The following is a 56,597-nucleotide window of genomic DNA, read 5'->3' as shown; positions in this document are numbered from 1 at the left end:
CGACTGCTCTGACTGCGGCTGATGTGGCTTGGGTGGTTTTATAGACAGCCTTTCCGCCTTTGAAAATGCGCCCTGCCCAACCGACAATTGGGATGTAGCCGGCTGCTGCCATGCCGCCTGCGGCGACTCGCTGTCCTGCGGTGAGTTCTTCACCTGTGATCGGATCGACACCTGTTGCGGCACGTTTTGCATCGTTCACTCCGGTCAACTCATTTACAATGTTCCCCCCATAATCAAGGGCTTTTTCATACCAAGGACGGTTGGCAAGCGCTTCTTGTTCCTTTGCAATCTCGCGGGCTTCTTCTTGTTCTTTTTTGATTTTGAGATATTCAGCAGTTTGCTTCTCAATATCGCTTTTTGCCTTATAGATTTCACTATCTTGAAATGCTTTTTTGTCAAAATTCATAGGTGAAATGGATTTTCCGTCATTTGTCGCATTCATCATTTCTGAGTACAAAGCCATTGTAGCTTGTTGCTCCGTCTCTGACAAAGCATATTCATCTTTTAGATTTTGATCAAGCTCTATTAAATCTTTAACCGTCTTTTTTCGTTCGTCTTCCGCATCTGCAATCTTTTCATCAAAGGTTTTACTATCAAATACCTCTAGAGATATGAGGTCATCAATATCTTCGAAAATCGTTTTGAGTGCCTTTTTTTGATCCTTCACAATGCTTTTGGCATTCTTGATTCCCATATGTACAGCGTTGTCTAAAAAGTGTTCTTCTACAAAGGTGTCGCCGCCAAAGTTTGTATCATCAAGTGTCCCAGAAACACCTTCATGAAAGGCTTTCTGCTTATCGATGAAGCTGATAAACATGTCTACATTTCCGGCGAGCTCTTTGTAGAAACTTTTTATGTTATCCGCACCTTTCCCAGTGAAATCATCACCCAGGTTTGCCACGCCTTGAAGTGCCTTTTTTAAATCAACCATTTGTTCGCGGAGTTCCTGATAATGTTTCGCCCTTGCGTCCATGGCACTGGTTAGTGCTTTAGCATCAAGTATCTTCCCCAGCAGAGTTCACTCCTTCCTATTCATTGACAAGGTCAATTTTACCAACACAAAACTTGTCATTAAATAGGAATAAAGATACAAAAACAGCACTCAGATGATTCCAAGTGCTGTCGAAAGTTTAAACGTAGCTTGCTTTTTCAATTTGTAATATCGATCTTTCTTTAATCCTAGCTCTTCGCATACCTCAAGATCTTTGACGATTCGTGAAGTAAGGTACTTCATGCGAATAATGTCTTGTTCAATTTCGTCTAGGCTGTACTCTAGTGCTCTTTCTACCTGACGCACCTTTAGTACATTAAAAATTTCTTGGTTTCTAAGAGAAGCAAAAAGGCCTGTTGCACCGTGTGCCTCTTGCTCCTTTAGGTTTTCTACTTTTACTTTCAAAGCTTTATACAATTTCAACTCTTGGATCAAAGCAATGCGGACTTGTTTTTCATCAATTTCTGAAAACATACTTAGTTGCTCCATCTAAGAGGTCACGCTCCCTAAATAAAAGAAATTAGTCACTATCATTGCTTGGCTTTAAGCTAATAATTGGAGTACTTTGCTGACTGGGAGTGAGTGTACCTTCTTTTAATCCTAAAAGTATCTCTATTTCTTTCCTATCCAATGTTAAATGATTTTCAGATATACCTTTTACTATTTCATCTTCAGTTAATACACCATTTGCTAAAATCATATCAACAGCTTTCTGAAGCAGGATTGGATTTGGTACCTTTATAATGTTATCTAAAGGTTCTTTTCTTCTCCAACCTTTTTTAGATATCTGCCTCATCAGATATTGATATTGATTGTATGAAAGAGCATTCAATTGATAAGCTCTTACAACCATAGCGGCTATTGAAACTTTCCACTTTTTTTTCAGCTCCACATAATAATCTAATTTATTAGGGTAAATTAAATCATTAAGAAAAGATTGTTTAGGCAACAAAAATTCAGCTGCAAACTGATTAGCTTCTTGTTCAATTTGTTTAAACTCTTCTCTAGACATTAAATCTAAATCACATTGCCAATCATGGAGTAGTATGTGGCCAAGTTCATGGGCAGCATCAAATTGCCTTCTACTAGCTGATTTTTTTTCATTTCCCAAAACAATAAAATAATACAATTTCCCATCAGACCTTTGACTTTGACTAAAAGCGTCAATTTTCTCTTCATTTGTAGCAAAAGATGTTACAACGAAGCCATTCTTCTCCAGCAATCTAACCATATTGGGTATAGGCTCAAGTCCAAGACCCCAATAATCTCTCAGTTCAAGAGCAAGACCTTCAATCTCAGAATTATTTGTTGTGGCTGGGAGATTAAGCTCTGGAAATTGTACGAAATTGTCTAAGTATCGAAAGATATAAGAAAGTATTTTTGTTTTTTCTATTTGAGCAGCATGTTCTTTTTTATTTGTCGTTGCCATCGATCTAAAGTAAGTATTACCAATAGATATATTATTTTCATCCTGCTCATAAAAATAGTCCCTTGGAAATCCCAGACAATGAATAATATGCATGAGTGTTTCTAAACTAGGCGTATTTTTATTATTCTCATATTGAGATATAGCCTGTTTAGAAACACCAGCTTTCTCGGCTAGCCCAGCGATAGTAAGACCTCTATAAACTCTCGCTGATTTAAGCCTATTTCCATTGAATTGTTTTAAGTTATTCATATATACACTCCACTAATGAGAAGTCTAAATCTTAAGTATCTGAATCCTTCTCTTTTTCTGTTTTTCTTAGTTGTATGTCGTTTTCACCAGTATCTTTTTCTACATTTTCTCTGAGAGTTAAATCAATATCTTCGTCCTCAGTATCAACAGCGACTTCTGTCTCTCTATTTGTAAGATCATAATCTGCAGGAATAAATTCATTCCAACTTTCTTCATACGCAATCCCTAATGAAGGTGTTAAGATTAGGGCTGAAAAATCAACGATTTCATTCTTTTCATTTTTGAAAGTAAGAAGAACATATCTTTTTACTTCACCTGGTATGTGTTTCAATAAATCTTCAAGAACCACATTAACCTCTTTATTCCACGCTTTACTGTCCATATCAAATATGTCAATTTGTTTGTAAATAACCTCTGAAGCTTTCTCATCTTTATTAATAGACGAAAAAGCATCGATATAATGTATTTTGTCGCGGTTTGTTTTTTCTTGGATTTCAAAAAAACGATCTTTCCGCATTAACGTAAAGAGAGTGCCAGAAATTTTATCATAGATTAAAACAAATATCCACGGGCCACGTTTAGCTTTTACACAATCAAAATTTTGATGTGGTAAATTTCTGATTATATTTGTATTAGTGAAATCCCACTTAAGGAATTTAACATTATTATATGTCTCTAAATCGAACTCTTCTTTGAATGCTTTGACATCCTTATTAAAAGCGTCTGCTACAGACCTAATAATCAATGATTTGTGGTTATCTAAAATGGGAACTTTTGTTTCATCTAATGACATCTGAATCCTCCAAACTAATTATTTATAAATCATTTTTACATTTTAAGTGTAATTAGTCAAGTGGATTTCTTTTTATTGCACTCTTTATACAAAAAATTTCTTTTATAAATCTAATTTGTATGAGAAATTATAATTCATCCCAGTGAATTTGCCTTCTCTAGTCGAAATCTCCGTTTTACCATAGAGCGGTGTTTCAGCCAACACTACATTGTTGGAATGGCCATCTAGGATAATGACTTTCACTTCTCCTTTTTCAAAAAGCTGATCTATTGAGACGTTAGAGTCTATATGTTTGTAAGGAATATTCATGCACAAGGCCTCCCATGTTATAATGAATTGTCGAGATTCATTATAGCCGGAGCCTTGTGCTTCGGTTCTTTTTATTTGCCCTGAAGAGCTTGCAAATCACGTACACACATTTTAAAAAGATGTTCGTCCCTTAAATCTAAAGACAAATCAATCAAAGCTTTCAGATCGACTTCAGTCAGAACATCATCCAAATTTTCAGCCCAAGACTTTGGAACAACCAAGGTATTACCACTAAGGAACCTTACTAAAATGTCATCCTCAGCTACTTTAAGTACATAACCTTCTTTGTTAAGTGTTTCTCTTTTGCCTTTCCTAGATGCTTTGATCCAGTCTCCTTCTAAGAATTTGTTTTTCATCTGATAATCCTCCATCCTTTTCTGATCCGACTAAGCAGTTCATATTTTTTAAGTGGTTCATATAGGTGGACGTGCTGTCCATCCTCTTTGCGATAAAGCAAGAACCACCGTTTTGAGCGTTTGCGTGCCATCTTAGGCAGCACCGTCTTCCTCTTCTTTTTGATCATTCCCGCCAGAATCATCTTTCACACTTTGAGAGGAATCTAAATCTACATCAGCTGCTTCTTCATCTTTTTGCATCGGCACAGCTTCGTTGGCTTGATCCTCTTTCCAATCCCACCATTTTTCAGCGAGTGGAGCCACTGCAGCTCGGTAATCATTGATTAGATCAACGATAGCACCGGATGACATCTCAAGCTCTGAAGCCAATTTGCGGTATGATTCACCCTCAATGCGCCGTTTCACAATGTCAGCCATATTCTCTGGGAAACCTTCTTGCTCTGGTGCCATACCTTCTTGGATGAATTGATCTACCACTTCGCGTTTAATTTCCATAGGCTTTTCTTCAATTTGTGGTTTTTCTGCTGGTAAGCCCAATTCAGCCTCTAACTGTTCCGGCTCAGGCTCAGCAATGTGAACCACGCCGCTTTGATCTACTTGATAATTTACGATAGGCCGCTCAGTGTGAGCATTGATTTGAACGTTATAGCGGACAATATCGCTCTCAATTTCAACACGCACATCGTTATCAATCATTTCAGCAAGGTTTTGAATGCTGTTTCCTAGATCCTTCGTTGAGATTTCAAGGACCAATTCTGTAACACCTTTAGGCTTATGATTTACTTTCTTGACTGATCCATCAAAATTTACAAAAGACATATTTGTTCCTCCTCATGGGTTGGTGTGAGAGTTGAGACTTCGACTTCGATTCTCGGTGAGCTGCTGTAGAACTTACTTACATGTAAATCAACTATCTGGCTATCATCCTGCCAAATGACTTTATTTAGGCCATCTTTTATCCCTTTGATGTAGTTATCAACATCAGGCTTCTTGGCTGGTCTCAACTCACCTTTTTCGGCTGCTGCGGCCTTTTTCTTGCTAAAACTTTTTAGGGTGGATTTGTAAACTTTAACCCTCAATTCCAGAGGGCCTGTAAGTAGTTGATCAGGACGGTGATCACTTGCTGCCAATTTCACGTATTGTTTGAAGTCTCGTGACTTCTTGGGGTCGTATAACCTTGTCATTCCATTCATATGAGTAGCTCTTGGACGCCCCTGTGCAACCGGTTCTCCGTAGATGGTAAATGCTATCTTCATTCAGATGCCTCCATCCTGACGTTATATGTTAACACCCTGCTGCCACGTTGACTCTTGAGAGAGATGACGAGCATTTCAAGTTCATAGAGTGATAAATTTTCGGGATTCTTATCCAAACTAGCTAAATATCCAATACGAGTTAATTCGCTTAAAAGGTACTCACGACGCTGTTTGCTATTAATATTTGACATGTTCATCCTCCGTATCATAAAGCGGCTTCTATTTGCCGCGACAAGTTTACAAACCTTCCGTACTCTTTCATAAAGGCAGCATTTATTGTTCCAACTTCACCATTTCGCTGTTTAGCAAAGATGATTTCAACTATGTTTTTCTGTTCACTATCTTTGTTGTAATAATCATCACGATAGAGGAACGTAACGATATCAGCGTCTTGTTCAATGCTTCCTGAATCACGCAGATCAGACATCATTGGACGTTTATCTTGCCGCTGTTCAACTCCACGTGAGAGTTGTGAGAGTAAAATGATTGGGACATTAAAGCTTCTCGCCATATTCTTCAGCTCTTTTGTAATAGCTCCAACCTCATAGTTTTTGCTCTCAAACTTACCGATTGGGGTAATGAGCTGAAGATAATCAATGATCACTAAATGATCTTGATCAGGATGATCCTTTTTCGTTTTACGGATCTGTGACCGGATATCTGCGACTGTTTGAGTGGGCTGATCATGGATGTAGATATCTAATTTTTCGTATTCACCCATAGCTTTGTTGGCTCTATCATAATCTTGATCACTAAAGTACTTTTTCGGATTCCTCCACTTCGTGCCTTCAATTCTCCCAAGGCTACTTAACATACGGTGTGTTAATTGTGTATCTGACATTTCAAGTGAGAAAATATCAGTTACTCCACCCTTTAGTGCATTATTACAGCCTAGGTTAAGAGCGAAAGCCGTCTTTCCCATCGATGGACGAGCAGCCACGATTATCAAATCGCTTTTTTGCCAACCACCTGTCATGGCGTTCAAGTCCGCAAGACCAGTGTCGACTCCTGTAAGATCCCCTTGATCTTCTTCCATGCTCATGAATATCTCCGTCAGAACATCCATTTTCGTCCGATTAGCTTTAACTCCAACTTCTTGCACTTCAATGGTCTTTTGATAAAGCTCTGTGATCCCCTCATCGCATGGGGCATTAGCAAAAGCTAAAGCGGCACTTTGTAAATCTCTGAGTCTAAAAGCCTCGTAAATTAATGTTTCATAGGTCTCGAAAGCATGTTTTGAGGGAACAGTACTTGCAAGATTGGTGAAGTATTCAAAGCCTCCAATTGAATTTAAAAGGTCTCCCATAGATGCAGCGATATTGGCCAATTCAACAGGCTTACCTAGCTTGTCCACTTCCCTCATCGCTTCGAAAATCCGCTTATGCCGTTCTTCTGCAAAATGTCTGGGCTCTAGTGCCGTTTCCTTAATCAGATCACCCTCAAGGATGATACAACCTAATAAAAACTGTTCAGCTTCTACGTTTCGCAAATTTTGCATTTTGTTCCCACACTTTCTGTTTCGCTAAGAATTCATTTTGCTCTGGTTGTTTGATTTTGATCTCTGCGATAGCAGGTGGGAATCTTTTTTCAGCAATGTGCTGGTCGATCTTTTTTAAAACCTGTTCATAGGGTTGATCCTTTAGGTGATCAAGCCAAAGTTTAATTCTTTCTTTTCCGATCGCGTCTGTAGTGAGTTCAAACCTTGGATAGGCAGCTGCAATCCTTGTTAGGATAGACATTGCTTGCTCTTGATTCATGTCCATCAACCTCCTCCAAATTTAATCCCATTTTCTTTTGCGTATTGAGCCAGTGCGTCTAAATTACTTTGCCTATGCTGCTTTGGCTTAAATTCAGAAACATTGTTTTTAAGAGGCTGATGTTGATGCTGCTGTGCATGCCACCGATCAAGAATCGCTGATTCCAGGTATACAAAAGATTTAATACTGTCTGCTCTATGCTTTGGTTGATATTGATCGAATACCTCGTCGATCCACACCAATATGTCTTCAAGTGGGATTCGCTCCTTGAGAATCCTTTCAATGGCAGCTGAATCTTTTGGCGTTAACATCAACCCACCTTTTCGTGATAAGTACTTTTCTTCGATTTGCTGGAAAGGAGTTAGATCATTTTCTACTGAGGCTCTCTTTTCTTCTTCCTCTTCTTCTTTAATTCTTAAATTCTTTAATTCTTGATATAGTTCCGACTTCGTACCGCTTTCGTTCCGTCTTCGTTCTGCGATAGGTTCTTCTTCCGTTCTGGATTCTGTTTCGAGATCACTTGAAAACTCTTGATACGACTCGTATTTCACAATGGTGAACAGTGTTCCTAGTTCCGTTTCGCTAACAGTGATGATGTTGTTCGTAACAAGTTTCTTAATTGAACGCATAATTGTACTTTTAGACAGCCTTTTTAGCCCTCTTCCTTCTTTATAAGCGAGGTCCTCACATAGTTTTGAGTACGATCTTATGTACTGGCCCTTATTTAATACAATTCCATTCATTTTGAAGCCATCTTGATGACTTGCTCTCATAACTAATAAAGTGAACAGTCTAAAGGTAGTCACGTCATTCCATAATTCGTGTTCTAATATTTTTCGGTGTAACTTTACCCATCCAGTAGACAAATAACTTCCTCCTCTCCATCAACGTCAAATTAAGGCCTTTCAACCTCACATAGAGCGTACATTCCACTGATCCTAATAAAAGTAAGACCTGGCTCATTTCTTTGGATATAACCCTTTACATACGCTCTAAATAACGCAGCTTGATTACGACTTGATTTAGATAAAGACAGATACACAAACGGAATAGGAACTTTAATGATTAGCTTCTCCCTCACTAGCTGTTCACCAGTTCAGAAAAATGGATGATGCGGTTAAGACGATTTGTAGATCGACAATACTTACACTTTTCACATCTTCTCGGTCTTTCTCCACCATGCTTAACCTGAACGATCCGCTCCATGTTTTTTTCTATATCTTCTAACTCAATTTCCATCCTTGACTCATCAATATTGATAACTGCTTTATCTGGAGGATCTTCTTTTGATATGGCCACAATCAAAGGCTCTAACCATTCACTACGTCCTGCTTCCTGTCTTTCTAATTCCGCATAGAGAGCCATTTGAGCAATATATCCGTAGGCTTCTACAAATGAACAATAGCCAAGCTCTTGATCCCATATTCTTTCTCTAAGAGAGCGAGTCGTTTTAAGATCAGCAAAGCGGCCACCTGCAGGGTTGTACACATCGAGTTTTCCTTTCCAAGGTACTCCGAACAACTTACCTGTGATAATCACTTCTTTATCTCCTTGAAGAACAAACATGCATAAATCGTCATTCTGTATAGCTTCAATCATGAGATCAGCCAATTGATATTGTTTATACAATTGGCCCTTTTGTGTAAATAGAGCAGGTGTGTTCATCTTAAATTCATCAAAGGCCTGCTCTCCTTCAAGCCAGGCATGAACATATTGTCCGAATAGAAGAGCTTCAGAGGACGGCGGCTGCCATTCACCGTTGAGTTTTGCCATTGTAGCCGCCTCACACTCTAAGAAACTCTTATATTGAGAATTTGACATATAAACTCGGTCTATCTCGTTAGAGTAATAATTCTCCTTGTTTATTGTCGGCATCATCATTTGCTGGCTCACCAGCCTTTACATCACTCTCTTTTTGTTCCTGCTGCTTTAGAAACTCTTCTTCGATTTTGGATTTTGTGGCATTAGTAACACCTGAAGTTTTGACATTGAAATAATCCTCTTTCTTGGCCATACCATCACGAAGAGAAGTGTAGATGCGTCCTATTTTGAGATAATCTTGCTCAGTAAAGGCATCTAATTTGCTACCGACATATTCCTCGACCATTTCCTTCGTAACACCAAAATCAGCTTTAAATGTTGTTAATGCTTTTCTTAAGCGATCTTCTAAAGGCTCTTTATGGCCATCAATAAGTGTTCTTTGACACATATCAACTGCAGCATCAACAATGTCTCCTGGAATCACTCCAAGAATGCAGGCACGAACTCGACGTGCCCCTTGGTTTGCAACCAGTTCATAGATATCTCTTGGATCATTAAGCTTTGTAATGGCGCCTTTTGCTTTTCGTTCATGCTTTACCGTAAATATTTTGGTCTGGCGAGTATTGGTTTCAAGATCCCATGCATAAGCCATTACAGAAGATTCTCCAGCTTTTTGTTCGAGTTCCATGATTCCGTAATCAATGTTTCCCCAATTCTGTGCCAGAGCTTCAGCCAGACGAATTGAAGGACCTGATACCTTTGTGCCACCTCGTGGATATTCATAGACAGCATTCTCAGCTAATAGCCTACGCTCACATGCTTTCTTAATTCGTTCAAAGGCAGCATATACGTCTCTTGGAAACTTCTTTGCTATGACCATAGCTGCTTGTACTTCCTGTGCCTGCCGACTAACCATAGCTTCTGTTGTTACTGACGTTCCTGCTGATGGCTGTGAAGCTGCCATATAGTTTGAGTAATCAACATTTGACAATCCATTCATATAAGAAACCCCCATTGAATTTAGGTGCCAACCTGCTTATAATAGTGGTTGACACCATATTCTGTGTCTGGTTATTTAGATGAGAGTTCACTTGTTGGGAGTGAACTCTTTTATTTTGCTGTTTTAAATTCAAAATCAAGTTCCTCTGCAAGATATCGTTCTAGATTTTCTCGCAAGATCAATTCACCCGAATTTTTATCCTCAACATAGTCATCTTCTAGCAAAATTTCTGACCCATAAAAATCAATTCCAAAGTGTTCTTCTTGCCTCACCATATCTTTTGGATAGCCATATCTATTAATCTCTGTGATGATCGGATGCTCAATATTCATCTTTTTCCCTCCTCTTCTGTTTGGTGTAAGCATCAAATAATCTCTAATTTTGAGCGGATCGCATCTGCCTTTAGCTGTTGAAATTTCTCAAAGGCTTGTTTATCAGGAAATTGGAACATTGGCTTACCTTTGTTAGTCATCACAATTGATCCATTCACTTGTGATAGATAGAACTGATCAGACTGTCTCTCACTGAAAGGTTTAATAACTGGTTTAGTTCTCAAGACTTCTTTCCTCCTTAACACATTATTTGATGCTTATTCGCATCGTCCGACCGCGGATGGAGCATGATTTGAGGGGGTAGGTGTGCACTGTCCCATCCGCAAGCCGGACGACAAGAATAAGCCTTGTCGTGATCTCTAAATAACGCTATAATGAGATCGATCATTTTGTTATTCATGGTTTGAAATGATTTAAGCAGTAAGTGTCGGAGCTTGCTGCTTTTTTCTGTTTTCTATTTCCGTTCTGATCTGTAATTCCAGAGCGGCTAATAAAATGAGCCCTTCCTCTGTATGACGCATCTGACATTGTTTCACGATATCTTTCGCCTTCATTAAGCGACTTGCTGTGAACAAATACTTCATCTAGATCAATCCTCTCAATCTATTTTTTAGTGATTTTGGATATTTGATTTTTGTAATCCTCGCAGCCTGTTTTAATAAATGAACCTTAGCTTGGCTTTCGTAATGCTGAATTTGATTTAATGATTTTGCAATATCTTTGTGAGCTGCTAATGCCGTATCTATATCAGCACTCTCTAATGCTTTCATTAATCTTTTTTGTAGTTGTTCAATACAGATCATTTCAGCTGTTATCCCTTCATGATCAATACTCTTGAAAACTGAAGTTCGCTTTCTCATCTCATCCTCCTAAAGATCTTTTATAAGCTTCACCAAAAATGGGCATCGGTTTTCACCAATAACTGCTTTATCCCCTGGATTGTTCTTTCAACCAAGTTACTAAAAACTGTTCACATTCTTTAGCGGGAAAAAGCCATTTTGTACCCACTCGATATTTAGGGAACCTTGGATCATAAAAAAAAGTTTCTTTTATAAAGTTGAGACTCATGTTTGTTTGCTTACACAATTCTTTTGTGTCCCAAAATGTAACCCTGTGTTCTATTTGTTCAAGGCGTTTTGACAGCTCCCTCGCTACCTTTTCTTCTAAAAGAGTTTGATCGATTTGAAAGGTTAGCATTTACTCACCACTTCCTTTGATCCCTAAAATCTTTCGGATGTGTTTAGCATGCTCTTGCGCTTTCTTCCCTGTTTTTTTGCCGTTGATGATATCACTGATATAAGAACAGGAAACACCGAGAATTTCAGCCAACTCTTTCTGAGTGATTCCCTGTTTGTACATTTCTGACTTGACTTTGGCAGCTACGATGGCCGACATAATTCAATTTGCCTCCTTCCAAAAATAAGAGAAGCTAATTAATTAGCTAAATCTTGTTGACGTTTTTATGCGTATAGTTTAATATGAATCCATAGCTAAATAAGACCTTAAAAAGCCTGTTAACTGTACATTTCATTGCTCCCCAGCGCAGAAAGTGTATTTTATTTGGGTGCATTTTTTATTGTCTTTTAGCTAACTAATTAGCTTATGTCACTAATATTAAACTATAAGCATAAAATAATCAACAGTTTTTATGCTTAAAATTTAATATTGGTTGGCTGGCTCACAAGGATGGTTAATATGACGGTTTTTGACATAGTGAAAGAGTTGTGTAATGAAAGGAAAATTTCAATTAATGAATTAGAAAAATCTCTAGGCTATTCTAAAAACACATTATACAGATTGAAAACTCAAATTCCTGGGGCGGATAAACTTCAAAAAATTGCGGATTATTTTGACGTGTCAACTGATTACCTTTTAGGCCGCACTGAGGTTAAAAGAAGCTTTGATTTAACGGAAAAAGATGAGAGAGACATTCAAAAGGAATTACAAAAAATTATAAATGGGCTTGAAGGAAATAGTTATGCTGCCTTTGATGGACAGACTCTTGATGACATGGATGAAGAGGATAAAGAGCTTTTAATCGCAAGTCTTGAGAATACTTTAAGAATAGCAAAGAAAATTGCAAAACAAAAATACACTCCTAAAAAATATAGATAAGGAATGATATTGTGAATCATGGGGGATATTGCTGAAACTGTTTCAAAATTAAAAAGTAGATTTAATTCATCTAATCCTTTTTATATTGCCGACAAGCTAGGTATTATTACAATTCATGAAGATTTGGGAAAGACTCTAGGATACTATAGCAAACATTTTCGTACAAAATTCATTCATATTAATGAAAATGTTAGTGATAAATGTGCCCGCTTTGTATGCGCCCATGAACTGGGCCATGCATTGTTGCATAGTAATTCTAATACTCCATTCTTAAAAAGAAACACATTCTTTTCAACTGAAAAAATTGAAATGGAAGCAAATTTTTTCGCTATGCATTTACTGTTTTCTTCCATACAAGGTAGCATAACTCATTGTGAATTCAATGATTATGGCATCCCTAAAGAGCTTGTTCAAAATTACCACAATATTTTTTTGAACAAAAAACGAACATACGTTTCTTAAAAATGCTGGGAGCTGAATATAAAAGTGAGGAGTGAATAAACTTGGCAAGTTTTAGAAAACACCCTAATGGATCTTGGGAATTTAGAATCCGTTATAAAGATCCAATCCAAAAAAAGTTTAAAGAAAAATCAAAACGTGGGTTTAATACAAAAAAAGAAGCTCAAATGGCTGCTGCTGAAGAAGAGAAAAAAATCTTTAACGGATTTGAATTAGAGAACTACCCTTACCTACTAAAACTTTACCTTGTAGATTGGCTAAAAGATTATAAAGAAGGAACGGTACGGAAAAACACCTTAGAATTACATAAAAGAAATATTCATAATCACATTATTCCATACTTCAAAGATATTGATATTAAAGAGATTAAACCAATGTTATATCAAAAATTCATTAACTATCTTTGTGATCAAAAAAAATATAGTAAGCGAACAGTAGAGATTATTCATGGGACCATGCGAAACGCAATGGAAAAAGCAGTTATTTTGGGTAAAATCGAGAAAAATCCGTGTGTAGGCATAGAGATTAAAACTTCTAAGAAAAGAGAATACAACGTAGAGTTTATTAACAGTGATGAACTACCCCTTTTTCTAAGTACAGCTTATCAATATGGGTACATATATTATATATACTTTAAAACCTTGTTGAGCACTGGGATGCGAAAAGGTGAAGCAGCAGCTTTACAATGGACAGATATTGATTTAAAGAATAAAAAAGTAAGTATAACTAAAACTCTTGATTTTAGAGCAAAAAATCAAAACGAGCTATTCGGTGACCCAAAAACCTTTACATCAAAACGGATCATAACTATTGATCAACAATTGGCTAATGAACTACACGATTTAAAAAAACGTCAAAATGACGCTAAACTTGTTCTTAATGATGTTTACCTGCATGACTTGAATTTAGTATTCTCACGGAAAGATGGTTCTCCCCTACCGAAATCATCTTTATTCAATGCGTTTGAACGTATACTTAAACAAGCAGGTCTACCGAAAATGCCTATCCATGCCCTTCGACACACCCACACCGTTTTACTTTTAGAATCTGGGGCATCTATGAAATATGTTCAAGAGCGACTGGGCCACAAAAGCATTAGAGTAACATCTGATATTTATTCTCATATCAGCAAAAAAATTGACTTGGATTCAATGAATAAATATGAAGAGTATATCTCCAAGATAATGGAGTGATTTTTTTATCATTTTTTTGTGGGTGAATTGTGGGTGAAGGCTTCTTCATTTTGAAATATTAGAAACACCCACAAAAATAAAAACCCCCTGAAACCATTGGTTCCAAGGGGTTTTCTATATTAATACTGAGACATATACTGATCGCGTTCCCATGGGTGTACTTGGGTGCGGAACATATCCCATTCGATTTCTTTTGATTCGATGAAGTGCTCGAATAAGTGGTCGCCTAGTGCGTTGATCATGACTTCGTTTGACTTGAGCAGCTCAAGTGCTTCTGCAAGTGTTGCAGGTAAGTCAGCGATGCCGTTTTCAAGGCGCTCTTCTTTGTCCATGACATAGATGTTTCTGTCGATTGGCGCTGGTGCGTCTAGTTTGTTTTTGATTCCGTCTAGACCTGCTGCAAGTAATACACTTAGTGCAAGGTATGGGTTTGCAGATGGGTCTACACTGCGTACTTCTACACGTGTGCTAATGCCGCGTGATGCTGGAATACGAATCAATGGGCTGCGGTTTTGTGCACTCCATGCTACGTAGCAAGGTGCTTCATAGCCAGGTACAAGACGCTTGTAAGAGTTCACCGTTGGGTTTGTGACCGCTGTGAAGCTTGTTGCGTGCTTCACAATACCTGCGATAAAGTGTCTAGCCGTCTCGCTTAATTGTAAATCTGCTTTTTCATCAAAGAATGCGTTTTTGCCATTTTTGAATAATGATAGGTTACAGTGCATACCAGATCCATTTACACCGAACAATGGTTTTGGCATGAATGTCGCATGAAGTCCGTGCTTTCTAGCGATTGTTTTCACAACAAGCTTGAACGTTTGAATGTCATCACAAGAACGGATGGCGCCTGCATATTTGAAATCAATTTCATGCTGACCAGGTGCTACTTCGTGGTGAGAAGCTTCAATTTCAAAGCCCATTTCTTCAAGCTCAAGCACGATGTCGCGGCGGCAGTTTTCACCTAAATCTGTTGGTGCAAGGTCAAAGTATCCACCTTTATCGTTTAGTTCGAGCGTTGGCTCGCCTTTTTCGTCTAATTTAAATAAGAAGAATTCTGGCTCAGGTCCAAGGTTGAAATCACTAAATCCTAGTTCTTCCATTTCCTTTAAGATACGCTTTAAGTTGTTACGAGGGTCTCCATCAAATGGTGTTCCGTCTGGCTTATAAATATCACAAATAAAGCGTGCAACTTTACCTTTTTCTGCTGTCCAAGGGAAAATAACAAACGTGTTTAGATCTGGATATAGGTACATATCTGATTCTTCAATACGTACAAACCCTTCAATAGATGAACCATCAAACATACATTTGTTATCGAGAGCTTTTTCTAACTGGCTCACAGGAATCTCAACATTTTTAATTGTTCCGAGAATGTCTGTAAATTGCAGACGGATGTACTTTACGTTTTCCTCATTTACTAATTTTACGATATCTTCTCTTGTGTACTTTGCCATTTCGTAAAACTCCTCCCCTACAAAAGGTAAAATGTGTATAGCAATGCTTTTGCTAATCGGTTAACGGAAGAACCTTGACATATCCCCCTGCCTAAAGGTCGTTCCTTGTTGGAAACGTCCAGCCTGAATGAGTTCCTTCTTCAGTAGCTTCCTGAGTTCATCATCTGTCAAGTTGTGCTTCGCTGTGGTTTTCTCCTCTGTCTTTGTTTCAGACGATGGATTTTCTGCCTCAGCTTTGGCAAAAAGTTTTTTGATTCCTGCCATGTTTACACCTTGTTCGATGAGGTTTTTGATTTCTAGTAATTTATCAACATCATGGAAAGAAAATAATCGGCGATTCCCATCACTTCTCGCTGGAAATACTAAACCATTTTCCTCATAATAGCGAATTTGTCTTGCAGATAATTCTGTTAGCTGCATGACAATCCCAATTGGGAATAAAGGCATTGAGCGGCGAATGTTATCACTCATCTCAACTGTCTCCTCCTCTTTGCTTAAATTTATTATATGTCATGTTATATTATGTGTCAACGAAATGTTAGGAATATTAACATGGATTTTTTTATCGAGCAGGCACTTCAATAAAACCTTGCTCTAGTAAGGCATCTACAGCACTGCAAATGGCATTTTTCACATGGGCGTACGTGAGACCGCCCTGAACATAGGCTGTGTAAGGCGGTCTAATCGGACCATCAGCTGATAATTCAATGCTGGCTCCTTGGACAAATGTGCCCGCTGCCATAATAACATCGTCCTCGTATCCCGGCATATAGCTTGCATGCGGTGTGACATGACTGTTAATCGGTGATGCATATTGAATCGCCTGACAAAATGCAATCATTTTTTTAGGGTCTCCAAATTCTACAGATTGAATCAAGTCGGTTCTTTTCGCATTCCACGACGGGTTTGTTTGGAACCCGAGTTTTTCAAGAAAACGCGCTGTAAACACGGCACCTTTTAAACTTTGTGCAACAACATGCGGTGCTAAGAAAAATCCTTGATACATTTCCTGGAGCGCATACAGCGATGCACCCGCTTCACTGCCGATGCCTGGAGATGTCATTCGATAAGAGCAAGCCTCTACCCATTTTTCTTTTCCGACGATGTAGCCGCCAGTTTTGGCAAGGCCGCCGCCTGGGTTTTTAATGAGAGAACCTGCCATAAGGTCTGCGCCCACATGACATGGCTCTTGTAATTCAGTAAATTCACCATAACAGTTGTCAACAAACACAATGATGTCCTCATTGATGTCTTTCACAAATGAAATCATTTGTTCAATTTCTTCTATTGTAAAGGATGGTCTTGACGCATAGCCTTTAGAACGCTGAATCCCGATGACTTTTGTTTTTGGGGAAATAGATTCTTTGACTTTGTCGAAATCGACAGATCCATCTTGACTCAAATCAATGGCTTTGTAATCGATCTGAAAATCTTTTAATGAGCCTGTCCCTTCTTTGCCGCGAATCCCGACAATCTCTTCTAGGGTATCGTAAGGTTTCCCCGTCATGTAGATCAATTCATCACCAGGTCTTAGCACACCAAATAAGGCGATGGAAATGGCATGTGTTCCAGAAATGATCTGCGGGCGTACAAGACCGCTTTCCCCTCCAAATACATCCGCATAGATCTTTTCTAACGTGTCTCTTCCCATATCATCGTAACCATAACCAGTTGTCGGGTTAAAATGAGAGTCACTGACTTTATGTTTCCGGTAGCTTTCAAGAACCCGCCACTCATTTTGTTCGCTCTTTCGATCAATTTGCTGATGTATTTGTGAAATGTCTTGTTCTGCTTCTGCTGCTATTTTTTCTAAAATGGTGCCATGTTTTAAAGTGTGAAACATCGTGATTTAATTCCTTTCCTACAACATATACTTCTTGATTTGTCCTAATATGGTTTGCTCCTCACCACTAAATCCAGTGATGTCATAAAGCTCTGCTTCCTTTTGAAATTCCAGTGATTCCACCAAGGTTTCTGACTTTAAGGCAGATATGAGTTTCCCTTCATATGCCGGAATCCTTACATGATATGGCTTTAAAAAATCTTTTTTCAGTTCAGCCATGATATCCGCTTTTAACCGCTTCACATCTTCCTCGCGCCTAGCACTGATTAAAATATGGCGCTGCTTTGAGGAAGGGATAAAATCCGGCCGGATTTGGTCTTTTTTGTTATAGACTGTCAGCATCGGAATACGGTCAGCTTCTAATTCTTCTAAAAGCTTATGAACCGTTCGTTCATGCCCTTCATAATCCTCATTCGAAGAATCGATCACATGAAGCAAATAGTCTGCTTCTTTTACTTCTTCAAGAGTGGAACGAAATGCTGCAATCAGTGTGGTTGGAAGGTCTTGAATAAAACCAACTGTATCGGAAATCAGTACACTGTAGCCAGATTCAAGTGTCATTTTACGCGTCATTGGATCAAGTGTGGCAAACAGCAAATCTTCTTCATGGCTATCCGCTTCTGTTAACTGGTTAAACAATGTTGATTTCCCGGCATTTGTGTACCCGACAATAGCGATTTGGAATACGCCATTTTTCTTCCGTCGTTCCCGGTATCTCGTGCGATGTTCTTTGACTGCAGACAGTTGTCCGTGAATTTCGTGTATGCGGTTTCGAATATGACGTCTGTCTGTTTCAAGTTTTGTTTCACCTGGACCTCTTGCGCCAATTCCGCCGCCTTGTCTTGAAAGGCTGATCCCTTGTCCGCTCAGTCTCGGCAAGGCATACTGAAGCTGGGCAAGCTCTATTTGCAGCTTCCCCTCTCTTGTACGGGCTCTTTTGGCAAAGATGTCTAGAATCAATTGCGTACGGTCAATAATTTTCACATCTAAGGCAGTCGCCAAAGCTTTTAACTGGCTAGGCGAAAGCTCGTCGTTAAAAATAATAACGTCACAGTCTAACTCGTCGGAAAGCACTACAAGCTCTTCCACTTTCCCTTTCCCGATGTAAGTCGCGCTGTCTTGTCTATTTCTTTTTTGCGTCATGATGCTGACAGCTTCACCGCCAGCTGTTTTGGTTAAGGAAGCTAATTCTTCCATAGAATATTGAAAGCGTTCATCCGTTATATGCGGCAGTTGACAGCCGACAAGGATCGCTTTTTCGATCATTTCATGTTCATTCAACGTCAGTTGTTTCCTTTCTGTACTTAAGTTTCAGTAGTACCATCATACCAAACACACCACACGTATACCACCATTCGGAAGGTTTAATTTCTTGTCTCTTTACAAAAAGGATACGCCATTTCAAGAAGGCGTATCCTCTTTCATTTGCAGATCATGGCTTTTAATCGTAAGTAAGTCTTTTTTATCATAATGATCCACAAGAAGCAGCCTCATCGCCTGAGTTCGAATCGCTTTTTCAATGGTGTTTCGCACAAAACGGCCGTTGCTGAATTTAGCAGGACTCGTTGTGCTCTTGATGTGCATTAAATAGTCTCGCAGTTTCCATTCTGCCTCTTGGGTAAAGACATATTCCCGATCGGCCATCATTCGTTTTGCAATATCCATCAGCTGATCGACCGTATAATCAGGGAAGTTGATATTGATCGGAAATCTCGATTGCAGACCAGGATTTAGAGAAAGAAAATGATCCATTTCCTTGGAGTATCCAGCTAAGATGAGGATGAATTCATGCTGCTTATCCTCCATATGTTTTACAAGGGTATCAATGGCTTCTTTCCCGAAATCCTTCTCTCCTCCGCGGGCAAGAGAATAGGCTTCATCGATGAACAAAATGCCGCCTAGTGATTTTTTAATCAAATCTCTTGTTTTTTGAGCTGTATGTCCAATGTACTCTCCAACCAGATCTCCTCGTTCTGCTTCAATTAAGTGCCCCTTTGAAAGAACATTCATTTCAAAGAAAAGCTTCCCGACAAGCCGTGCAACCGTTGTTTTCCCTGTGCCAGGATTTCCTTTAAACATCATATGAAGCGCTTGTTTTCCTACCTTTAATCCTTGTTCTTGTCTTTTTTGATTGACAAAAATCCAAGCATAAATTTCTTTTATGTTTCGTTTCATTTCATCCATCCCGACAAGGCTGTTCATTTCTCGTTCTATTTCTCGTAAGATGCTGTGTTTGGCCTCATTTTTTTGCAAGGCCTCTAGGTATTCTGCCTCTGAATCTGCATCAACCAATACTTGCTTCTGTCCATTAAGTATAATGTTGATTTGGCCGTTATTTTTATATGTGACAGCTCGCTCCAACGTATTCACCTCTCGCTCTTCTCTCTTTAATCTATTCGGGTGGAGCTGTAATCGTGACAATCGCCCGCACTAGCATCGGTTTACTGTCAAAATGACCCGAGATACCGGTTATTGTAGGGGATTGTGCGGTTTCCCAGGAAATGATGTGCTATTTCCATTGTATTCATCCATTTCGGGCGGACAAACCAACAATTTGTTTTTTCTTAGAAAAATGGCGCTTTTTCATCACAAATTGTGCAGAAAAGAGTCTCGATGATTTCCGCATTTTGTACAGGCAATTTTTCTATTTCCTCATAAAATAAAGACGAGGTGATGAATAGATGGTGAAAATTTTTATTGATCCTGGCCACGGAGGAACAGATTCTGGAGCTGCTGCTAATGGACTTTTGGAGAAAAATAGCACACTGCAAATTGCGCTTTTTCTGAGAGATATGTTGATTAGTGAATATGATGGGGTTTCCGTCCGCTTAAGTCGTTCAATTGACCAATCCGTCACGTTATCCCAGCGTACGAATGCGGCAAACAGCTGGGGAGCTGACTATTTCGTGTCTATTCATATTAATGCTGGCGGAGGCACAGGTTTTGAAAGTTATGTGTACCCTGGCGTTTCAGCACCAACCACCACGTATCGCAATGCCCTTCATGATGAGATTGTCCGCTCCGTTGATTTTGCCGACCGCGGCAAGAAAACGGCGAACTTCCACGTTCTGCGGGAAACTTCTATGTCTGCCATTTTAACTGAAAACGGTTTCATTGATACGGTAGCTGATGCTAATAAGCTCCGTAACGCTACTTTCCTTCAAGGGATCGCTCGTGCTCATGCCACTGGATTAGAAAAAGCCCTTCAATTGAAAAAAAAAGCAAGTAACCTATATAAAGTGCAAGCAGGGGCTTTCAAGGTCAAAGCCAATGCAGATGAACTAGCAGCTACACTCAGATCCAAAGGATTTGAAGCGCTGGTCGTACTGGATAGCGGCATGTACCGAGTCCAAGCTGGCGCTTTCCGTTCAAAGCAAAATGCAGATGACCTCGTCGCTCGATTAAAGCAGGCCGGTCACGACGCATTCGTTTTTCAATAATCTAAAAAACAAACCGGCTCAAGTCATCTTTAGAGCCGGTTTGTTGTCTATCCAATTATGCTAAAATGTTCACGACAAATTGAGACCATGTTTCAAGACGATCGAAGTACTCAGGCTTTTTCAAATCTGTTACTTTCATCCATTTTCCTGAGATTTGATCTGTTTCTTTTACTTCTACATGAGCACCTGGCGATAATTCAAGGGCTGATAACAGTCCGATGTGCACACGGCCGACACTGTTGTCATCATCATTAATGAGTCCAAGGGTTTTCATCTCAAGTTTGTCTTCCTCTTGAATCGAAAGTTCCTCGTCCAGTTCACGATCGGTATTTTCTTTTAGAATCTCAGCAAAATTTTTTCCTTCAATGAAATTCATATGACCCCCAAAGCCAAGAGATAACTTATGATGTAAGCGCGTCTCTCCCCCGCCTTGAAGTCTTTCATATACATACACTTCGTCCTCACGCTTAATCACGACATAAGGTATCGGCTGTTTGAAGTCAGGATTTTCTTCTGCATCGCCTCTTCGCATCTGCTCGAAGTGCTCTTCGATTTCTTTCATAATGGTGCTGATTGTTTTCTCTTCACTATTCACACCATTAAACGCAAGTGTTTCATTTTGGAACACGCGTGCGCGCGGTGCAACTAAAATCATTTCGTCCATTTTTCCCATGTTCGGTAACCTCCAGTATGTAACACATTGTTAGAAATGGCAAAAAGCCAAAACGAGTGATGCGTTTTGACTTTTGCATTTTAATTATGATTCATCTCCAAAGAAGAAATCGTCATCTTTTAACGGCTCAACTGTTGCCTTTTTGTAGCCGTTCCCTTTCATTGAGAAGAAGTCATGTGACTTTGTTTTTGTATTGAGTCCGTTCAATACAATTGGGTTGATCTCTTCTTCTTCAAAGTAAGGGGCAAATCCAAGGTTCATTAACGCTTTATTGGCATTGTAACGAATGAACTTTTTCACATCATGCGATAAATTGACTTGGTCATAAATATCCTCAGTGTAATGAAGTTCATTTTCATAAAGCTCATTAAGCAGATCGATAGAGAAATCATAAAGCTCTTTTTGCACCTCAGGTGTTTGTTTGTTGTAAATTTCTTGTGCTAATAATCCAACATACACACCGTGAATCGCCTCATCGCGCAAAATCAAGTTAATGATTTCACCACTTTGCATGAGCTTTCCTTGACCGTAGAAATATAGCGGGTAGTAAAAGCCGCTATAGAATAGGAAGCTTTCTAAATACACTGAAGCAACCATTGCTTTAAATAATGAAATCGGGTCATCCTTTTGAATGGAACGGTACAGACCTACAATCATATCTGCTTTCTTTTGCAAGAATTTATTTTTCTTGACCCATTCAAATACTTCACTAATCGTTTCAGTCGGTGCAAGTGTCATGAAGATATTTGAGTATGATTTTGCATGCACGGCATTTTCCATCATGGCCATAAAGTTTAACACGGCTTTACGCTGATGACCGTCCACATGTTCAGCCACTATCGGCATTCCTGTATTTCCTTGTTCTGTATCAAGTAACGTCAGTCCAGCCAGTACCTTCATGTACGTATCCTGCTCTTTTTCACCTAAATATTTCCATGTTAAGAGATCCCCGTTTAAGGAAATCTCCTCTGGAAGCCAGAATTGCTTGACGTTTTGGTTGTAAAACATTTGTGTAAAATCGTCTTCGTGTTTTGACCAGTTGGCTGCATCATAAATTTTTGTCACGTTAAACTCTCCTTTAATCAAACAACACAAGAAAGACAGCCTTCCTGCCCTGTATCCTTCGTTCTTGCATAATAAAGTGTCTTAATGCCTTTATGGTGTGCATAAAGATCGATGCGATTTAAGTCACGCGTTGTCATCGTATCTTTTAGGAATAATGTAAAGCTGATTCCTTGATCGACGTGCTGCTGAATGGTTGCGATCATATCGACCACTTTAAACATGTCCATATCGTATGCTTCTTTATAGAAGAACCAGTTTTGTGCTGAAAGTCCTGGCATTGGATAATACGTTTTGCTGTTTCCGTATGTTCTTTCTTCGATACGTTCCATAATTGGCATCACAGACGCTGTTGCCGATTGAACATACGAAATAGAACCTGTTGGCGCAATACATAATCGATAGCTATGATACATGCCATTTTCCGCTACAAAATCTTTGAGTGCTGCCCAATCTTCTTTCGTTGGAATGTGCATCCCTTCAAATAGCGCAGCTGCTTTTTCTGTTTTTGGAGTGAAATCATTTTCCACGTATTTATTGAAGTACTCACCTGTTGCATAACCAGAGCCCTCATAACGGTGGAATGTTTCCCCTTTTTCTTTTGCAAGCTCACTTGAACGCTTAATGGAGTAATAGTTCACCATCATAAAGAACGTATTAGCGAAATCTCTTGCTTCTTCACTTTCATAAGCGATTTGGTTTTGAGCTAAATACCCGTGAAGGTTCATCGCACCAAGTCCAATTGACTTCATCGCTTTGTTCGCTTTTCTAACAGCTGGTGCATTGCGGATATCTGTTGTTTCAGACACAAGTGTAAGTGAGTCCGTTGCAAGCTTGACTGTTTTTTCAATGGATTTGTTTTTCATCACGTTCATGATATTTAAAGAACCAAGGTTACAAGAAATATCAAGTCCGATCTCATCATCTTGATCATAGTCCGTGTAAGAAGAGACTTCTGAAGCTTGAAGGACTTCTGAGCAAAGGTTTGAGAATTTCACACGTGAAATATGGTTCAGAGCGTGCTCTCTATTCACATTATCTTGGAACATGATATATGGATAGCCTGATTCTGAGCGCAGAACAGCTAATTTTTCAAGAAGTTTTCTCGGATTGACTTTTTCTTTTTTGACTTTCGGGTTTTCTACAAGCTCGTCATACATTTCTTCCATATCCATCTCATCAAGATGCTGTCCATAAGCTTTATAAACTGTATGAGGATAGAATGTGTAAGCTGTTTTATCTTCTCTAGCAAGCTCGATAAATTTATCTGGGATGACGACACCGATCGAAAGTGTTTTCACACGAACATCTTCATCCGCAGAGATTTTTTTCGTATCTAAGAAATCATTAATATCTCTGTGGAAAATATTCAGGTAGGCACTGCCTGAACCTTGTCTTTGTCCCATTTGATCTGCATATCGGAATGCATTATCAAGAAGTTTCATGACGCCTACGACACCTTTGGTCGCATTTTCAACATCTTTGATCGCTTCACCTTTCGCACGAAGCTTTGAAAGGTTCAAGCTGACGCCGCCGCCTAATTTAGACAGCTGCATGGAAATATCAATGGCTCTTGAGATATCGTTTAATGAGTCATTCACTTCAAGCAAGAAGCAGCTCACCAGCTCACCACGTCTTTTACGGCCTGCGTTTAAGAATGTTGGTGTACTTGGCTGATACTCTTGGTTGATCATCAGTTCCACAAACTCGAGTGCTTTCTTTTTGTCTCCGCCCGCAAAGAAAAGAGCCACAACTGAAATACGGTCTTCATAGCGTTCAAGGATTTTCTTTTTGTCATTTGTTTTCAGTGCATAGTCATTGTAAAACTTAAACGCACTCATAAATGATGGGAATCTAAATTTCTTGGCATATGCAGCTTCAAATACTTCTTTAATATCTGACATGCTGTATTGTCTTAAAAATTCTTCCTCATAGTAGTCGTTTTCTATTAAGTAATCAATCTTCTCTTCTAGATTATGAAAGAAGACCGTGTTTTGATTAATATAATCTACGAAATAACTATGTACAGCTTCTTTGTCCTTGTCGAACTGAAACTTTCCTTCTTTTTGAATCATAATCTCGTTATTTAATTGTATCCACTTTGGAACCTGATTTTGTGACAATTCTTTCTACCTCCTGTGTAAACAATTCAACATCCCTTTTTGTTCCGCTTAGTTCAAAGGTGTGCAAAATAGGAACTTGATATTGTTTAGAAATCGTATCGGCGCTTTTGGCAAAGTTATCTCCCCACACTTTGTTCCCACTCACCGCTACACCTAGTAAAAGGTGCGCATTTTTCTCTAAAAATGACTGAGTGGTACCAGGGACTTGTCCAAATCCTGTCGTAAAGGTGACGAGAATAAACGGCGTATCCAAAAACTCTTCTCCAGTCAATTTTCGTTTGTCTGTAAAAGGGGTCTTGTCCAAAAAGCGTTGAACATTTCCTGTTTTTGAATCAAATACGATTTGAATCAATTCCATCACGACCTAGTTTTTAGTATTGTTGATCATTTCGTTATTCACTATATATAGTATACTATGTTTTTTCAAAACACAATATATAGATACTCGAAACGAAAAAAATCAACCAACCCGGCCGAACATTCATAGCCGAACTCGTACGTTCAAATAAATAGAGCAGAGCAGGTTCTAAAAATAGACTGCCCTACTCCCTATTCAACTGAAACCGAAATCTATCATAACACGAAAAAAAATCGCTTAGTAGACTAGACTTTTTGTTTTATTTTTTGTAGGCATCGCACTGTAAATCTTCTGACACTTCTGTTATTTCCACTTCAACACCTAATTCTTTGAGCACCGCTTCAAGCGCAGAGACGATCGAGGCTTCTCTTACTAATTCTTTCCCGTTTACAGAAACGCTTGTTCCATATTCGAAACAGGAGTCATCTTCACAAGTTTGTTCCCAATGATTAATTTTAATTTTGTGTGTCATGAACTCATCCTTTTCTGTCTAGATGTCTGATGCATGTTTATAGTGTAGCGACTTCACATTCATTTGTAAATTTACGTGCTTACTCTTCATCAAAGTCTTCACTATCACCATCATCTTCATCCCATTCATCTATGTACTTTGTCGTAATGAGCGTCAGCTCTCCTTCTTTTTCATCAAACCGGTATACATGTACTTCATCATCTTTCACAACAGCAATGTGATTATTTTTTAGCGCAACAGATGATGGTAAAAGACCATCAACATGGCTCCCATCATGCTCACTAGAATGGTTATGCCAACTTTCTTGTCTCGTTTCGATGTTCGAGATGGCGCATGATCCAAATAAGACAACGATTCCAATCAAAAGAAGGATCACTCGAATCCTTCTCAATTCAAGCTCTGCATTTTCCATATAAATCCCCTCACCTTTTAAATGTCCAATAAGGATTTATACGCAACTTGGACAGAAAAGTTTCATGGCATACAAAATAGCCCCTCTGCACTGACAAAAAACGTAGCGGGTTTCGGCCGGTTTATTCGCAGCTGCATGGGGCTATTGGTGAAAACGGGTGTTTATTCTAATTCAAGATTTACATTTTTTTGAGGAGCAAATGTTGAAATCGCATGTTTATAAATAAGCTGCTGCTTCCCTTCTGTCTCAAGCAGCACCGTGAAATTGTCAAATCCCTTTACTTGACCGCGAAGCTGAAAGCCATTCAGTAAAAATACTGTGACAAATGTATTGTCTTTGCGGATCTGATTCAAAAATTGGTCCTGAATATTAATCGGTTTCATGTTTCGTCCTCCTTGATTCTGATAACTACAGTTTCGCTTTAAGTCCAAGCTTTCCTGCTATATATGCGAAAATTTCCTCTTTTTTGTCCGAAAAGTGGCAAGGTGGTGTCATATCAAACCAGGTGACATCCATTTTATTACGGAACCACGTAAACTGACGCTTCGCATATCTGCGGGAATTTTGTTTTAATTGCTGGATGGCTTCATCAAGTGAGCAATCGCCTTGAAAATAGGCATACAACTCTTTATAACCAATCGCTTGAACAGACTGACAATCTTTCAAACCAGATTGATAAAGTGCGCTCACTTCTTCAATTAAGCCTTCATCTAACATCATATCAATTCTTTGATGAATGCGCTCGTACAAAAGCTCTCGGTCCATTTTCAGCCCAATGAAGGCAGTGTCATAAAGAGGAACTTCTTGATGCCCGTTTTGCATATCAGACATTTTCTGACCTGTTGTATGGATGATTTCAAGCGCCCTTATCACGCGGCGGACGTTATTCGGATGAATCGCTTTTGCAGCGTCAGGATCGGCTTCTTTTAGCTTTTCATACAGCTTGATCGGTCCATGCTGCTGCTTAAACAGCGTCATCTCTTCTCTAAAAGCAGGATCACTTTTCTCATCAGTAAACGTGTAATCATATAAAACAGACTGAATATATAGCCCAGTTCCACCAACAATCATGGGCGTTTTCCCTCTCGCAGCAATCTCTTTGATTTTTAAGCGGACAAGCTGCTGAAATTCAGCTGTAGAAAACGATTCATCCGGTTGTTTAATATCGATTAAATGGTGCGGTACGCCATTCATTTCTTCAGGGGTGATTTTCGCTGTTCCAATATCCATCCCTTTATAGATCTGCATGGAATCCCCGCTGATAATTTCTCCATTAAATGCTTTCGCTATATCAATGCTCAGCTTTGTTTTTCCGACAGCCGTCGGACCTACTAATACAATCACTGGTTGTTTTTTCATAACATCACTCTCTTTTACAAACTGCCTACAGTATAGCATAACTTCTCTTTCTCTCCTATATACTCCTTGTCACCAGCCAAGTGGTTCATTCCCGACCACTTCATATGTCTTTCCTTTTAAACGGTGCTTATGCGTTGGCCTTTCTTCATCTGGACTGTAAACGACTCCCCCATATGGAATCGGGACAGAGTCGGTATAGGCAGAAAACGTGACTTCCTCAATTTCATGGTAGTGCGTCCCGTCCACTCTTGGGATAGCAGGTCCAGTGACGCCATAATATCTATGAAAATGCCCTCTTTCAAATGACGTGATCCCCCGGTAATAATGAGTATGTCTGTCGGTACTGCTTCCATTCACAGGCTGAGAAATACCTTCTATTAAATGATAATGTTCTTCGGTTACATCCGTTCGCGCTTTATAAGCATGTGCATGAGGTGGACATTTAGCCCAATCAGACGGATACAGGCCCATTTTTTACATTCCTCCTTATTTTAGGCATTCACCCAAACACAAGTGGGCCACTCGAATACACTGATGTCAGTTACAGTGATTTTATGTGAAAGGAGTCTTTTTTTATGAATTATTTTGACGCACCGTTTGTTCAAGATGAGATGAGAAGACCTTTTGGATTTGGACGCCCTGGATTTGGTTTTGGAAGACCTGGGTTTGGGTTTGGGCGCCCTGGTTTTGGCTATGGGAGACCTGGATTTTTTGGACCGCCATTTTTAGGTGGTTTTGCTGGAGGGCTTTTAGCTGGGTCGCTTCTTGCTCCAGGATATGGCTATGGTTATCCTTATCCACCGCCATACCCGCCATATGGACCATACCCTTATTATTAAATATGACGATTTAGTGAAAACATCCTCTTATAAAATGAATCGATTGACACATTTGTTTTTCATAGGTTAACATTTACTTTACCGACCGTTCAGTAAAGTAGGTGTTTTTTTTATGTCTAAAACGAAAAAAGAACAAATTTTTGAGGCAGCAGCTCACACCATTCTAAAAGAAGGATTGAGTCAGCTCACCCTTCAGCAGGTGGCAGAACATGCAAATATGACCAAAGCCGGGCTACTGTATCATTTTTCGAGCAAGGAAGACCTGATCCAGCAAATGAATGAGCATGCGGTTGCCTCTTTTCGTCAGCAGCTTGACACGTATCAGGAAACATACAAAAACGAAAAGGCACCTTATGTACGTGCCTATATATTGGCCACATTAAATGACCTTGATAGACAAAACACCACACAGCTATGTACAAGCATGCTGGCTACCATGTCATTTGATGAAGCATTATTAAATCCTTGGCGTCATTTTTATGCGGAATTTAAAGAAAAAGCAACCGAGGAAATCAATGACCCTGCACTTAGCCAGCTGATCCGTCTTGCCTGTGATGGTATATGGTTTTCAGAAATGTTTCAGCTTGAACCATTGAATCGAGAGGAAAAAACCCTTTTACTTCATCGGATTTTATACATTTTAGAGGAGGGATGATGATGATCCTCGGATATCTTTTTTTGGCTATCGCCATTTTTTCAGAAGCAATCGGGGCAGCGATGCTGAAACTATCAAATGGTTTCACACGCTTTAAACCTAGCGCTGTCGTTGTCGCTGGCTACACACTTGCTTTTTACATGTTGTCATTGACCCTTAATATCATTCCACTTAGCATGTCTTACGCCACTTGGTCTGGGGTCGGTACCGTCCTCACGGCTTTTTTTGGCGTGCTCTTTTTCAAAGAAACCTTGAACCGTCAAGCACTTATTGGAATGGCGATGCTTGTTTCAGGGGTCGTACTATTAAATATGTCTTAAAGGATGTGAAGTGATATGAAAGGAATGCTTTATTTAACAGGAGCCATTTTGACAGAGGTTTTTGGCAGTACGATGCTGAAGCTTTCGCAAGGTTTTACACAGGTGCTGCCGAGTATGGGGGTGCTGATCGGATTTGTATGCGCCTTTACCTTTCTCAGTTTGGCACTCAAAACAATTGAGCTGTCATCTGCATATGCCACTTGGTCTGGGGTCGGTACAGCACTTACTGCTCTTGTGGGCCTCGTGCTATTTAACGAAACCATTCATATGAAAGGATTCATTGGTCTTGCACTTGTCATATGCGGCGTCATTGTCTTAAATCAATCCAAAAAACAAAAGGAAGAAAAGAAAGAACCATTCGATCAAACCGAATGGACGTCATAAAAAAAGTCATTTTCTCCATTAATCAAGAGAAAATGACTTTTTTACTTAATAACCAGCTTTGATGGTTTCTTCTAAGGAAATATGGACATTCCCTTGCACAGCTCTAGAGATCATACATGAGCTTTCAGCTTTATGTGCAAGCTTACGAGCTCGTTCTATGTCCTGTGCTGTAGCCGACTCTTTGAGAATGATGACAGGACGGTGAATGATTTTCTCATATGTAAACACACCGTTTGTCACATCGACAACTGCCTCAGAGCTCATCGATAAATCCTCTTTCTCTAATTGACTCCGCTCCATCATGGCTGCAAGTGTAATGATATAACATGTGGCCGCTGCACCTAGGAGCATCTCATCTGGATTTGTTCCAATACCCGGTCCATCCATTTCTTTTGGAATGGAAATCTCCGTCTTTAACTGTTCACATTCGATTGTCCCCACATCGTTACGCAGACCAGGCCAGCTTGCCTGAAGATGAAAATGATGACGCGCCATATCTGTCTCTCCTTTTGTTATCACTTTTTATAGTGTAACAAGAATTCATCTTGCTGTCTTAAGATGTGCACCATCCTTACGTATATTCTTCATCCAGCACCGTTCGAATCGCCCTGACATACCGGTAGAACGTCTCGTTTTTTGTACTCGACCGCTGCCGAAAATCGAAACTGTCAAATAACGCTTCCCGTTGACTTCTACTAATCTCAAGCTGTACACTTTGCCCTGTTTTTGTAAGATTATTAATATTATGATTGCTCGTTCCGCTTAGGGTTGCGTGTGCAACTGCAAGTTCAGCAGAAAAACCGTTGCGCTCTAATGAGTTCACAATTTTCTCAGCACGGTTATAGTCTGTTCCGCCAACAAGGGTGTGATCAATTCCCGGCTCCCCTTTATAACCATGAACAGCTAATACATAATCATGTGCTTTTGCCTGTGTGACTCCGATTGGTTCATCGAAGTTTGTACTTGTAATATGAAGTTCTGATGCATTTTCTCTCAAACCTTCAAATAAGTACGTAGAAAAATCGTTATCAAAAAAATGGACAATCTCACTAACGCCGCCTTCGATTCTCCCGCCATGAGGCGACATCACTAGAAGACGGCTGCCGGGCACTGGATTGGATGTAATTTGATAATGATCTGTTGATTCATTCTCTTCCAGTTCTTTAAAATTGCGATACATATCATTTGAACCGCTTTCGTCTTCTCCACCTGATGACACTGGCTCATCATGTTCCTGTGCTTGCATCGTATAATAGACGCCCCATCCGATGACAAGCAGGAGAAGCAAAGCAAAAAACTTCTTCATTCCCGTTCTCCTTTAACAGATTTCTAAGCCGTTTCTATGATTAATATTGAATCATCATTTCTTTTCATTTTTTCCACATTTTCTCTTCAAATTTGATCATAACACTCTAGATCATGAGATTCCTCAAAAATAAGATAATTGCATTTATATACACAGAAACGCCTCTCCTGATTGAAAACAGAGTTAGAATAGTATGACAAACAAATGAAGTTATGTTTAAAATGACCTAGTCCTACCCAGTCTGTTTTCTTTAATTCGTCTTTTTTTTATGCGAATTTGATTTTTTTCATCTGGAATGAATCACATTTGTATGAGCATTGACCCTGTCTAGAACCCCCCTTTTTTCTGCAGAATCCTCTGTTTTACTGGTTCTCTAAGAAGAACTCTCCCACCTATCATCGGCAGTTTTGATATGATTTCCACCTTTTTCTATTATTTTACAAAATGTAAGCGCTTTTCTTTTTGAAGGGAATGAGTCAGCCGCCAATATGAACAAAAGAAGGGACAAGAATCCGAACAAAGATGCTGTCATGTTCATAACGTAAGAGTGTACGAGAATGGATAGCTAGAATGGAGGGCATCACATGTTTGGATTTTCCATGGTACAAATGGTCAGAACACATGCTAGTAAATTGGATCAGCCTTTAAGAGAGACCGTCCTTCACCTCTATAAACCTTTTAAGTGGACGCCTTGTTTTCTTCATCGTTTTTTTGAAGGAAGGTTAAAGAAGAGCAAGAAGCTTCGGGTCATCATTGAATTTAAAGAAGATGCAGTTGAAGCAGGTATTCAAAGCACAAAGCAGCTAATGAAAAAAAGCAGAAAAACAAACATCAAAAAACATTTTTCACATATTAACTGCTGCGCTGCTGATCTTACCCCTGCTGCTTTAGAGGAACTCTTAGCGAATGAGGAGCATATTCGCAAAATATATTTAGACAGACAGGTACATGCACTGCTGGATGTGGCAACACAATCAAGTCATGCGGATGAAGTCGTCCGAAATGGCACGACCTTAACCGGTGAAGGCATTACGGTTGCGGTCGTTGACACAGGCGTATACCCACATGAGGACTTAGATGGAAGAATTCGCGACTTTGTAGATTTAGTCAAACAAAAAACGAAACCTTATGATGATAACGGTCATGGAACGCATTGCGCTGGGGATGTGGCTGGAGACGGAGCTGCCTCAGACGGCTTATACAAAGGACCCGCTCCAAAAGCCAATATCATTGGGGTAAAAGTGTTAAATAAACAAGGCGCTGGATCACTTTCTACTATTATAGAAGGTGTTGAGTGGTGCATACAGTTCAACGAAGACCATCCTGATGACCCAATTCACATCATCAGTATGTCACTAGGCGGCGATGCACAGCGTTATGATGACGAACAAGACGATCCGATGGTGCGCGCTGTCAATGCAGCTTGGGATCAAGGGATTGTCGTATGCGTTGCTGCTGGGAACTCCGGTCCTAACAGTCAAACGATCGCAAGCCCTGCCGTGAGTCAAAAAGTCATTACAGTCGGAGCCTATGATGATCGAAATACGCCAGAATCAAGTGACGATGTCGTGGCACCATTTTCGAGCAGAGGTCCAACGGTCTACGGTGAAACAAAGCCCGACCTCCTCGCACCAGGAGTCAATATCGTCTCTCTTAGATCACCAAGATCATTCCTAGATAAACTAGATAAATCAAGTAGAGTCGATGATGATTATACGACGTTATCTGGCACTTCGATGGCGACACCCATTTGTGCCGGTATCTGCGCACTATTATTAGAGCATTCACCAGATTTAACACCTGATGAAGTCAAAACTTTATTAAAAGAAAATACAAGCAAGTGGTCTGGAGAGGACCCAATGATTTACGGAGCAGGTGCCATCGACGCAGAAAAAGCAATCCAAGAATAAATAAAAAAGCCCTTTACGTTTTTCGTAAAGGGTGTCGTTTTGTCTGTTTTTATGTGTGAAGTCTTTCTTCTACTTGAGCAGCTGACATGTTATGCTTCGTTCTCATACATCTCATCTCCTTTTTGAATGTGCGTACGCGCTTCGATCACAATTTCAAAAAAAGTGGAAGATTCCTTGTACATGTCGCGTTCCTTATAATAATTAGCCGCATCAAGTGCCAATTCCTCTAAATCAGCAAACATTTTTTTGTTTCGTAGTCCAAAAAGGGCTGATCTCAATTGTTCAGAGCTGTCTGTTTCTATATAGAGTGCCTGTAAAAATTGGAATTTCAATTGATAAATTTCATCTCCCAATATAGAGGCCTGATTCATGCCTTCCTTTATAGCCTCACTCGCTCGCTCCATATCTTCGAGTTTAAAACAAGTAAGAGCCAGTGAAAACAATGATTTGATCATCGTTGCAGCTTGATCTTTTTGATAAAGTGAAATGGCTTGTTCAAAGAAGACAGTGGCTGTATGATAGGTTCCCATACTATAATGACAAGTTCCTAAGTTATTGAGGGCCATCGCCTTAAAATAAGATGTGCATTCTTTTCTTTCCATTGCTTCACACACTTTTAAAGCTTTTTCTAAATACGGGAGCGCTTTTTGATGCTGATTTACATCAATCCAATTACCTGCCATCACAAAATCGCATTGAATGCTTCTTTTTCCATAAAGCTGATGTTTCTTATAGATGTCTCTCGCTTTTTTCGCATAATGCATAGAAAAATAGGTTTGTTTCATATGATAGTATACTTCAGCAATTTTATAATAAAATTCCGCTTTTTCGATCTCATCTGTCACTAAGATCAGCTGATGTTCCGCATGCTTATAATAGGAAATGGCTTCGATATACCGGTGCTGGGTAAATGCATACATTCCATGGAAAAAATGAAAGTAATAGCCCAATAAACCCGTCATCTCATCTTCTGCCTCTTCAATTTCTTTTGGAAAAGAGACCGCTTGAAGCGATTCATTCCCTGCATGGACTGGCGTTAAGTGCTGAAGCATCATTTGATGGCGAAAATCCATGAGAGAATAATAGAGTAATAAATCTTGATCTTCTTCCATCTCATGAATGTCTTCTTCAACAAGGCGCTTCATATCGTTTGCCTGATCAACTTCAAATTTGCAAATATGTGTGTACCATTGATTGATTTTTACACCTACTTCGGAAGATGGTATTTTGTGTGCCATCCACTTCAGCCCCATTCTATCATATCAAACTGATAACTATTATTTTACATAATTTATGATTTTAAGGCAAATTGTCATTTATTTCATATTTTACGTTGATTTTGCACATTTCTATCTTTTTTACCAAGTTTAAAGAGAGTACTTTTGCCCATCAAAACCTTTTTTCTACGAAGAAGGGTCGAATTCTCTAAGCACTTCTTTTAAACCACTGACATAGCGACTAAATGCTTTTTTCTTTCCTTTTCTTGTATCAAAGTTGTCAAAAAAGGCTTTTCTCTGCGCAGTACTAATTTCTAATTGGACACTTTCGCCACTGGCATTTTGATTATTAATGTTGTTTGGATCCGTTCCAGAGAGGCGCTCGCCTTTTTGCACGAGCTCTGCGGAGAAGCCCCGGTCTTTTAGTTCTCGCACAACCGCTTCTTGCATTTTTTCGTTTGTCCCGCCCACAAGTGTATGTCTTCTATCACTTTTATAGCCGTGGATTGATATAGAAAAGGGATATGTTTTAATCATTTGAACCAAAATTGGTTCATCGAATTTTGTACTAGTGATATGCAAGTCACGATTGTTATCTTGTTTTGTCCCTTCAAATAAATACGTAGAGTACTTCTTTTCAAATGCTTCTACAATTTCACTTGTTCCTGGTTCAATTTCGCCGCCGTGAGGAGAAAAGACAAGTAAGTCACTTCCCCCTTTTTCATGAAACTCTATCTCATAGCCGTCTCTTTCATGCCGTATAAGCTGTTTAAAACTTTCATATTGATCCCCTTTTTTTCGCTCTTTCTTATACTTTTCTACTTCTTCATGATGTTGTTTTTGCTCTTTATTTTCTTGGATAGAATGGCTGCATTTCACCATTAAAAGAGCACACAGGATGAGAAAGATGAATCCACTTATGAGTAGTCTTTTCATTTCACCGCTCCTTTTCATTCTCTTCGATGTCATCTTATCGCATTATTTTACTATCAATCACTAAAAGAATTCAAAGAATGTCCGGCTCCTTTTTATGAATCAGGAGAACTTACCTGTTTTTTTATGTTACCCTAGGTATTTTCGGCTTCTTTAAAACGGTTCATGTGCAAATAAAAACTAAATCCTATGACCTCATTTTAGTTTTAGTCAAAAACACCTACAAAATTGGAAATTTTCATCTTTTTTCAAATAAAAAAGCTGTAAACAAAAGGAACATCTCCTTCTGTTTACAGCCAGTCTCTGTATATCCAGCATTAAACTCTTAATTCATTCTCTAATGCTGTCAGCACTTCATCTTGCGACATGCCTTGTGCAAGTGAAATTTCGCTCACTAACATGCCCCGTGCATCTTCAAGCATCTTCTTTTCACTAGAATTTAAGGCTTTTTTCTGATTACGTCTCATCAGATCTTTGACAACGTCTGCACCATCTTCAATCGAACCTGTTTTTAGCTTTTTCAGATTTTCATCATATCTTTGCTTCCAAGTAAGCGTGTCGTCGTTTGTTTCTTCTGCAAAATTGTTCATCACAACTTTCAGCGTAGCTTGATCAGCTACCGGACGTATACCTAGTTGATTGATTCTGCCTTTTGGGACCATCATCTGCATATTCGGCATTTGAATCAGAAAATATTCCTGCGTCTTACCTAAAATCTCTTTTTCTTCCATTCCTTCAATCACACCGGCTCCATGCATTGGATAAACAATTTTATCACCTATTTGAAACAAATCCGCCACCTCCGAAAGTATTCACAATATCATTATAACACATTTCAGCAGAGGATAAAAATTTATATTTTATCATGTTAATTTAGCACTAGTCAATTCTTTTTATTTGAGTTTTTAAAGAATTAGCCTTTTTTTACAAAAGGAGCGCCACCATCCAGTCCTCGTACACCTTTCTTGCATATACTAGCATTGAGTCACATTTAGGAGGGATGACAATGTGCAAATGCAAGAGCAAACATTCCCACTCAAAATGCTATAAAAAGCATGACGCTCATCACCATATTGATCCGTGTGAAAAAAAGAAGTTTTATCATAAAAAAGATGATTGGTTTGAGAGCGATTTTTGGGATACGTCAAGAAGCTACGATCCCCATTATTTTCCTAAAAGTGTCTGCAGCAGATGTAAGAAGCGTCGCAAAAAAAGACATAGCTTCTCATTTTAGCGTTTGACGCTGCACCTGCTTTTTGTTTTCCCGGCTGAAAAGCCGGTTTTTTTGTTACATGTCGTTCTTTTCTTTCATATGGATAGGCTCATGAAACAGGTGCAGCTCATAAGATATGGCAACCTGAAAAAAAGGATGAGATACAAAATGAATAATATGAATAACCAAACCAACCATTACCATCAAGGAAATCCCTATCACACGTTTGAAAATGTGTATACAGCCAATCATGAGCATATGATTGCACCAAACATGCATGACCCTATGAATATGCCAAATCATTATCATACCGGTAAAAAAGATGCTTATAGCGGACACCATCCGCATCATCATTCAGCCTATTCCCCTTTTACGAAGCAGTATGAACCCTATTCAAACGTACAAATGAACGATCACCATCACTTCGGTCACTACGGCGGTTATGGTATGGCTCCCTACCATCCAAACGGCTATCATGATATGCATATGATGATGCCTGCAAATCATCATATGACAGGAAATGCTTACGGAATGAACCAACCAAATGCATTCCTACCCCGTTATTACTAAAAAACAAGCAAAATAAGGGTATAAAATACCATTTAATGACATATAGGAATATGGTAACCTTATAGGTAAATAATGGATTTAATTATCTATTATTTACCTATAATCAACCAAGGGGGAAGGAAGAAATGAAGAAAACATGGACAATGATTATGATGGGGATGCTTACATTGGTCATGGCACTCTCAGTACCGCTAGCCGCATCAGCTGAAGGGGCTAAAACAGAGGAAAGCAAAGCTTCAACGAATGCAAGGCCAGCTGCCCTTTATGCAAAAATCACAGGAGCAAGTAAACAAGAATGGTCTTTTTCTGACATTGACCTGACTTACCGTCCAAATTCTGTTCTAAGTATTGGTGCAGTTGAATTTACTTTACCAGCAGGTTTTCAAGCCACAACAAAGGATATTATCAATGGAAAAGCTTTAAAAGACAGTTACATTTTGAACAATGGAAAAACTGTCCGCATTCCAGCTCGTTTCGATTTATTCGGAAGTTCCCAATATACATTACAACTTTCTCATAAAGTACTTCCTGCTGCAGGTACATATACGTTCCGCGCAGAAAATCGTGCGATCAGCATCGGTTCCACATTTTATGCAGAGGATACGATTGATATTAATAAACGGCCAGTTGTCGTCACACCGCCAAATCCTTGCGGATGCTAAACAAAAAAGCGCTCTTAGAGCGCTTTTTCTCATTTATCACATGTCTTGCCGCTGTGCTTACTGCATTTTATATAATTGTTACACCATATCTCATGATGGTCTGTCATCATTTAGTTGGCAAATCCATATATGGCGTTTTTTATTGTTATTTTTGCTCTTTTAGTTTTTTAAAAATCACAAATTGATATACGCCAAATAGTAAGGTTAGGATCATAATTGCGGTAAATAGTTGATCGACTGGAAGCAAAAAATATACGACAAAAAAAGATAAAAGCAAAACAAAGTAACCTATATTGAACGCTTTTTTGAATGTCATCATATTCCCTCCTTTTTACAATCATATCACGCTTCACCTAATCGTATAACCAAATAACAAAAACCCCTATCCATTTGAGGAAAGGGGTTATCCTTACAACATGACAGCGGATGTTTATCTTCACATCACAAAAACACGAAACAGACTATCGGATTGAAAAATTAATTGGTGGGCAAACCGATTCACCCACCATCTCAAACCTAGCTACATCACCCGCTTAAACATCTTCTCCATTTCATATGTGGAATGATGAATCATAATCGGCCGGCCATGCGGACATGTAAATGGGTCTTGTGTTTGCCGGAGTTCATCTAATAAGGCTTTGATTTCATCGTGACGCAAATGACGATTTGCTTTAATCGAGCCTTTACAGCTCATCATGATCGCCGCTTCTTCTCTCAGTTTCTTGATATCCACACGCTTTTCATCAAGTACTTGCTGAATGATTTCTTCGATGAGTTCAGCCTCTTCTCCTTTAGGAAACCACTGCGGATGCGATCGAACGATATAGCTGCCTGATCCGAATGGCTCTAAGAAGACCCCTACTTTTGCTAAAATATCGATATGCTCTTCAATAATCAACATATCGTTTTTTGAGTAGTGAAAGGTTAATGGAACAAGCATTTCTTGCACTTCCTGTTCAATGTCTCCTACCTTTTCACGAAAGTACTCATACTTGATTCGCTCTTGGGCAGCGTGCTGATCGATGATATAAAGACCGCGTTCATTTTGAGCCAAAATATACGTTCCGTGCATTTGTCCAATCGGATACATCACAGGGACACGTTCACTTTCAGCCTGATGCTGGGCTGCACTGTCTTCCAGTATCACTTCGTCATGTTGTTCATGCGAAGCTGCAGATTCCTCTACATATACATGATCAAACGTTTCTTCAGACGATGCTGGTAAAGTCGCTTCCGTACTTTCCGGTTCACGCACCCCGTATGTGTCGTTCTGACTGGTCTCGTATACAGCCGATTCGAGCGAGTCCGGCTCATAGGAAACAGGTGTTTCCATTCGGCTATTCATTGTTTGTTTAGAATCAAAAGATAAGGACTGCTGCTCATTTTTCACTGCTGGCATTGGTGCTTTTTTTGGCACTGTAGCACTTGGAATGAGCTGCTGCTTTTGAAAGACGTCCTTAATCCCTTGTTTGATCAATTCATGAAGTTCCTGCTCTTTACTTAGTCTTACTTCAAGTTTAGAAGGATGTACGTTCACATCGACTAAAATTGGGTCCATCTTCATCTCAATAAATGTAATCGGATGGCGTCCGATTGGGAGCAGTGTATGGTATCCTTCATGAATGGCTTTCACCAGCGGGAAATGCTTGACATATCTGCCGTTGACAACAGAAGACATGTAATTACGTGATGCCCTTGTCACTTCTGGTAAGGAAATATAGCCTTTCACTTCAAAATCAAGTGATTGTACATGAAGTGGCAGCATTTTTTTGGCCACTGCCGTTCCATAAATGGCCGCAAGCACATGCCGCACATCCCCGTTTCCATTTGTTTGAAGCAGCACTTTTCCTTGATGTCGCAAACGAATCGACACTTCTGGATGAGCAAGTGCAATTCGGTTCACAACATCAGAAATGTTGCCAAGCTCCGTATGAACAGTTTTCATGTATTTTAGACGAGCTGGCGTATTATAAAATAAATTGGTGACCACAATTTCCGTGCCGCGACGGCCAGAGGTTTTTTTCTCCGAAATGATCTTCCCGCCTTGGAGAGCTAAGTGTGTTCCAGCACCTTCACCGGTACTTGTCTTCATTTCTAAGTGAGAGACGGAGGCAATACTTGGCAGCGCCTCCCCCCTGAAACCGAGCGTCCTGACACGAAACAGATCATTTTCATCTTTGATTTTACTCGTCGCATGACGCTGAAAGGCGAGCTTACAATCTTCAGCATCGATTCCCACCCCATTATCAATAATTCTAATAGAAGAAAGTCCTGCTTCTTCTACATCGATTTCAATGACAGTACTACTAGCATCGATCGCATTTTCCACGAGCTCCTTCACAACAGAAGCCGGACGTTCGACCACTTCACCAGCTGCAATTTTATTTGATAGGTCATCGGATAACTGAATAATCTTTGCCATTTCTTGCTCACCTCACCTTACATTATAATTTCTTTTGCAATTCATATAGCTTTGTCATCGCTTCAAGCGGTGTCATATCCATTAAATTAAATGACTTCAATTCTTCGATCACTGCTTGATCTTTGTTTTTCAGCACAGGTTTTGTTTGCGGTTTTTCTTCCACTTCAAAGAAAGATAGCTGCTGTTTTTCCTCAGCCATTTCTTTTTTCGGGGCTTTAGAGACGCGCGGAATCACTTCATGTGATCCGCTCTCAAGCTCCGTTAAGATGGTCTGGGCTCGATCAATGATCGCATCAGGCAGTTCAGCAAGTTGCGCTACATGGATGCCGTAGCTTTTATCCGCTGCTCCTTCTTTGATTTGATGTAAGAAAACAACTGTCCCTTCATGTTCTTCTGCTCGTACGTGGACATTTTTCAGTTCGCTTAATTGGGATTCCAGTACCGTCAGTTCATGATAATGAGTGGAGAAAAGGGTTTTGGCACCAATATGATCATGCACAAATTCAATGATTGCCTGTGCAAGAGCCATTCCATCATAAGTGCTTGTCCCGCGTCCAATTTCATCAAATAAAATCAAGCTGTTCTTTGTCGCATGTACCATCGCATTTTTTGCTTCGAGCATCTCTACCATAAAAGTACTTTGACCAGAAATCAAATCATCTGCCGCCCCAATACGTGTAAAGATTTGATCAAAAATCGGAAGGGTTGCCTTTGATGCTGGCACAAAACAGCCAATTTGCGCAAGAATCGAGATCAATGCCATTTGTCTCATATATGTGCTTTTCCCTGACATATTCGGACCAGTAATGAGCAAGGTTTGTCTCCCTTTGCCCATTTGGCAGTCATTCGGCACATACTCTTGATGATCCATCACTTTTTCAACAACAGGATGACGACCATCAATGACTTCCACTTCATCTGATGAAAATTCAGGGCGGACATAACGCCGCTTTTCACTCACAGTCGCAAAGCATTGCAGCGCATCAAGCTCACTCATTTGTTTTGCGAGCAACTGTAATCTAGGAATATACGCTTTTACTTGTTCCCGAAGCGCAGAAAATAGTTCATATTCCAATTCACTAATATTTGATTCCGCCTCAAGAATAAGGGCTTCTTTTTCTTTCAATTCAGGTGTAATATACCGCTCTGCATTGGCAAGGGTTTGTTTTCTTTCATAACGGCCTTCTTCTAATAAATGCGTATTTGCACGGGTCACTTCGATATAGTAGCCAAACACTTTATTAAAGCCGACTTTCAACGATCGAATGCCTGTATATTCTCTTTCTTGCTGTTCAAGACGAGCGATCCAATCTTTCCCGTTTCGGCTCGCATCACGATATTCATCTAATTTTGCATTGTAGCCGTCTTTAATCAAATTGCCTTCTTTTAACGTCATCGGCGGATTCTCATAAAGAGCATCTTCTAATAAATCAAGTAAATCACCGCATGGGTCAATGTCATTTGCTCTAGATTTCGCCATATCCTCTGGGAGAGAATGGATAAGCTCTTTAATAGCCGGCACTTGCTTGAGAGATTCTTTCAATTGAATAAGATCACGGGCATTCACATTTCCAAATGCCACACGGCCTGCTAGACGTTCAAGATCATACACTTGCTTTAAACGTTCTCGCAGATCCTCTCGCTCAAAGAAATGTTCCATCAGAATTTGCACCATTTCCTGGCGTTCTTTGATTTGTGAAAGGCGGATGAGCGGACGATCAATCCATTGCTTCAGCAATCTTCCGCCCATTGCCGTTTTTGTTTCATCTAAGAGCCATAATAAAGAACCCTTCTTGCTTTTTGAACGGATGGTTTCTGTTAATTCAAGGTTTCTTTTTGAGTAAAGATCAATTTTCATCGTTTGTTCAAGCTGAAACACTTGAACTTGCTGAAGATGATCAAGACTCCTTTTTTGCGTTCTTCTTAAGTATGCATAGAGTGTTAAAAATGCTATTTTCAGATGCTCGTCAAGATGAGAAACGAGTCGTTCAGCTTCATCTATTAATTCATCGCTATCTTCGTATGAGATGGTCGCTTGGCAGCGTTCCTTCAGGGTTTTCACCGTTTCTTCATCGAGCTGCTTTGATACCACAATCTCTTTTGCACCGACAGAATAAATTTCAGACACAACTTCATCTAACCGTTCAATGAAAGCCGCCATGTTTTCACCTGTTGATAAATCGGAAAGCGCAAGACCGTAGCCATTTTGAAAGCTGGAAACAGACGCGATAAAGTTATTTTCGTTTTCATTCAGTCCTTTGCCATCCATGACCGTACCTGGTGTAATCAGTTGAACGACCTCTCTTTTGACCACACCTTTTGCCGTTTTAGGGTCTTCCACCTGCTCACAAATGGCGACTTTATAGCCTTTTTCTATCAGTTGTTCTATGTATGCAGACGCAGAATGATAAGGAACACCACACATTGGAATCGTGCCGCCATCCCTGCTTGTTAACGTAATTTCTAATTCTTGTGCTGCTTCTTTTGCATCATCAAAAAACATTTCATAAAAATCGCCTAAGCGAAAAAATAAAAAGGCATCTTGGTAATCTGCCTTGATCTTTAAATATTGCTGTATCATGGGCGTATAACTTGCCATATTTCTAATCCCTCACTATATTACTTTCGAATTCATACCATCTTTCATTATAGCATAAAAATTCACCTTTTTTCCCTAGATCAAGGCACAAAAAAACTAGGGGGATATGCGCCCTAGTCATCAATTACTCTTCTGGATCACCCGCGAGGAATTCTGGATGAATATCTTCTAATTCCTCATCCACTTCTTCTTCCCATTCGTGATCATCTTTTTCTTTCCAGCTTGAATTGACTTCTACAACAATTTTGGTTTCCCCTACTACTTCAGCAATGAATTCACGCTCTGCTTGAACGACAATTTTATTGCCATTTGGAGAAATGGTGACTTCTAAGCAATTGGGCTGCTGTAAGACTTTCGCAATCACTTCGTGCTCATCATCAAGGAAGTTTTTATCTTTATATCTCAGTTTGATGATATCTACATATTTTACACGTTCTGTGACCACTTCGGTTTTCGTGTTGTCTGCGTAAGAATACCACACGTTAATATCAAATGTACCTTCAATCTCAACTGTTTTACCGACTTTTTCAGCATCGTACTTATGATTAATGATCCAACCGCCTAGGATGCTGGTTGGTTTTTGCGATGGAGAAATGGTGTGTGTGCTTTGGGTAAATTTCCTCCCTTTTGCAACCACCGCTTTTGTAATAATTTCTCTGTATTCAGACATTCCGGCATGCCTCCTTGTTCTTGATCGTTTTATCTTATGCTGGGCATTCGTCTAGTGTGTCACGATTTTGAGTCTCATGTTCAATTAAATTCATTTCTGTTTCAGTGTATGCATGGTCGCCCATAAACTTGCCTTGAAAATTGGAAAAGTTGGAGAGTGAGAGATTGGGGTTGATGGAAGCTGAAGGAGAAAGAAGGTATGCAATTCTTATATCAGAAAACAAAAAACCCCGCATCTGCGGGGTTTTCTCATTTAATGGAGCAACTTGGGGATGAGTTTTTCACTTTTGAACCGGTTTCTCCTAATAAGAGGTCGCCACCGGTTGAAAGAATGATTTCATCCGTTACTTGATTAGAAATTGTGTGCGCTACAAGCTGAAGCAGGGAATTAACCTCTGTTTGTGATTCTTTGAATTCTTGAATCACTGGGATCTCATCCAGTTCTTCTTGCAGGGCATCAATTTTTTCTTCCACTTGTTTTAAGGCTTCATGTTTGCCATAATGCTTTAAATTCACAGCTTGCTTTTGAAGCGCCTTAATTTGATTAATGATCGCTGCAATTTTTGTATTTTCATTGATTTGCGCTTCTGCTTTTTTGAAGAAATCAACTTCTTCTGTTTCAGAAATCATTTTCGCGAGCTCTCTTGCGCGCTCGACAATCTCTTTCTTTGAATAAAGCGTCATTTTAATTCACCTCGATAGCTTCTCCAACCATTTCTCCGTCAAGAGACCAAGTTTTGGCTTGTGTGATTTTCACTTTGACGATGTTGCCAATCGCTTCTTTTGGTGCTTTAAAATTCACAAGCTTGCTTTTACTTGTATATCCGGCTAGGATCTCAGGGTTGTTTTTACTTTCACCCTCTACTAATACTTCGACAGTCTGCCCTTCATATTCCTTCATTTTTTTCGCAGAAATTTCATTTACGAGTGCATTCAGGCGCTGCAGACGTTCTTTTTTTACACGCATTGGCACGTTGTCTTTCATATTGGCTGCTGGTGTTCCTTCTCTTGGAGAGTAAATGAACGTATAAGCCGCATCAAACTCAACCTCCCGATAGAGGGAAAGCGTCTCTTCAAACTGCTCATCTGTTTCATTTGGGAACCCAACGATAATGTCCGTTGTTAATGAAGCATTTGGCATTGCCTCTTTGATTTTACGCACTAAGTCAAGGTAACGTTCACGGTCGTATTTTCTTGCCATGAGTTTCAGCACAGAAGAACTTCCTGATTGAACCGGCAAATGAATATGGTCGAGAAGGTTTCCGCCTTTGGCAAGCACTTCAATTAAGTGATCATCAAAGTCACGCGGGTGGCTTGTTGTAAAACGGATACGTGGAATATCGATTTTACGCAGCTCATCCATTAGGTGACCAAGACCATATTCCATGTCTTCAAAATCTTTTCCATACGCATTCACGTTTTGACCAAGAAGGGTAATTTCTTTATATCCTTCTGCTGCTAAGCGTCTGACCTCTTGAATAATTTCATCCGGACGGCGGCTTCTTTCCTTACCACGCGTGTAAGGGACGATACAGTATGTACAGAATTTATCACAACCGTACATAATATTCACCCAGCCCTTAATTTTTCCTTGGCGGGCTCTCGGAAGATTTTCAATCACATCGCCTTCTTTAGACCAAACCTCAATGACCATTTCTTTTGAAAGATAGCATTCAGATAATAGCTCTGGCAGGCGGTGAATGTTGTGGGTACCGAAAATCAAGTCAACAAATGGGTGTTTCTTTAAAATACGGTTAACGACAGATTCTTCTTGCGACATGCATCCGCAAACGCCTAAGATTAAATCTGGCTTTTCACGCTTTAATGCTTTTAAATGACCAAGCTCTCCAAACACTTTGTTTTCTGCATTCTCACGAATGGCACAAGTGTTTAATAAGATGACATTCGCATCTTCAGTCGAATTTGTTGGTTCATAACCAAGCGCCATAAAAATACCAGCCATCACTTCTGTGTCATGCTCATTCATTTGACAGCCATATGTGCGAATATAAAACTTGCGGCCGTTCCCTAACCCTTGAAACCGCTCGTCAATTTGAAATTGATTGTATTCGACTTCTTCTTTACCCCGTTTTTTTGCATCTTTTAAGGAAGGCGGAATGTACACAGCTTCAAAATATTGGCTGTAGTCCTTCTCGGATTTTTTGTCCGATGAACTTACTTGTCCGCTCGCTTTTCTCTGCTCTTCATTCATGAATTTGTACTCCTTTCAAACCAAGCTCCACCCTACAGTATAGACTATTTTGTCGTGAATTGAAAATAAATTCATATGTGTCCACACTTTTCAATCCACACGAATTGTGCATGAATATTGAGTAGGCTTCAGACGGAGATCGTCTTTTCCTAAAGGATTTTGTATTTCTTTGACAATCTTCATCTGCTGTGTACCGACACTCTCAACTAAAGTAATTACATATGATTCTTTTTCTTCTTCTGCTACCATTCTTTCTTGTTCAGATAAGAAGAATGGAAAGTCATGGTGAGTCAACTTAGATCCTTTTACTTCTATAAGCTTCTCTTTTCCATCAGGGTAATAAGATTTAATATCAAATCCGTGACCATCTTCTGTTTCAGCTACCCAATCGACAGCTTCCGCTAATTGTTCCCGTCCCACTGCTTTTAATTGCTCTACTTCCTTATGATAAACAAATTTCTCTGCTATTCTACCTGTCTCTTCGTTTTGCTTTGATCTTTCTTCTCTTAATTGTTTATAAACATCTCTATGAATGATTCTTTTTCGTTTTTTGCTTTTTTTATCTTTTGTGTCCATCACAATATCCAGATTAGAGTATACTTCGAAAATAAAATCATAAAAAAATTCATTCAAAGTGTATATATCTCTTAAAAATTCTTGGTGATTTAGTGTATCGATGTTATACCTTTTAAATACCAATGAACCTGCTGCATACTTTATTGGTCTATCAGACTCTCCTAGGTAAAAGTCACCTGTTTCAAACCCATTTAAATTAGGACTATGCTTCAATTGAGGTCTTAGTCGCTCTCGCCATATATCCGCTTCACCTTTAATCTTTTCCAGAGATAAATTTTCAGTACCTAATCCAATGGATAAATAAAAGTCCTTTCCGTTATTAGCAAATAAAATGACTATATATAATCCTTTTTGTGTTGTTGTTCTGTTTGTTTTATGGTTCAAAGTTAAAAATTTGTCTAGAAATGCGATCCAAATAGACTCTGCAACTTTCCCATGTCCTGTAGATGCCTTAATATCAATTCTATCCAAATTTCTCATACCAAGTTTTTGTAATTCTTGACGAAGATTGTTTGGAATTTCTTTGTTAAATAAGTTGTGAAAAGGGTGATCTTTATCCGTATTTGTATTCTTTTTATAATCTAAAAATTGTTCATAAAAGTCTTCTTTATTAAATAACATTTGTCTCACCACTTACCTCAATAGATCTTTTTACATACATTATACATAACAAACGGTAGATTTGATGAAATATGGAAAGATTAGCGCAAAAGAAAAGAGAGCCTCAGCTCTCTCAATCAAGTATTTTCAGTTTTTTTGCTTCTTCTTCGATGATTGTCAGTGCACGGTCAAGCTCTTCTTTTGTGTGCTCTGCTGTGATGATGGCTCTAATTCTCGCTTTTCCTTTCGCTACAGTTGGGAAAGCAATGCCTTGAGCGAAAACGCCGCGCTCGATTAATGCTTTTGAAAACCGGAAAGTGAGTGCCTCGTCTCCAATCATCATCGGAATAATAGGCGTTTCTGTTGGTGCCACCTCAAATCCAAGACCGATGACTTTTTCTTTAAAATAGACCGCGTTCTCCCAAAGTGTTTCAATGCGCTCCGGTTCGTCTAACAGCACTTCAATGGCTTCTTCACAGGCTCTTGTGACAGCCGGCGGATGTGAGGTGCTGAATAAAAACGGTCTTGCTTTATGCTTTAAATAGTCGATTAAAACGGCAGAACCAGCGACGTAACCGCCTAGCACACCAACTGCCTTACTAAGTGTGCCAACCTGAATATGCACTCTGCCGTCAAGTTGAAAATGATTCACTGTTCCGCGCCCATTTTCACCAAGTACTCCAGACGCATGGGCATCGTCTACCATCACAAAGGCATCATATGCTTCTGCAAGTCTTACAATCTCAGGAAGCGGTGCAATATCTCCATCCATTGAGAACACACCATCTGTCACGATAAGACGGACGCGGTAATTCATCGATTTCTTTAAAATTTTCTCAAGCTCTTCCATATTAGAATGAGCATATACTTTTTTATCTGCCTTTGTTAAGCGAATCCCATCGATGATTGAGGCATGGTTCAGCTCATCTGAAATGACAATATCATCTTTTGTGAGAATACTGGATAAGACCCCTTGGTTGGTCGTAAAGCCTGATTGGAATACGAGGGCTGCCTCTGTCTTTTTAAAAGCAGCGAGCTTTTTTTCAAGCCGTTCATGCATTGTCATCGTTCCAGCAATGGTTCGTACAGATCCTGTTCCAGCACCGAATTCATCAATCGCCTCTTTTGCCGCTTTCATCAGCCTTGGATGTGAGGTGAGACCTAAGTAGTTATTTGAAGAGAGTTGTATGACGGATTGTTCATTTAATGTCACCGTGGAAGATTGTTTGGAATCGATTTCTTTCAGTGTTTGATGGGTGCCTTGCTGCTTCATTGTGTCCAATTCATCTTGTAAATACGTAAATTCTTTCATCATTTCGTCCCCCTTTGATATGATGGCATGATCAGTACGACCTTCCCGCACGTACCATTTCTCATGAGTTCAAATCCCTTTTCAAAATCTTCAAACGGCAGCGTATGGGTGACAACCGGCTGTACATCAATGGTATTCGTTCTTAAAAGTTCAGATACTTGACGCCACGTCTCAAACATTTTTCTCCCCGTGATCCCTTGCACGGTTAATCCCCTAAAAACAATTTGATTCGTAATGTCAATGGTTACTGGCCGCTCTGGCAAACTTAGTATATTCACTTTCCCTCCATTTGCACAAGCTTCGAGTGCTTGATTAATTGCAACGGGATGTCCTGACATCTCACACATCACGTCTGCCCCTTCCATCCGCGTGAGCTGCTTAATCATGGCAACAGGATCATCTTTTCCGATATCCACGATATGATCTGCACCCATTTTACGGGCAAGATCCAGTCTGTATTCATTTTTATCAACAGCGAACACTTGGACAGCCCCGGAGGCTTTTGCAACCGCAATCGCCATTAAACCAATGGGACCGCAGCCAAAAATCGCCACTGACTTTCCTGAAACAGGTGTATGCAGAACTGTATGAACAGCATTTCCAAGCGGTTCTTGAATAGATGCAAGTTCCACTGGCATTTGAGCTGGATTATGCCACACATTTTGTTCTGGTACTTTGACATATTCAGCAAAACAGCCATCAATGTCTACCCCTAAAATTTTCGTTTCGCTGCACAAATGCTGCTGACCCGTTAAACACATATAACACTGATTACAGACAATATGCGTCTCAGCCGATACAAAATCCCCTACTTTTGCTCGTGAGACTTGGTTCCCCGTTTTGACAACTTCCCCTGTGAATTCATGACCAAAAATGTACGGTGCTTGGACTCTCCCCTTCGCCCAATCATCCCAATTATAAATATGCACATCCGTTCCGCATATCGATGTAGCTTTTACTTGGATGAGCACTTCATGATCACTTATTTCTGGAATCGGCATTTCCATCATCGTCGCTCCGTAAGCGCTTTCTTTTTTAACAATCGCTTTCATCGTTCCACACATGACGTACAACCCCTTTGTTAAAAAACTTCTCCCAATCCGATCTTATCATGTCTTATTTTAGACGTAAATACCACTGTCTTTCAGGAGAAGACAAATGAACACTCCACATATTTTTTTAGATATTTTTCTAAAAAAAAAGCAAATCTCCTTTTATTCGGAGATTTGCTTTTAAGTTGTCAGCGTTTTTTTGAAACGGCTACATATAAAGCCGGCACAATCAGTAGTGTCAGAATCGTTGAGAAAAAGACACCTGATACGATGCAGATCGCTAGCGGCTTAAAGAGTGGGTCATTACTTAAAGCAACGGGCATAAGAGCGACAAGTGCTGTAAATGCTGTCAGCAAAATAGGTCTAATCCTTGCCCTCCCCGCTTCAATCACAGCTGCCTGTTGATCGAGACCTTGCTTGCGCCTCTGTTCAATAAATTCAAACAAAACGACCGCATTTCGGACAACAATACCTGCCAATGAGACAATCCCCATTGTGGCCATAAAGCTAAACGGCGTTTGAGTGACAAATAGTCCAATAATGGCTCCGGATATCGCTAAGTAAACCGTTCCAAGAACTAAAAGCGGCAGCATGAGTGAATTGAACTGGAAAGCGATGGTCACATAAATGAGCAGCAGGACTACCCCAAATAAGAGACTAATTTCAATAAAGAATTGGGTTTGATCTTCATTTTCTCCGCCCTGAGAAATGGTCAAATTCTTCGTTGCATCGCTTTTCCCAACTTCATTTATGACTTCTGTCATATCGTCTTTAAACGTATCTGATGTGCCAGGATATGCCTTTAACGTGATCGTCGGCATCCCGTTTTCATGCGGAATGCTTTCATACTGCTCTGTTTCTTTTTCCTTTACGTATCGGCTAAGCGGCTCAAGTTGAGGCATGCCACCCTCATTTGTACTCACAGGCACCTTGATGTCTTTTAGCTTCAGTCCGTTTTGATGTGTGCTCATGTCTTGTTTCACTACGAGGTCGATGTCATCTGTTCCTTGTTTAAAGGTGCCTAATGGAATTCCTTCTGTGACAAGACCAAGCTGTCTGCTGACAAACTGAGCAGTGAGCCCATCCTCTGCCATTCGGTCACGATTCAATTCAAATGAGATGGTTTTCACCGGTTGATTGACATCGTCTGTGATCAGACTTGCTCCGCTTTCTTTCATTTCTTTTGTGAGCTTCTCTTTCACATCCACGAGCTTTGAAAATTGTTCTCCTGCAATGGTTACGGTCACAGGCGCTCCAGTTGGCGGTCCTTGAACAATGGTTTTCATAAAGATATCAGCATCTTTAAATTTCTTTCGCAATGGCTCTGTCATACGATCGATCAATGCTTTGCTTGTCATCTGCTCATTGTCTACTCTGACAACAACCTGACCCGTATGATCACTTGCGTTTGAGATACTTTCATTAAACAAGTTCGGCACACCGCCGCCTGCAAAAATGGCCGTCTCTTCAATGCCTTTTTGCTGTTTGATCTCTTGTTCTATTTTCTCTAATGTGTCATTCGTTTTATCTAAGGTTGTTTCACTTGGTAGTGTCACAGTGACAACAACCTCTTTCTTATTCGCCGCAGGGAAAAACTCAAATGGTGTGGCGAAAATAAGCAAAAAGGCAAGTGTGGCAACGAGCAAACCACTTAATCCAATGAGAAGTGGTCGCTTCACGATGTTTGTCAGTACTCGATCTGCATAAAAATCGGCCAACCTTTTTAATGGTTTGCCTAAAAAGCCCGGTTCTTTTTGAATCTTCTTGTTCTTTCTTTTTCGGTTTGCTGTATATTGGTACACTGGCACAAGTGTCAATGAAATGACCATTGACGCAAGTACAGTTGTGACTAGAACAGACGGTAACGCTCGAATAAATGAACCGTTCGCACCAGAAAGGAAAACAAGCGGCAAGAAGGCAAAGACAACAGCTAGTGTTGACGTCAAAATGGATCCAGCCACTTCTTTTACACCTGCAATTGTTCCTTTAAGCGGACTTTCGTATTTTTTCATCTGCCTCAAAATATTATCGTTGACGACAATGGCGTCATCTACAAGTATCCCTAGCGCAATGATAAAGCCAATAATTGAAATTTGATTAAGGTCCACTTGTAAAAACGGCAGCGGGATGGTTCCGATCGTTATGGATAGCGGAATCGCAAGTGAAACGATAAACGCACCACCAATAGTTAGACCAAGTGTGGTGACGACAATGACGGCGATGACGGCCACGATCGCTTCTTTGATTAAATCGTTAAAAATGGCATCTACTTCACTTTTTTGTGAATAGTAGTCTATCCAATCCACACCATTTGGCAGCTCTTTCTCTTTTTCAATGACCGCACTGACTTTGTCATACATTTTAGGAATATCCAGTCCTGGCTTAATATTGACTGTAAATGAATAGGCTGGCTTTCCGTTATATGAAACGATATCACTTTTCTCTTTTTCTACTTCTTTTAAACGACCAAGCTCACCGATTGTAACAGGCTCTCGGCTCGTTTTTGAGAAAATCTCAATCTTTTTCATTTGATCTAAACGATCATAAGCATCAATGGACAGCTTGACCTTTTCTCCATCTGCCTGGACGTCACCTAGAGGGGATGTGTCAAATTCTTGATTGATGGCATTTGTGACATCGGTCACGTTTAACCCGTTATCCTCCAGTTTACTTGAATCCAAGTTCAATATTGCTTGTTTGTCATTGAACCCTTTGATGACGACACCATCAACACCTTTGATGTCCTCCACTTTTTCTTTTAATGCACGCAGCGATTCCTGACTTTTTGCTAACTCAGATGAGTTCCTTGCTACAATCATATAAGAACCAACTGGCACGTTGCCAAACTCATCCTTTACATCTGGCTCCATCACACCATCTGGAAAAGAAGAGGCGGCATTTGTGGTTTCACTCTTGATTTGACTTGCCACCTTTTGAAAATCGGCTTGATCATCAATTTCAAGTACAATATTTGAGAAACCAATAGCAGAAACAGAGCTTGTCTTCTCTACACCATTGATATCAGAAATGGCCGACTCGAGCTTATTGGTGACATCACTTTCTACCTGTTTTGCATCAGCACCAGGGAAAACAGTCGAAATGGTTACAATATTTGCTTGAAACTCTGGCAGTTCTCGTTTAGGAAGCTGTGTAAACAAATAACCTCCAGCAATGAGAACGATAAAAAATAAAATAAAAACAAGCTTTCCTCTTTTCAAAAAAGCTTCAATCATTATTTCACCTACTTAAATATTTATTTTTGATGAAGTATTTTCAACTTAATCTTAATTTATCATCATGGTGAAAAAATGCAAGCTCTAATATGTCATTTTCTATCTATTTTGTGAAAGAAATATGTTATATGAGAAATGTATAGCGGTAAACAAAAACAACCTGCTTACATGATGTAAGCAGGTTGAAAATAATAAAATTAGAATTATCGTGGTTCAACAATCAGTTTGATTGCTGTTCTTTCTTCTCCATCGATAAGAATGTCAGTAAAGGCTGGAATGCATATCAAATCCACTCCGCTAGGCGCAACAAATCCCCTTGCAATGGCGACAGCCTTGACCGCCTGATTCAGTGCTCCAGCGCCGATAGCCTGTATTTCCGCTGCACCGCGTTCACGTAAAACGCCGGCTAATGCTCCTGCTACTGAATTTGGATTTGACTTTGCTGAAACTTTTAAAATTTCCATTTTTGCTCCCCCTTAAATTTACAATGGATAAGTGAGTGTTCATTAGAACAATCTTTGTTAGATGTTGCTATTTTTTTGAAAATCCATCCCCAAAATGTTTTTCAAAAATAGCAGGCTACCTACCATTTTTACTATATTCACGATAGAGGGCGCATATTCCTTCTTTCTGATTAATATTTTTCTGAAATAAATATGTGAATATTTATTCAAAGAAAATATGGTCATCATTTATCAAAATTCGATCAATTTTGACAGCTTTTTTCGACGGTTCGTCAATTTCTACGATCACTGCACTTAATGTCGTGCGGCCTTCTGCAATTTCAAAACGGACAGGGAGGCTCGTTTTAAATCGTTTAATAATCGTTTCCCGATCAACACCTAAAATACCGTCATAAGGACCAGTCATGCCAACATCCGAAATATAAGCAGTTCCTTTTGGCAAGACGCGGTTATCTGCTGTTTGAACATGTGTATGTGTTCCAACGACACATGATGCACGGCCGTCTGTATACCAGCCCATTGCTTGCTTTTCACTTGTGGCTTCACCATGAAAATCAATAAAAATAAACGGTGTACGTTTTGAAGCTTCTGCTATGAGCTCATCTACTTTTTGAAATGGGCAGTCAATCGGAGGTAAAAATGTGCGGCCTTGCAAGTTGATGACAGCTAGTTCTTTACCTTGTTTTTTAATAAAAGTGAGCCCTTTCCCTGGTGTACCTTGCGGGAAATTTGCCGGACGAACAATATGGGGTGCATCATCGATGAAATCGAAAATGTCTCTTTTATCCCATGTATGGTTCCCCATCGTGAGCACATCAGCCCCAGCTTGAAGCAGCTCGTGATAGATTTTCTCTGTGAGTCCTTTCCCATGAGCCGCATTTTCTCCATTGACAATCGTAAAGTGTGGCTGGTATTTTTTCTTTAGCTTTGGCAAATATTCTTTCAGTGTATCTCTGCCAGGTGAACCAACGATATCTCCAACAAATAATATTTTCATACGTTTTGAACCCTTTCTCTTATAAAATGATCTTCTTATCAGTGTTGCATATTTACACAAAAAAATAAAGCGGCGCTAAGCGCACCGCTCTATTTTGCATACTCTACTGCGCGAGTTTCTCGAATAACTGTCACTTTAATGTGACCAGGGTAATCGAGCTCGTCCTCAATCCGCTTACGAATATCCCTTGCTAGACGGTGAGCTTCAAGATCATTAATTGAATCTGGCTTCACCATAATACGCACTTCACGTCCAGCTTGTATCGCAAACGATTTTTCAACACCTTCATAAGATTCAGAGATGTCTTCTAATTTCTCAAGTCTCCGAATGTAATTTTCAAGCGTCTCACTTCTTGCACCAGGGCGTGCTGCAGATAATGCATCGGCTGCCGCAACAAGAACAGCGATAATAGATGTCGGTTCTTGATCACCATGGTGAGATGCAATACTGTTGATGACAACAGGATGCTCTTTATATTTCGTCGCAAGCTCAACGCCAATTTCCACGTGGCTTCCTTCTACTTCATGATCAATGGCTTTTCCAATGTCATGCAGAAGACCTGCTCGTTTTGCAAGCTTTGCATCTTCTCCAAGCTCTGAAGCCATGAGACCTGCAAGATGTGCAACCTCAATTGAATGCTTCAGGACATTTTGTCCATAACTTGTACGGAATTTTAAGCGACCGAGAATTTTGATGAGATCCGGATGCAAACCGTGAACTCCGACTTCAAATGTCGTTTGCTCACCCATCTCGCGGATATAATCATCGACTTCACGGCGTGATTTTTCCACCATTTCTTCAATTCGTGCAGGATGAATACGTCCATCCTGGACTAGCTTGTCTAGAGCTATCCTCGCTGTTTCACGTCTTATCGGATCAAAACCCGATAAGATGACAGCTTCAGGTGTATCATCAATGATCAGGTCAATACCTGTTAACGTTTCTAACGTACGGATATTTCGTCCCTCACGTCCGATAATACGACCTTTCATCTCATCATTTGGAAGATTGACTACAGATACTGTTGTTTCAGCTACATGATCAGCTGCACAACGCTGTAACGCAAGTGAAAGAATGTTTTTCGCTTTTTTATCAGCCTCTTCTTTCGCCCGGTTTTCAGATTCTTTCGTCATGACTGCAATGTCGTGGGAAAGCTCATTTTCAACTTGATCCAGAATGATTTGTTTCGCTTCATCTCGAGTTAGACTAGAAATACGCTCCAACTCAGCTTTCTGCAAACGAATCATATCATCCACTTTGCTTTCCATCTCTTCAATATGTTGTTGTCGTTCATTCAGAGAATGATCTCTCTTCTCCAACAGGGACTCCCGTTTATCTAAAGATTCGTCCTTGCGATCAAGGTTTTCCTCTTTTTGAAGTAAACGGTTTTCTTGTCTTTGAAGCTCATTACGTCTTTCACGAACTTCTTGCTCCGCCTCTACACGAAACGAATGAATTTCATCTTTCGCTTCTAAGAGCGCTTCTTTCTTCAATGCTTCCGCATCACGCTTTGCATCCTCAACAATTTGTTCGGCCATGTTTCTTGCGCCGGATATTTTTGCTTCTGCAATGGTTTTACGAACAAAGTAGCCAACAACTAAACAGATTAGGCTCAGCAAAATGGAGATGATCGTAAACATCGTAGGCGACATATTTTCACCTCCTCTTGCTATGAACTTGGTTTTACAAATAAAGTGTCGGCATGTACATTGTTTTGTGTCTCAACATACAGGGCCTTCACAGGGAATGAGATCCTCACTGCCCTTGTCAAGTTTAAATTAGTTATCAATCATGTTAAGAAAAACAAGTGATACATTCCCATTGTAATTGTGTCGGAAATACTTGTCAAGCTAGTCAGACTAAGGCGTAAGTCGTTATTTCAAGCAAAGACAGAACTTTTGACCCGCTAGCTGTTATGTAATTGTAAAAAAAAGACGCTTTTCAGCGTCTTTTTAGTCATTCAATTCCAATTCTTCTTGTCCTTCTTCGTCAGTTGATTTCACTCCGTTTGTATCCAAACCATAGTGCTCCCTGATCTGCTCCTGAATCATAAGAAGAATGTCTTTATTCTCTTTTAGGAATTGCTTCGCATTTTCACGTCCTTGTCCAAGACGTTCCTCTTGATAAGAATACCAAGCCCCGCTCTTTTGTACGATATCTAGTTCGCTTCCAAGGTCGATGATTTCTCCCTCTTTCGAGATACCTTCACCGTACATAATGTCTACTTCGGCAATACGGAATGGTGGTGCCACTTTGTTTTTCACAACTTTAATTCTCGTTTTGTTCCCCATGATGTCGTTCCCTTGTTTCAACTGTTCAGCACGGCGTACTTCTAAACGAACAGATGAATAGAACTTAAGTGCACGTCCACCAGGCGTTGTTTCAGGATTACCAAACATAACCCCTACTTTTTCACGAATTTGGTTAATAAAGATCGCAATTGTTTTTGATTTGTTGATAGCACCAGATAGTTTACGAAGTGCTTGAGACATCAAACGTGCTTGAAGACCAACGTGTGAATCTCCCATGTCTCCTTCGATCTCTGCTTTTGGTACAAGAGCAGCTACTGAGTCAATGACAACAATATCAACTGCACCACTACGAACAAGTGCTTCTGCAATTTCAAGTGCTTGTTCTCCTGTATCCGGCTGAGAAAGTAACAACTCATCAATGTTGACACCTAATTTTTGAGCGTAAACTGGATCTAGCGCATGCTCCGCATCGATAAATGCAGCTTGTCCTCCCTGCTGCTGAACCTCAGCAATCGCATGAAGTGCTACTGTCGTTTTACCAGAACTCTCTGGACCATATACTTCAATAATACGGCCGCGAGGGTATCCACCTATTCCAAGCGCAGTATCAAGTGCTAACGAACCACTAGGTACTGTTGAAATACGTGTATCTGTTTGCTCTCCTAGTTTCATAATAGAGCCTTTACCAAACTGTTTTTCTATTTGTTTAAGAGCCATATCTAAGGCTGCTTGACGATCACTCATTCTATTGTTTCCTCCTTTATCAATTCCACTATCTATACTATACCTTGTTTCACGTCATTTGCCAAGAAAAAAACGAACACATATTCGATTTTTTCTTGGCAGATTATTTAAGAAAAGAGCTGTTTCTATTAGAAAAAACGCTCTTTTATAAAGGAGTAAACCTCATAAAAAACAAAATTAACTATCTTTTAATAATTTGATAAGGTGGTGCAAACCATATTTCACAGCACGCTTGCGAATGCCTGATCGACTGCCAGTAA

Annotated in this window: 65 protein-coding genes (2 of these 65 only partly in view); 11 read left to right on the top strand and 54 right to left on the bottom strand. The window is 39.7% G+C overall.

The window, feature by feature from the left end; translation table 11 throughout:
• The 20 genes from NSQ64_RS09615 to NSQ64_RS09525 form a co-directional block, all read right to left on the bottom strand.
• Positions 1-1,015, bottom strand: the 5' portion of a protein-coding gene (locus NSQ64_RS09615) for a T7SS effector LXG polymorphic toxin (protein WP_341018272.1). The gene continues 506 nt to the left of window position 1, outside the view; 1,015 of the gene's 1,521 nt are visible here — the first part of the coding sequence; its start codon is at positions 1,013-1,015; its stop codon lies beyond the left edge, outside the window.
• An 87-nt stretch (positions 1,016-1,102) separates the two neighbouring features.
• Positions 1,103-1,465 carry an ArpU family phage packaging/lysis transcriptional regulator gene (locus tag NSQ64_RS09610; RefSeq protein ID WP_341016164.1) on the bottom strand — a complete coding sequence of 121 codons (363 nt, stop codon included), beginning with the start codon at positions 1,463-1,465 and terminating at the stop codon, positions 1,103-1,105.
• 46 nt (positions 1,466-1,511) lie between these two features.
• The gene (locus tag NSQ64_RS09605; protein ID WP_341016161.1) at positions 1,512-2,669 is read right to left on the bottom strand and encodes a helix-turn-helix domain-containing protein; all 1,158 of its coding nucleotides are present in this window, start codon (positions 2,667-2,669) and stop codon (positions 1,512-1,514) included.
• A gap of 31 nt (positions 2,670-2,700) precedes the next feature.
• Positions 2,701-3,462, bottom strand: coding sequence for a DUF5986 family protein (locus NSQ64_RS09600; RefSeq protein ID WP_326241645.1), 762 nt, complete (start codon positions 3,460-3,462; stop codon positions 2,701-2,703).
• A 102-nt stretch (positions 3,463-3,564) separates the two neighbouring features.
• On the bottom strand, positions 3,565-3,771 hold the full coding sequence (locus tag NSQ64_RS09595; RefSeq protein WP_326241646.1) for an XtrA/YqaO family protein: 207 nt from the start codon (positions 3,769-3,771) through the stop codon (positions 3,565-3,567).
• Positions 3,772-3,842: 71 nt separating this feature from the next.
• Positions 3,843-4,127 (bottom strand): hypothetical protein, encoded by a 285-nt coding sequence (locus NSQ64_RS09590; RefSeq protein ID WP_341016157.1) that lies wholly within the window; start codon positions 4,125-4,127, stop codon positions 3,843-3,845.
• 132 nt (positions 4,128-4,259) lie between these two features.
• On the bottom strand, positions 4,260-4,946 hold the full coding sequence (locus tag NSQ64_RS09585) for a hypothetical protein (RefSeq protein ID WP_176966937.1): 687 nt from the start codon (positions 4,944-4,946) through the stop codon (positions 4,260-4,262).
• Positions 4,934-5,383, bottom strand: coding sequence for a RusA family crossover junction endodeoxyribonuclease (locus NSQ64_RS09580; protein ID WP_341016154.1), 450 nt, complete (start codon positions 5,381-5,383; stop codon positions 4,934-4,936). The genes NSQ64_RS09585 and NSQ64_RS09580 overlap by 13 nt, the downstream gene beginning before the upstream one ends.
• Positions 5,380-5,574: a hypothetical protein gene (locus NSQ64_RS09575; RefSeq protein WP_101677353.1), complete on the bottom strand. Its 195-nt coding sequence runs from the start codon at positions 5,572-5,574 to the stop codon at positions 5,380-5,382. The genes NSQ64_RS09580 and NSQ64_RS09575 overlap by 4 nt, the downstream gene beginning before the upstream one ends.
• Before the next feature lie 14 nt (positions 5,575-5,588).
• The gene (gene dnaB / locus NSQ64_RS09570) at positions 5,589-6,881 is read right to left on the bottom strand and encodes a replicative DNA helicase (protein ID WP_341016147.1); all 1,293 of its coding nucleotides are present in this window, start codon (positions 6,879-6,881) and stop codon (positions 5,589-5,591) included.
• Positions 6,853-7,140, bottom strand: a complete 288-nt coding sequence (locus tag NSQ64_RS09565; protein WP_075623713.1) for a replicative helicase loader/inhibitor — start codon at positions 7,138-7,140, stop codon at positions 6,853-6,855. Before NSQ64_RS09565 ends, dnaB begins: the two co-directional genes overlap by 29 nt.
• A 5-nt stretch (positions 7,141-7,145) precedes the next feature.
• The gene (locus tag NSQ64_RS09560) at positions 7,146-8,006 is read right to left on the bottom strand and encodes a hypothetical protein (RefSeq protein WP_341016144.1); all 861 of its coding nucleotides are present in this window, start codon (positions 8,004-8,006) and stop codon (positions 7,146-7,148) included.
• 214 nt (positions 8,007-8,220) lie between these two features.
• Positions 8,221-9,021 (bottom strand): PD-(D/E)XK nuclease-like domain-containing protein, encoded by an 801-nt coding sequence (locus NSQ64_RS09555; protein ID WP_341016142.1) that lies wholly within the window; start codon positions 9,019-9,021, stop codon positions 8,221-8,223.
• On the bottom strand, positions 8,981-9,901 hold the full coding sequence (locus NSQ64_RS09550; RefSeq protein WP_341016140.1) for a hypothetical protein: 921 nt from the start codon (positions 9,899-9,901) through the stop codon (positions 8,981-8,983). The genes NSQ64_RS09555 and NSQ64_RS09550 overlap by 41 nt, the downstream gene beginning before the upstream one ends.
• 110 nt (positions 9,902-10,011) lie before the next feature.
• Complete coding sequence (locus tag NSQ64_RS09545; protein ID WP_025092875.1) at positions 10,012-10,233, bottom strand: YqaI family protein; 222 nt, start codon at positions 10,231-10,233, stop codon at positions 10,012-10,014.
• A gap of 32 nt (positions 10,234-10,265) precedes the next feature.
• The gene (locus tag NSQ64_RS09540) at positions 10,266-10,457 is read right to left on the bottom strand and encodes a hypothetical protein (RefSeq protein ID WP_340959341.1); all 192 of its coding nucleotides are present in this window, start codon (positions 10,455-10,457) and stop codon (positions 10,266-10,268) included.
• Positions 10,458-10,646: 189 nt separating this feature from the next.
• A complete protein-coding gene (locus tag NSQ64_RS09535; RefSeq protein WP_155267116.1) occupies positions 10,647-10,817 on the bottom strand; it encodes a hypothetical protein in 171 nt (56 codons plus the stop codon).
• Positions 10,818-11,093, bottom strand: a complete 276-nt coding sequence (locus tag NSQ64_RS09530) for a hypothetical protein (protein WP_341016137.1) — start codon at positions 11,091-11,093, stop codon at positions 10,818-10,820. It lies immediately after the preceding gene.
• A gap of 67 nt (positions 11,094-11,160) precedes the next feature.
• On the bottom strand, positions 11,161-11,430 hold the full coding sequence (locus NSQ64_RS20965) for a group-specific protein (RefSeq protein ID WP_445684642.1): 270 nt from the start codon (positions 11,428-11,430) through the stop codon (positions 11,161-11,163).
• On the bottom strand, positions 11,431-11,628 hold the full coding sequence (locus NSQ64_RS09525) for a helix-turn-helix transcriptional regulator (protein WP_119124875.1): 198 nt from the start codon (positions 11,626-11,628) through the stop codon (positions 11,431-11,433). It lies immediately after the preceding gene.
• Between the two features lie 300 nt (positions 11,629-11,928).
• On the opposite strand from NSQ64_RS09525, the gene NSQ64_RS09520 reads away from it, so the two are divergent.
• Genes NSQ64_RS09520 through NSQ64_RS09510 form a run of 3 tightly spaced genes read left to right on the top strand, consistent with a single transcriptional unit; the run spans position 11,929 to position 14,000 of the window.
• A complete protein-coding gene (locus NSQ64_RS09520; RefSeq protein WP_119124874.1) occupies positions 11,929-12,348 on the top strand; it encodes a helix-turn-helix domain-containing protein in 420 nt (139 codons plus the stop codon).
• A gap of 18 nt (positions 12,349-12,366) precedes the next feature.
• Positions 12,367-12,810 carry an ImmA/IrrE family metallo-endopeptidase gene (locus tag NSQ64_RS09515; RefSeq protein ID WP_335365787.1) on the top strand — a complete coding sequence of 148 codons (444 nt, stop codon included), beginning with the start codon at positions 12,367-12,369 and terminating at the stop codon, positions 12,808-12,810.
• Positions 12,811-12,851: 41 nt separating this feature from the next.
• Positions 12,852-14,000: a tyrosine-type recombinase/integrase gene (locus tag NSQ64_RS09510; RefSeq protein WP_341016131.1), complete on the top strand. Its 1,149-nt coding sequence runs from the start codon at positions 12,852-12,854 to the stop codon at positions 13,998-14,000.
• 119 nt (positions 14,001-14,119) lie between these two features.
• Here the strand turns inward: NSQ64_RS09510 and glnA are convergent, their stop codons facing one another.
• The 5 genes from glnA to spoVK all read right to left on the bottom strand — a co-directional run bounded on the left by glnA (position 14,120) and on the right by spoVK (position 19,658).
• Positions 14,120-15,454, bottom strand: a complete 1,335-nt coding sequence (glnA, locus tag NSQ64_RS09505; RefSeq protein ID WP_007499421.1) for a type I glutamate--ammonia ligase — start codon at positions 15,452-15,454, stop codon at positions 14,120-14,122.
• Positions 15,455-15,514: 60 nt separating this feature from the next.
• Positions 15,515-15,925: a MerR family transcriptional regulator gene (locus tag NSQ64_RS09500; RefSeq protein ID WP_007499423.1), complete on the bottom strand. Its 411-nt coding sequence runs from the start codon at positions 15,923-15,925 to the stop codon at positions 15,515-15,517.
• A 91-nt stretch (positions 15,926-16,016) separates the two neighbouring features.
• Positions 16,017-17,297, bottom strand: coding sequence for a methionine gamma-lyase family protein (locus tag NSQ64_RS09495; protein WP_341016129.1), 1,281 nt, complete (start codon positions 17,295-17,297; stop codon positions 16,017-16,019).
• Between the two features lie 18 nt (positions 17,298-17,315).
• Complete coding sequence (gene hflX, locus NSQ64_RS09490) at positions 17,316-18,578, bottom strand: GTPase HflX (protein ID WP_341016127.1); 1,263 nt, start codon at positions 18,576-18,578, stop codon at positions 17,316-17,318.
• Between the two features lie 120 nt (positions 18,579-18,698).
• Positions 18,699-19,658, bottom strand: a complete 960-nt coding sequence (spoVK, locus tag NSQ64_RS09485) for a stage V sporulation protein K (protein WP_008344008.1) — start codon at positions 19,656-19,658, stop codon at positions 18,699-18,701.
• Between the two features lie 320 nt (positions 19,659-19,978).
• Between spoVK and NSQ64_RS09480 the strand changes: the two genes are divergently transcribed.
• Positions 19,979-20,737 (top strand): N-acetylmuramoyl-L-alanine amidase, encoded by a 759-nt coding sequence (locus NSQ64_RS09480; RefSeq protein ID WP_341016124.1) that lies wholly within the window; start codon positions 19,979-19,981, stop codon positions 20,735-20,737.
• 55 nt (positions 20,738-20,792) lie between these two features.
• On the opposite strand, the gene NSQ64_RS09475 is transcribed toward NSQ64_RS09480, so the two are convergent.
• The 9 genes from NSQ64_RS09475 to NSQ64_RS09435 all read right to left on the bottom strand — a co-directional run bounded on the left by NSQ64_RS09475 (position 20,793) and on the right by NSQ64_RS09435 (position 27,667).
• A complete protein-coding gene (locus tag NSQ64_RS09475) occupies positions 20,793-21,410 on the bottom strand; it encodes a hypothetical protein (RefSeq protein WP_058213759.1) in 618 nt (205 codons plus the stop codon).
• An 84-nt stretch (positions 21,411-21,494) separates the two neighbouring features.
• Entirely contained in the window at positions 21,495-22,475 is a 981-nt protein-coding gene (nrdF, locus tag NSQ64_RS09470) for a class 1b ribonucleoside-diphosphate reductase subunit beta (protein WP_268439854.1), read from the bottom strand.
• Positions 22,476-22,492: 17 nt separating this feature from the next.
• Positions 22,493-24,595: a class 1b ribonucleoside-diphosphate reductase subunit alpha gene (nrdE, locus tag NSQ64_RS09465; protein WP_017359033.1), complete on the bottom strand. Its 2,103-nt coding sequence runs from the start codon at positions 24,593-24,595 to the stop codon at positions 22,493-22,495.
• Positions 24,555-24,947 carry a class Ib ribonucleoside-diphosphate reductase assembly flavoprotein NrdI gene (nrdI, locus tag NSQ64_RS09460; protein ID WP_017359034.1) on the bottom strand — a complete coding sequence of 131 codons (393 nt, stop codon included), beginning with the start codon at positions 24,945-24,947 and terminating at the stop codon, positions 24,555-24,557. The genes nrdE and nrdI overlap by 41 nt, the downstream gene beginning before the upstream one ends.
• 265 nt (positions 24,948-25,212) lie before the next feature.
• A complete protein-coding gene (locus NSQ64_RS09455) occupies positions 25,213-25,425 on the bottom strand; it encodes a hypothetical protein (RefSeq protein ID WP_003212415.1) in 213 nt (70 codons plus the stop codon).
• Between the two features lie 79 nt (positions 25,426-25,504).
• Positions 25,505-25,837, bottom strand: coding sequence for a YmzC family protein (locus NSQ64_RS09450; protein ID WP_035391989.1), 333 nt, complete (start codon positions 25,835-25,837; stop codon positions 25,505-25,507).
• Between the two features lie 161 nt (positions 25,838-25,998).
• Positions 25,999-26,220, bottom strand: a complete 222-nt coding sequence (hfq, locus tag NSQ64_RS09445) for an RNA chaperone Hfq (protein WP_003211269.1) — start codon at positions 26,218-26,220, stop codon at positions 25,999-26,001.
• Positions 26,221-26,245: 25 nt separating this feature from the next.
• Positions 26,246-27,196, bottom strand: coding sequence for a tRNA (adenosine(37)-N6)-dimethylallyltransferase MiaA (gene miaA / locus NSQ64_RS09440; RefSeq protein WP_039166571.1), 951 nt, complete (start codon positions 27,194-27,196; stop codon positions 26,246-26,248).
• A gap of 69 nt (positions 27,197-27,265) precedes the next feature.
• Positions 27,266-27,667, bottom strand: coding sequence for a YmaF family protein (locus NSQ64_RS09435; protein WP_007499437.1), 402 nt, complete (start codon positions 27,665-27,667; stop codon positions 27,266-27,268).
• Between the two features lie 104 nt (positions 27,668-27,771).
• On the opposite strand from NSQ64_RS09435, the gene NSQ64_RS09430 reads away from it, so the two are divergent.
• From NSQ64_RS09430 to erbB, 4 genes are all read left to right on the top strand, one after another.
• Complete coding sequence (locus NSQ64_RS09430) at positions 27,772-28,035, top strand: hypothetical protein (RefSeq protein WP_017359036.1); 264 nt, start codon at positions 27,772-27,774, stop codon at positions 28,033-28,035.
• A 112-nt stretch (positions 28,036-28,147) separates the two neighbouring features.
• On the top strand, positions 28,148-28,690 hold the full coding sequence (locus NSQ64_RS09425; protein WP_341016118.1) for a TetR/AcrR family transcriptional regulator: 543 nt from the start codon (positions 28,148-28,150) through the stop codon (positions 28,688-28,690).
• A 2-nt stretch (positions 28,691-28,692) separates the two neighbouring features.
• Positions 28,693-29,010, top strand: coding sequence for an SMR family multidrug efflux transporter EbrA (gene erbA / locus NSQ64_RS09420; RefSeq protein WP_017367286.1), 318 nt, complete (start codon positions 28,693-28,695; stop codon positions 29,008-29,010).
• 15 nt (positions 29,011-29,025) lie between these two features.
• Positions 29,026-29,394 (top strand): SMR family multidrug efflux transporter EbrB, encoded by a 369-nt coding sequence (gene erbB / locus NSQ64_RS09415; RefSeq protein WP_341016115.1) that lies wholly within the window; start codon positions 29,026-29,028, stop codon positions 29,392-29,394.
• 45 nt (positions 29,395-29,439) lie between these two features.
• Here erbB and NSQ64_RS09410 read toward each other — a convergent pair whose 3' ends face one another.
• Positions 29,440-29,889 (bottom strand): OsmC family protein, encoded by a 450-nt coding sequence (locus NSQ64_RS09410; RefSeq protein ID WP_017367284.1) that lies wholly within the window; start codon positions 29,887-29,889, stop codon positions 29,440-29,442.
• Positions 29,890-29,965: 76 nt separating this feature from the next.
• Positions 29,966-30,700: a poly-gamma-glutamate hydrolase family protein gene (locus NSQ64_RS09405; protein ID WP_341016113.1), complete on the bottom strand. Its 735-nt coding sequence runs from the start codon at positions 30,698-30,700 to the stop codon at positions 29,966-29,968.
• 584 nt (positions 30,701-31,284) lie between these two features.
• Between NSQ64_RS09405 and NSQ64_RS09400 the strand changes: the two genes are divergently transcribed.
• Complete coding sequence (locus NSQ64_RS09400; RefSeq protein WP_045035125.1) at positions 31,285-32,610, top strand: S8 family peptidase; 1,326 nt, start codon at positions 31,285-31,287, stop codon at positions 32,608-32,610.
• Positions 32,611-32,699: 89 nt separating this feature from the next.
• Here the strand turns inward: NSQ64_RS09400 and NSQ64_RS09395 are convergent, their stop codons facing one another.
• From NSQ64_RS09395 to NSQ64_RS09385, 3 genes are all read right to left on the bottom strand, one after another.
• Positions 32,700-33,848 carry a Rap family tetratricopeptide repeat protein gene (locus NSQ64_RS09395; RefSeq protein ID WP_268382662.1) on the bottom strand — a complete coding sequence of 383 codons (1,149 nt, stop codon included), beginning with the start codon at positions 33,846-33,848 and terminating at the stop codon, positions 32,700-32,702.
• Positions 33,849-34,013: 165 nt separating this feature from the next.
• A complete protein-coding gene (locus NSQ64_RS09390) occupies positions 34,014-34,763 on the bottom strand; it encodes a poly-gamma-glutamate hydrolase family protein (RefSeq protein ID WP_008344021.1) in 750 nt (249 codons plus the stop codon).
• Between the two features lie 314 nt (positions 34,764-35,077).
• Positions 35,078-35,551: a CarD family transcriptional regulator gene (locus NSQ64_RS09385; protein WP_007499456.1), complete on the bottom strand. Its 474-nt coding sequence runs from the start codon at positions 35,549-35,551 to the stop codon at positions 35,078-35,080.
• A gap of 590 nt (positions 35,552-36,141) precedes the next feature.
• On the opposite strand from NSQ64_RS09385, the gene NSQ64_RS09380 reads away from it, so the two are divergent.
• Positions 36,142-36,543 (top strand): hypothetical protein, encoded by a 402-nt coding sequence (locus NSQ64_RS09380; RefSeq protein ID WP_024720391.1) that lies wholly within the window; start codon positions 36,142-36,144, stop codon positions 36,541-36,543.
• 125 nt (positions 36,544-36,668) lie between these two features.
• Positions 36,669-37,205, top strand: coding sequence for a biofilm surface layer hydrophobin BslA (gene bslA, locus NSQ64_RS09375; protein ID WP_024720390.1), 537 nt, complete (start codon positions 36,669-36,671; stop codon positions 37,203-37,205).
• A gap of 145 nt (positions 37,206-37,350) precedes the next feature.
• Here the strand turns inward: bslA and NSQ64_RS09370 are convergent, their stop codons facing one another.
• From NSQ64_RS09370 to NSQ64_RS09300, 15 genes are all read right to left on the bottom strand, one after another.
• Positions 37,351-37,521 carry a hypothetical protein gene (locus NSQ64_RS09370; RefSeq protein ID WP_167493203.1) on the bottom strand — a complete coding sequence of 57 codons (171 nt, stop codon included), beginning with the start codon at positions 37,519-37,521 and terminating at the stop codon, positions 37,351-37,353.
• Positions 37,522-37,725: 204 nt separating this feature from the next.
• Positions 37,726-39,627: a DNA mismatch repair endonuclease MutL gene (mutL, locus tag NSQ64_RS09365; RefSeq protein ID WP_041507260.1), complete on the bottom strand. Its 1,902-nt coding sequence runs from the start codon at positions 39,625-39,627 to the stop codon at positions 37,726-37,728.
• Positions 39,628-39,649: 22 nt separating this feature from the next.
• Positions 39,650-42,226, bottom strand: coding sequence for a DNA mismatch repair protein MutS (gene mutS / locus NSQ64_RS09360; RefSeq protein WP_341016107.1), 2,577 nt, complete (start codon positions 42,224-42,226; stop codon positions 39,650-39,652).
• A 124-nt stretch (positions 42,227-42,350) separates the two neighbouring features.
• Positions 42,351-42,896 (bottom strand): outer spore coat protein CotE, encoded by a 546-nt coding sequence (gene cotE, locus NSQ64_RS09355; protein ID WP_007499466.1) that lies wholly within the window; start codon positions 42,894-42,896, stop codon positions 42,351-42,353.
• 248 nt (positions 42,897-43,144) lie between these two features.
• Positions 43,145-43,579, bottom strand: coding sequence for a RicAFT regulatory complex protein RicA family protein (locus NSQ64_RS09350; RefSeq protein ID WP_008344661.1), 435 nt, complete (start codon positions 43,577-43,579; stop codon positions 43,145-43,147).
• 1 nt (position 43,580) lies between these two features.
• The gene (gene miaB, locus NSQ64_RS09345; RefSeq protein WP_007499471.1) at positions 43,581-45,107 is read right to left on the bottom strand and encodes a tRNA (N6-isopentenyl adenosine(37)-C2)-methylthiotransferase MiaB; all 1,527 of its coding nucleotides are present in this window, start codon (positions 45,105-45,107) and stop codon (positions 43,581-43,583) included.
• Positions 45,108-45,197: 90 nt separating this feature from the next.
• Positions 45,198-46,304, bottom strand: coding sequence for an MrcB family domain-containing protein (locus NSQ64_RS09340; protein WP_341016103.1), 1,107 nt, complete (start codon positions 46,302-46,304; stop codon positions 45,198-45,200).
• 112 nt (positions 46,305-46,416) lie between these two features.
• Entirely contained in the window at positions 46,417-47,595 is a 1,179-nt protein-coding gene (locus tag NSQ64_RS09335) for a glycine C-acetyltransferase (protein WP_268382655.1), read from the bottom strand.
• Positions 47,595-48,659, bottom strand: a complete 1,065-nt coding sequence (gene tdh / locus NSQ64_RS09330) for an L-threonine 3-dehydrogenase (protein ID WP_058337312.1) — start codon at positions 48,657-48,659, stop codon at positions 47,595-47,597. Before tdh ends, NSQ64_RS09335 begins: the two co-directional genes overlap by 1 nt.
• 176 nt (positions 48,660-48,835) lie before the next feature.
• Positions 48,836-51,880: an efflux RND transporter permease subunit gene (locus NSQ64_RS09325; protein ID WP_268382654.1), complete on the bottom strand. Its 3,045-nt coding sequence runs from the start codon at positions 51,878-51,880 to the stop codon at positions 48,836-48,838.
• Between the two features lie 203 nt (positions 51,881-52,083).
• Positions 52,084-52,344, bottom strand: a complete 261-nt coding sequence (gene spoVS / locus NSQ64_RS09320; RefSeq protein WP_003211281.1) for a stage V sporulation protein SpoVS — start codon at positions 52,342-52,344, stop codon at positions 52,084-52,086.
• A 202-nt stretch (positions 52,345-52,546) separates the two neighbouring features.
• Positions 52,547-53,341 carry a TIGR00282 family metallophosphoesterase gene (locus NSQ64_RS09315; protein ID WP_019744184.1) on the bottom strand — a complete coding sequence of 265 codons (795 nt, stop codon included), beginning with the start codon at positions 53,339-53,341 and terminating at the stop codon, positions 52,547-52,549.
• Positions 53,342-53,430: 89 nt separating this feature from the next.
• Entirely contained in the window at positions 53,431-54,993 is a 1,563-nt protein-coding gene (gene rny / locus NSQ64_RS09310) for a ribonuclease Y (protein ID WP_003211958.1), read from the bottom strand.
• A 300-nt stretch (positions 54,994-55,293) separates the two neighbouring features.
• Entirely contained in the window at positions 55,294-56,337 is a 1,044-nt protein-coding gene (gene recA, locus NSQ64_RS09305; protein WP_007499478.1) for a recombinase RecA, read from the bottom strand.
• 177 nt (positions 56,338-56,514) lie between these two features.
• A protein-coding gene (locus tag NSQ64_RS09300; RefSeq protein ID WP_159159630.1) for a competence/damage-inducible protein A crosses the window boundary here: on the bottom strand, positions 56,515-56,597 show its final stretch. It continues 1,168 nt past the right edge of the window; the window shows 83 of its 1,251 coding nt (coding positions 1,169-1,251); the start codon falls outside the window, past its right edge; its stop codon occupies positions 56,515-56,517.

The sequence above is a fragment of the Bacillus sp. FSL W8-0183 genome, assembly GCF_038006825.1.
GTDB lineage: Bacteria > Bacillota > Bacilli > Bacillales > Bacillaceae > Bacillus > Bacillus altitudinis.
The sequence above is the reverse complement of the archived record's forward strand: the minus strand, read 5'-3'. Positions and strand labels throughout refer to the sequence as shown.

What these genes read in the sequence shown, in the direction of transcription:
- NSQ64_RS09565 (WP_075623713.1), bottom strand. Translation starts at nt 7,140, where the DNA reads ATGAATCAAGAGCAAGCAATGTCTATCCTAACAAGGATTGCAGCTGCC.
- NSQ64_RS20965 (WP_445684642.1), bottom strand. Translation starts at nt 11,430, where the DNA reads ATGCTAACCTTTCAAATCGATCAAACTCTTTTAGAAGAAAAGGTAGCG.
- bslA (WP_024720390.1), top strand. Translation starts at nt 36,669, where the DNA reads ATGAAGAAAACATGGACAATGATTATGATGGGGATGCTTACATTGGTC.
- NSQ64_RS09605 (WP_341016161.1), bottom strand. Translation starts at nt 2,669, where the DNA reads ATGAATAACTTAAAACAATTCAATGGAAATAGGCTTAAATCAGCGAGA.
- NSQ64_RS09405 (WP_341016113.1), bottom strand. Translation starts at nt 30,700, where the DNA reads ATGAAGAAGTTTTTTGCTTTGCTTCTCCTGCTTGTCATCGGATGGGGC.
- hfq (WP_003211269.1), bottom strand. Translation starts at nt 26,220, where the DNA reads ATGAAACCGATTAATATTCAGGACCAATTTTTGAATCAGATCCGCAAA.
- rny (WP_003211958.1), bottom strand. Translation starts at nt 54,993, where the DNA reads ATGTCGCCTACGATGTTTACGATCATCTCCATTTTGCTGAGCCTAATC.
- NSQ64_RS09520 (WP_119124874.1), top strand. Translation starts at nt 11,929, where the DNA reads ATGACGGTTTTTGACATAGTGAAAGAGTTGTGTAATGAAAGGAAAATT.
- NSQ64_RS09610 (WP_341016164.1), bottom strand. Translation starts at nt 1,465, where the DNA reads ATGTTTTCAGAAATTGATGAAAAACAAGTCCGCATTGCTTTGATCCAA.
- NSQ64_RS09325 (WP_268382654.1), bottom strand. Translation starts at nt 51,880, where the DNA reads ATGATTGAAGCTTTTTTGAAAAGAGGAAAGCTTGTTTTTATTTTATTT.
- NSQ64_RS09315 (WP_019744184.1), bottom strand. Translation starts at nt 53,341, where the DNA reads ATGAAAATATTATTTGTTGGAGATATCGTTGGTTCACCTGGCAGAGAT.
- NSQ64_RS09495 (WP_341016129.1), bottom strand. Translation starts at nt 17,297, where the DNA reads ATGTTTCACACTTTAAAACATGGCACCATTTTAGAAAAAATAGCAGCA.
- miaA (WP_039166571.1), bottom strand. Translation starts at nt 27,196, where the DNA reads ATGAAAAAACAACCAGTGATTGTATTAGTAGGTCCGACGGCTGTCGGA.
- NSQ64_RS09595 (WP_326241646.1), bottom strand. Translation starts at nt 3,771, where the DNA reads ATGAATATTCCTTACAAACATATAGACTCTAACGTCTCAATAGATCAG.
- NSQ64_RS09545 (WP_025092875.1), bottom strand. Translation starts at nt 10,233, where the DNA reads ATGAATATTGAGCATCCGATCATCACAGAGATTAATAGATATGGCTAT.
- NSQ64_RS09515 (WP_335365787.1), top strand. Translation starts at nt 12,367, where the DNA reads ATGGGGGATATTGCTGAAACTGTTTCAAAATTAAAAAGTAGATTTAAT.
- NSQ64_RS09395 (WP_268382662.1), bottom strand. Translation starts at nt 33,848, where the DNA reads ATGGCACACAAAATACCATCTTCCGAAGTAGGTGTAAAAATCAATCAA.
- mutL (WP_041507260.1), bottom strand. Translation starts at nt 39,627, where the DNA reads ATGGCAAAGATTATTCAGTTATCCGATGACCTATCAAATAAAATTGCA.
- NSQ64_RS09580 (WP_341016154.1), bottom strand. Translation starts at nt 5,383, where the DNA reads ATGAAGATAGCATTTACCATCTACGGAGAACCGGTTGCACAGGGGCGT.
- NSQ64_RS09390 (WP_008344021.1), bottom strand. Translation starts at nt 34,763, where the DNA reads ATGAAAAGACTACTCATAAGTGGATTCATCTTTCTCATCCTGTGTGCT.
- NSQ64_RS09455 (WP_003212415.1), bottom strand. Translation starts at nt 25,425, where the DNA reads ATGACACACAAAATTAAAATTAATCATTGGGAACAAACTTGTGAAGAT.
- dnaB (WP_341016147.1), bottom strand. Translation starts at nt 6,881, where the DNA reads ATGCAAAATTTGCGAAACGTAGAAGCTGAACAGTTTTTATTAGGTTGT.
- erbA (WP_017367286.1), top strand. Translation starts at nt 28,693, where the DNA reads ATGATCCTCGGATATCTTTTTTTGGCTATCGCCATTTTTTCAGAAGCA.
- NSQ64_RS09430 (WP_017359036.1), top strand. Translation starts at nt 27,772, where the DNA reads ATGAATTATTTTGACGCACCGTTTGTTCAAGATGAGATGAGAAGACCT.
- tdh (WP_058337312.1), bottom strand. Translation starts at nt 48,659, where the DNA reads ATGTGTGGAACGATGAAAGCGATTGTTAAAAAAGAAAGCGCTTACGGA.
- NSQ64_RS09475 (WP_058213759.1), bottom strand. Translation starts at nt 21,410, where the DNA reads ATGGGAAAAATGGACGAAATGATTTTAGTTGCACCGCGCGCACGCGTG.
- NSQ64_RS09500 (WP_007499423.1), bottom strand. Translation starts at nt 15,925, where the DNA reads ATGAGTGATAACATTCGCCGCTCAATGCCTTTATTCCCAATTGGGATT.
- spoVS (WP_003211281.1), bottom strand. Translation starts at nt 52,344, where the DNA reads ATGGAAATTTTAAAAGTTTCAGCAAAGTCAAATCCAAATTCAGTAGCA.
- NSQ64_RS09585 (WP_176966937.1), bottom strand. Translation starts at nt 4,946, where the DNA reads ATGTCTTTTGTAAATTTTGATGGATCAGTCAAGAAAGTAAATCATAAG.
- NSQ64_RS09535 (WP_155267116.1), bottom strand. Translation starts at nt 10,817, where the DNA reads ATGAAGTATTTGTTCACAGCAAGTCGCTTAATGAAGGCGAAAGATATC.
- recA (WP_007499478.1), bottom strand. Translation starts at nt 56,337, where the DNA reads ATGAGTGATCGTCAAGCAGCCTTAGATATGGCTCTTAAACAAATAGAA.
- NSQ64_RS09480 (WP_341016124.1), top strand. Translation starts at nt 19,979, where the DNA reads ATGGTGAAAATTTTTATTGATCCTGGCCACGGAGGAACAGATTCTGGA.
- NSQ64_RS09400 (WP_045035125.1), top strand. Translation starts at nt 31,285, where the DNA reads ATGTTTGGATTTTCCATGGTACAAATGGTCAGAACACATGCTAGTAAA.
- NSQ64_RS09335 (WP_268382655.1), bottom strand. Translation starts at nt 47,595, where the DNA reads ATGAAAGAATTTACGTATTTACAAGATGAATTGGACACAATGAAGCAG.
- NSQ64_RS09600 (WP_326241645.1), bottom strand. Translation starts at nt 3,462, where the DNA reads ATGTCATTAGATGAAACAAAAGTTCCCATTTTAGATAACCACAAATCA.
- NSQ64_RS09410 (WP_017367284.1), bottom strand. Translation starts at nt 29,889, where the DNA reads ATGGCGCGTCATCATTTTCATCTTCAGGCAAGCTGGCCTGGTCTGCGT.
- glnA (WP_007499421.1), bottom strand. Translation starts at nt 15,454, where the DNA reads ATGGCAAAGTACACAAGAGAAGATATCGTAAAATTAGTAAATGAGGAA.
- NSQ64_RS09555 (WP_341016142.1), bottom strand. Translation starts at nt 9,021, where the DNA reads ATGATGATGCCGACAATAAACAAGGAGAATTATTACTCTAACGAGATA.
- cotE (WP_007499466.1), bottom strand. Translation starts at nt 42,896, where the DNA reads ATGTCTGAATACAGAGAAATTATTACAAAAGCGGTGGTTGCAAAAGGG.
- NSQ64_RS09370 (WP_167493203.1), bottom strand. Translation starts at nt 37,521, where the DNA reads ATGACATTCAAAAAAGCGTTCAATATAGGTTACTTTGTTTTGCTTTTA.
- NSQ64_RS09575 (WP_101677353.1), bottom strand. Translation starts at nt 5,574, where the DNA reads ATGTCAAATATTAATAGCAAACAGCGTCGTGAGTACCTTTTAAGCGAA.
- NSQ64_RS09435 (WP_007499437.1), bottom strand. Translation starts at nt 27,667, where the DNA reads ATGGGCCTGTATCCGTCTGATTGGGCTAAATGTCCACCTCATGCACAT.
- miaB (WP_007499471.1), bottom strand. Translation starts at nt 45,107, where the DNA reads ATGAATGAAGAGCAGAGAAAAGCGAGCGGACAAGTAAGTTCATCGGAC.
- NSQ64_RS09590 (WP_341016157.1), bottom strand. Translation starts at nt 4,127, where the DNA reads ATGAAAAACAAATTCTTAGAAGGAGACTGGATCAAAGCATCTAGGAAA.
- NSQ64_RS09425 (WP_341016118.1), top strand. Translation starts at nt 28,148, where the DNA reads ATGTCTAAAACGAAAAAAGAACAAATTTTTGAGGCAGCAGCTCACACC.
- NSQ64_RS09530 (WP_341016137.1), bottom strand. Translation starts at nt 11,093, where the DNA reads ATGAGAAAGCGAACTTCAGTTTTCAAGAGTATTGATCATGAAGGGATA.
- NSQ64_RS09340 (WP_341016103.1), bottom strand. Translation starts at nt 46,304, where the DNA reads ATGTTATTTAATAAAGAAGACTTTTATGAACAATTTTTAGATTATAAA.
- NSQ64_RS09550 (WP_341016140.1), bottom strand. Translation starts at nt 9,901, where the DNA reads ATGAATGGATTGTCAAATGTTGATTACTCAAACTATATGGCAGCTTCA.
- NSQ64_RS09525 (WP_119124875.1), bottom strand. Translation starts at nt 11,628, where the DNA reads ATGTCGGCCATCGTAGCTGCCAAAGTCAAGTCAGAAATGTACAAACAG.
- NSQ64_RS09450 (WP_035391989.1), bottom strand. Translation starts at nt 25,837, where the DNA reads ATGGAAAATGCAGAGCTTGAATTGAGAAGGATTCGAGTGATCCTTCTT.
- erbB (WP_341016115.1), top strand. Translation starts at nt 29,026, where the DNA reads ATGAAAGGAATGCTTTATTTAACAGGAGCCATTTTGACAGAGGTTTTT.
- mutS (WP_341016107.1), bottom strand. Translation starts at nt 42,226, where the DNA reads ATGGCAAGTTATACGCCCATGATACAGCAATATTTAAAGATCAAGGCA.
- NSQ64_RS09380 (WP_024720391.1), top strand. Translation starts at nt 36,142, where the DNA reads ATGAATAATATGAATAACCAAACCAACCATTACCATCAAGGAAATCCC.
- NSQ64_RS09350 (WP_008344661.1), bottom strand. Translation starts at nt 43,579, where the DNA reads ATGACGCTTTATTCAAAGAAAGAGATTGTCGAGCGCGCAAGAGAGCTC.